This window comes from Polyangium sp. 6x1 (assembly GCF_029946515.1).
GTDB lineage: Bacteria > Myxococcota_A > Polyangia > Polyangiales > Polyangiaceae > Polyangium.
In genome coordinates this window covers 57,672-101,663 of record NZ_JARZHH010000042.1, presented here as the reverse complement: position 1 = coordinate 101,663, position 43,992 = coordinate 57,672, and the positions used below count along the sequence as shown (strand labels likewise).

General features: G+C 70.8%; 33 protein-coding genes, 1 other RNA gene and 1 pseudogene (1 of these 35 cut by a window edge). 22 read left to right on the top strand and 13 right to left on the bottom strand.

The features are described from left to right. The 4 genes and pseudogenes from QHF85_RS31995 to QHF85_RS31980 form a co-directional block, all read left to right on the top strand. A pseudogene (locus QHF85_RS31995) lies at window positions 1–632 on the top strand (hypothetical protein); the annotation flags it as partial. Window positions 633–890: 258 nt separating this feature from the next. Continuing rightward, the gene (locus QHF85_RS31990; protein ID WP_281331173.1) at window positions 891–4,661 is read left to right on the top strand and encodes an FAD-dependent oxidoreductase; all 3,771 of its coding nucleotides are present in this window, start codon (window positions 891–893) and stop codon (window positions 4,659–4,661) included. 15 nt (window positions 4,662–4,676) lie between these two features. After that, window positions 4,677–5,981, top strand: a complete 1,305-nt coding sequence (locus tag QHF85_RS31985; protein ID WP_281331172.1) for a cytochrome c3 family protein — start codon at window positions 4,677–4,679, stop codon at window positions 5,979–5,981. 22 nt (window positions 5,982–6,003) lie between these two features. Beyond that, a complete protein-coding gene (locus QHF85_RS31980) occupies window positions 6,004–6,594 on the top strand; it encodes a DUF3365 domain-containing protein (protein WP_281331175.1) in 591 nt (196 codons plus the stop codon). Window positions 6,595–6,630: 36 nt separating this feature from the next. Here the strand turns inward: QHF85_RS31980 and QHF85_RS31975 are convergent, their stop codons facing one another. Then, window positions 6,631–7,866: a hypothetical protein gene (locus QHF85_RS31975; protein ID WP_281331171.1), complete on the bottom strand. Its 1,236-nt coding sequence runs from the start codon at window positions 7,864–7,866 to the stop codon at window positions 6,631–6,633. Between the two features lie 84 nt (window positions 7,867–7,950). Between QHF85_RS31975 and QHF85_RS31970 the strand changes: the two genes are divergently transcribed. Next, window positions 7,951–8,637 carry a thiamine phosphate synthase gene (locus tag QHF85_RS31970; protein WP_281331170.1) on the top strand — a complete coding sequence of 229 codons (687 nt, stop codon included), beginning with the start codon at window positions 7,951–7,953 and terminating at the stop codon, window positions 8,635–8,637. Continuing rightward, the gene (locus QHF85_RS31965) at window positions 8,634–9,263 is read left to right on the top strand and encodes a hypothetical protein (protein ID WP_281331169.1); all 630 of its coding nucleotides are present in this window, start codon (window positions 8,634–8,636) and stop codon (window positions 9,261–9,263) included. Before QHF85_RS31970 ends, QHF85_RS31965 begins: the two co-directional genes overlap by 4 nt. Here the strand turns inward: QHF85_RS31965 and QHF85_RS31960 are convergent, their stop codons facing one another. Beyond that, window positions 9,264–10,262, bottom strand: coding sequence for a DNA polymerase III subunit delta' (locus QHF85_RS31960; RefSeq protein ID WP_281331168.1), 999 nt, complete (start codon window positions 10,260–10,262; stop codon window positions 9,264–9,266). It lies immediately after the preceding gene. A 147-nt stretch (window positions 10,263–10,409) separates the two neighbouring features. On the opposite strand from QHF85_RS31960, the gene QHF85_RS31955 reads away from it, so the two are divergent. The 4 genes from QHF85_RS31955 (at window position 10,410) to QHF85_RS31940 (ending at window position 16,325) form a co-directional block, all read left to right on the top strand. Next, window positions 10,410–14,012, top strand: a complete 3,603-nt coding sequence (locus tag QHF85_RS31955; RefSeq protein WP_281331167.1) for a VCBS repeat-containing protein — start codon at window positions 10,410–10,412, stop codon at window positions 14,010–14,012. 177 nt (window positions 14,013–14,189) lie between these two features. After that, window positions 14,190–14,891, top strand: coding sequence for a glycoside hydrolase family 16 protein (locus QHF85_RS31950; RefSeq protein ID WP_281331166.1), 702 nt, complete (start codon window positions 14,190–14,192; stop codon window positions 14,889–14,891). A 166-nt stretch (window positions 14,892–15,057) separates the two neighbouring features. Beyond that, window positions 15,058–15,591, top strand: coding sequence for a Spy/CpxP family protein refolding chaperone (locus QHF85_RS31945; RefSeq protein ID WP_281331165.1), 534 nt, complete (start codon window positions 15,058–15,060; stop codon window positions 15,589–15,591). 74 nt (window positions 15,592–15,665) lie between these two features. Next, the gene (locus QHF85_RS31940) at window positions 15,666–16,325 is read left to right on the top strand and encodes an SDR family NAD(P)-dependent oxidoreductase (RefSeq protein WP_281331164.1); all 660 of its coding nucleotides are present in this window, start codon (window positions 15,666–15,668) and stop codon (window positions 16,323–16,325) included. A 16-nt stretch (window positions 16,326–16,341) separates the two neighbouring features. Here QHF85_RS31940 and QHF85_RS31935 read toward each other — a convergent pair whose 3' ends face one another. The 3 genes from QHF85_RS31935 to QHF85_RS31925 are packed head-to-tail and all read right to left on the bottom strand — an operon-like array spanning window position 16,342 to window position 18,565. Further along, window positions 16,342–17,265: an MBL fold metallo-hydrolase gene (locus tag QHF85_RS31935; RefSeq protein WP_281331163.1), complete on the bottom strand. Its 924-nt coding sequence runs from the start codon at window positions 17,263–17,265 to the stop codon at window positions 16,342–16,344. A gap of 24 nt (window positions 17,266–17,289) precedes the next feature. Further along, on the bottom strand, window positions 17,290–18,132 hold the full coding sequence (gene larE, locus QHF85_RS31930; protein WP_281331162.1) for an ATP-dependent sacrificial sulfur transferase LarE: 843 nt from the start codon (window positions 18,130–18,132) through the stop codon (window positions 17,290–17,292). Between the two features lie 22 nt (window positions 18,133–18,154). Next, on the bottom strand, window positions 18,155–18,565 hold the full coding sequence (locus tag QHF85_RS31925) for a hypothetical protein (protein ID WP_281331161.1): 411 nt from the start codon (window positions 18,563–18,565) through the stop codon (window positions 18,155–18,157). A 117-nt stretch (window positions 18,566–18,682) separates the two neighbouring features. Here QHF85_RS31925 and QHF85_RS31920 point away from each other — a divergent pair, with 117 nt between their 5' ends. Next, window positions 18,683–19,432 (top strand): OmpA family protein, encoded by a 750-nt coding sequence (locus QHF85_RS31920; RefSeq protein WP_281331160.1) that lies wholly within the window; start codon window positions 18,683–18,685, stop codon window positions 19,430–19,432. Window positions 19,433–19,489: 57 nt separating this feature from the next. Here QHF85_RS31920 and QHF85_RS31915 read toward each other — a convergent pair whose 3' ends face one another. Then, window positions 19,490–21,862, bottom strand: a complete 2,373-nt coding sequence (locus tag QHF85_RS31915; RefSeq protein WP_281331159.1) for a fused MFS/spermidine synthase — start codon at window positions 21,860–21,862, stop codon at window positions 19,490–19,492. A gap of 38 nt (window positions 21,863–21,900) precedes the next feature. Here QHF85_RS31915 and QHF85_RS31910 point away from each other — a divergent pair, with 38 nt between their 5' ends. From QHF85_RS31910 to QHF85_RS31900, 3 genes are read left to right on the top strand one after another with little or no spacing between them, the layout of a single operon-like run. Beyond that, a complete protein-coding gene (locus QHF85_RS31910; protein WP_281331158.1) occupies window positions 21,901–23,469 on the top strand; it encodes an ATP-binding cassette domain-containing protein in 1,569 nt (522 codons plus the stop codon). Beyond that, the gene (locus QHF85_RS31905) at window positions 23,466–24,575 is read left to right on the top strand and encodes an ABC transporter permease (protein WP_281331157.1); all 1,110 of its coding nucleotides are present in this window, start codon (window positions 23,466–23,468) and stop codon (window positions 24,573–24,575) included. Before QHF85_RS31910 ends, QHF85_RS31905 begins: the two co-directional genes overlap by 4 nt. After that, window positions 24,572–25,483, top strand: a complete 912-nt coding sequence (locus tag QHF85_RS31900) for an ABC transporter permease (RefSeq protein WP_281331156.1) — start codon at window positions 24,572–24,574, stop codon at window positions 25,481–25,483. Before QHF85_RS31905 ends, QHF85_RS31900 begins: the two co-directional genes overlap by 4 nt. Before the next feature lie 450 nt (window positions 25,484–25,933). Here the strand turns inward: QHF85_RS31900 and QHF85_RS31895 are convergent, their stop codons facing one another. The 3 genes from QHF85_RS31895 to QHF85_RS31885 form a co-directional block, all read right to left on the bottom strand. After that, window positions 25,934–28,525, bottom strand: a complete 2,592-nt coding sequence (locus QHF85_RS31895) for a hypothetical protein (protein WP_281331155.1) — start codon at window positions 28,523–28,525, stop codon at window positions 25,934–25,936. A gap of 80 nt (window positions 28,526–28,605) precedes the next feature. Then, on the bottom strand, window positions 28,606–31,164 hold the full coding sequence (locus tag QHF85_RS31890; protein WP_281331154.1) for a homocysteine S-methyltransferase family protein: 2,559 nt from the start codon (window positions 31,162–31,164) through the stop codon (window positions 28,606–28,608). Between the two features lie 9 nt (window positions 31,165–31,173). After that, window positions 31,174–31,881: a hypothetical protein gene (locus tag QHF85_RS31885; RefSeq protein WP_281331153.1), complete on the bottom strand. Its 708-nt coding sequence runs from the start codon at window positions 31,879–31,881 to the stop codon at window positions 31,174–31,176. A gap of 153 nt (window positions 31,882–32,034) precedes the next feature. Between QHF85_RS31885 and erpA the strand changes: the two genes are divergently transcribed. The 3 genes from erpA to rnpB all read left to right on the top strand — a co-directional run bounded on the left by erpA (window position 32,035) and on the right by rnpB (window position 34,067). After that, window positions 32,035–32,361, top strand: a complete 327-nt coding sequence (gene erpA / locus QHF85_RS31880; protein ID WP_281331152.1) for an iron-sulfur cluster insertion protein ErpA — start codon at window positions 32,035–32,037, stop codon at window positions 32,359–32,361. A 396-nt stretch (window positions 32,362–32,757) separates the two neighbouring features. Then, window positions 32,758–33,609 (top strand): RNA polymerase factor sigma-32, encoded by an 852-nt coding sequence (locus QHF85_RS31875; protein WP_136931464.1) that lies wholly within the window; start codon window positions 32,758–32,760, stop codon window positions 33,607–33,609. Between the two features lie 49 nt (window positions 33,610–33,658). Further along, window positions 33,659–34,067, top strand: an RNA gene (gene rnpB / locus QHF85_RS31870) — RNase P RNA component class A. Window positions 34,068–34,111: 44 nt separating this feature from the next. On the opposite strand, the gene fdhF is transcribed toward rnpB, so the two are convergent. The 3 genes from fdhF to QHF85_RS31855 form a co-directional block, all read right to left on the bottom strand. Next, window positions 34,112–36,964, bottom strand: coding sequence for a formate dehydrogenase subunit alpha (gene fdhF / locus QHF85_RS31865; RefSeq protein ID WP_281331151.1), 2,853 nt, complete (start codon window positions 36,962–36,964; stop codon window positions 34,112–34,114). Between the two features lie 113 nt (window positions 36,965–37,077). Further along, on the bottom strand, window positions 37,078–37,575 hold the full coding sequence (locus QHF85_RS31860) for a hypothetical protein (RefSeq protein ID WP_281331150.1): 498 nt from the start codon (window positions 37,573–37,575) through the stop codon (window positions 37,078–37,080). Window positions 37,576–37,670: 95 nt separating this feature from the next. After that, window positions 37,671–38,345, bottom strand: coding sequence for a hypothetical protein (locus tag QHF85_RS31855; protein ID WP_281331149.1), 675 nt, complete (start codon window positions 38,343–38,345; stop codon window positions 37,671–37,673). A gap of 577 nt (window positions 38,346–38,922) precedes the next feature. On the opposite strand from QHF85_RS31855, the gene QHF85_RS31850 reads away from it, so the two are divergent. From QHF85_RS31850 to QHF85_RS31840, 3 genes are all read left to right on the top strand, one after another. Beyond that, window positions 38,923–39,591, top strand: coding sequence for a hypothetical protein (locus QHF85_RS31850; RefSeq protein ID WP_281331148.1), 669 nt, complete (start codon window positions 38,923–38,925; stop codon window positions 39,589–39,591). Between the two features lie 98 nt (window positions 39,592–39,689). Then, window positions 39,690–40,724 carry a low-specificity L-threonine aldolase gene (gene ltaE, locus QHF85_RS31845; protein WP_281331147.1) on the top strand — a complete coding sequence of 345 codons (1,035 nt, stop codon included), beginning with the start codon at window positions 39,690–39,692 and terminating at the stop codon, window positions 40,722–40,724. Continuing rightward, complete coding sequence (locus QHF85_RS31840) at window positions 40,721–41,842, top strand: tetratricopeptide repeat protein (protein ID WP_281331146.1); 1,122 nt, start codon at window positions 40,721–40,723, stop codon at window positions 41,840–41,842. The genes ltaE and QHF85_RS31840 overlap by 4 nt, the downstream gene beginning before the upstream one ends. 9 nt (window positions 41,843–41,851) lie before the next feature. On the opposite strand, the gene QHF85_RS31835 is transcribed toward QHF85_RS31840, so the two are convergent. Beyond that, on the bottom strand, window positions 41,852–42,241 hold the full coding sequence (locus QHF85_RS31835) for a hypothetical protein (RefSeq protein ID WP_281331145.1): 390 nt from the start codon (window positions 42,239–42,241) through the stop codon (window positions 41,852–41,854). A 280-nt stretch (window positions 42,242–42,521) separates the two neighbouring features. On the opposite strand from QHF85_RS31835, the gene QHF85_RS31830 reads away from it, so the two are divergent. Further along, a complete protein-coding gene (locus tag QHF85_RS31830; RefSeq protein WP_281331144.1) occupies window positions 42,522–43,205 on the top strand; it encodes a hypothetical protein in 684 nt (227 codons plus the stop codon). A gap of 87 nt (window positions 43,206–43,292) precedes the next feature. Beyond that, a protein-coding gene (locus tag QHF85_RS31825; protein ID WP_281331143.1) for an FHA domain-containing protein crosses the window boundary here: on the top strand, window positions 43,293–43,992 show its beginning. Its footprint extends 920 nt past the window's final position; only the first 700 of its 1,620 coding nucleotides appear in the window; the start codon lies at window positions 43,293–43,295; its stop codon lies beyond the right edge, outside the window.

Below are 43,992 nucleotides of genomic sequence, written 5' to 3'. Positions count from 1 at the left end.
CCGCGCCCGCGCCCGCGCCTCCGCCGCGCGCGGCCTCGTCCGTGTTCTCGCCCGACGCCGCCGCGCGCTTGCCGCTCGCCGAGCCCGAGGACGGCGGCGCGCCCGTCGCGAAGGCGCCCGCGCGGGGCGTGCTCGACGAGATCCTCGCCGCCGCGCCGAAGGCCTCGGCCACGTCGACGGGCCCGGACGGAGGGACGCTCGTCGGTACGGAGACGGGCGTCCGCGACGAGATACGCGACGGAGCGGAGGGCAAAGGCGGCGGGCTCGACGCGTCCGTGCCGCGCATGGGCAAACGAATCCAGATCCAGGAGGGCAGCCCCGACGTGCACGAGGGAATCCCCTCGTCCGCCGTCGAACGCGCCGCGCGTGCACAGCTTTATTATCCGCTCGTCACGCGCTGCCGCGGCGCCGATGGCAAGATCCTACCGCCCGACACGATCGTGCTCCGCTTCAAAATCGACGTGGACGGCTACATCGTGCCCTCGTCGATCAGCGCGAGCGGCACCGAGGCGCGCTACGAGGCCGCGGCAAACTGCATGCAACGTGAGCTCTCGGCCGCGGCGTTCCGGGCGCCCGCGGCTGCGCGGGGCGTCGCGACCTGGGTGAACGCGACCGTCCCGTCCGTCGATTGATTGACGCTGGAACTTGCTCCCATGTCCGGACGCTTGCGGTTCGGCTTGCGTGTCCGGCAAGGCGAGCCCAGCCTGGCTTGGAGGCCTCGCGGCAGGGAGCGCGGAATGCGGTCCATTTTCGTGGGCAGCATCGCTTATCGAATGGGCTTGCGTGGTTTTTTCGAGCCTTTGCTTCCGTCCTCGAATTACGTGGATGGAGTATAAGGGCCGAGCGCCGCCGCGATGACCGAGGGTAAGAGGGGTGAGCGGAGACCGACGGTGGATCTGAGCGACCAGTCCCAAACCCTGGTGATCATCGGCAACGGGATGGTCGGCTGGAAGCTCTGCCAGCGAATGGTGGAGTACGGCGCGAACGAAGAGATCCGCATCGTCGTCTTCGGCGAGGAGTCGTTCGCCGCCTACGACCGCGTTCACCTCACGGACTACTTCGCCGGGCGCCCGCTCTCGACGTTCCCGCTCGCGCCGGAGAACTGGTACCAGCAGAGCGGGATCGAGCTCTTCCTCGGGGATCCGATCGTCGAGGTCGATCGCGACCAGAGCGTGGTGCGCTCGCGCTCGGGCCTGCGCGTCGAGTACAACCGCCTCGTCTTCGCCACGGGCTCGCGCCCGTTCGTCCCGCCGATCGAGGGCGCCGACCTCCCGGGCGTCTTCGTCTACCGCACCCTCGACGACGTCGCCGACATCGAGGAGTACGCCTGCGAGTTCGCGCCGATGAAGAGCGCCGCCGTGATCGGCGGGGGCCTGCTCGGCCTCGAAGCGGCGAAGGCGGTCTTCGACCTCGAGCTCGACGTGCACGTCGTCGAGGTCTCGCCCTACCTCATGCCGCGGCAGCTCGACGCCGACGGAGGCGCAGTCCTGCGCGACAGGGTCGAGCGGATGGGCGTGAAGGTCCGGTGCGGCAAGAAGCTCGTCCGCATCGAGGAGGTCACGCTCGAGCCGCCCGGCGGAACGTACCGGACCCCGGCCCCGCGCGTCCCCGACCACGGTAGCGACGACACCCCCTCGATCGGGCTGCGCCTCCACTTCGACGACGGCGAGACGCTCCTCGTCGGCATGGTGGTCTTCGCGGCGGGCATCCGGCCGCGCGGCGAGCTCGCGAAGGCGGCGGGGCTGCAGATGGCCGGCGACGGCGGGATCGTGGTCGACGATCGGCTGCAGGCCATCGACAGGAAGACGCGCGAGCCCGACGAGCAGATCTTCGCCGTCGGCGAGTGCGCGTCGCACCGGGGCACGACCTACGGCCTCGTCCTGCCGGGCTACCAGATGGTCGACGTGCTCGCGACGAACCTGCTCGGCGCCGAGCGCAAGTTCGAGGGCGCCGACACCTCCTCCAAGCTCAAGCTGATGGGCGTGACCGTCGCGGCGCTCGGCGAGCACGACGGCGATCAGCGGCTCGGCGGCAACGCGCTCGTGTTCAACGGCGGCGGCGTCTACCGCAAGCTCGTGATCCGCGACGGCAGGCTCATCGGCGCGGTGACCGTGGGCGAGTGGGAGAACCTCGACCGCATCCGCGAGCTGCTCAAGGCGCCGCTGCCGCTCTCGTTCTGGGACATGCGCAGGTTCCGCGGCACGGGCAACCTGTGGCCGAAGTCCGAGTCCTCGCCCGTCACGGAGTGGCCGGCCGAGGCGGTCGTCTGCGGCTGCGTGCGGGTGACGCGCGGCGCGCTCGCGCTGGCGATCGAGGGCGGCTGCGCCTCGGTCGAGGCGCTCGGGACGAAGACGGGCGCGGGCACGCTCTGCGGCTCGTGCAAGCCGCTGCTCGCGGAGCTGCTCGGCCAGGACGGGCCCGTCAGCGTCTTCGAGCCGATCCCCGCGTCGTGGCGCGAGGGGCCGCGCAGCCGGCGCGGCGATGGTGGTCCCCGCTCGCGCCGGGGCGAGGGGCCGCGCAGCCGTCGCGGCGGCGAGCTCTCGCCCTCGTCGCGGCTCGACTCGTCGCAGCGCACGAGCGTCGTGCCTCCCTCGTCGCTCGCCACCGTTCCGTCGTCGTCGCTCGACAGCGACGCGCCGCGCTCGCGCCGCGACGGCACGCCCTCGTCGCTCGAGAACCTCGCGGGCATCGAGCTCGCGCCGCCCTCGGTCCGCGACCTCGCGCCGCCCTCGCATCGCCTCTCGATCACGATCACGGCTCGGCCGCCGGATCTCGCGGTCGCGCATGGCCTCGCCCGCCGCGCCCCGGCGCCCGTCGCGCCCGTGCAAGCCGACGACGACGACATCGAGCCCGCGCCGATGTCCGTACGGGGCCGGATGATCCGCCCGCCGACCGAGGACGACGTCGACCCGGGTCCGGTGTCGATGCGCAGCGCGTCCCTGGCCGCGCGCGTCGCCGTGGACCTGCCGCCGCCGAGCACGCTCCGCTCGTCCATCCCGCCGCCTTCCCCGGCGGAGGTGATCCCGGCGGCGACGTTCGGCGCCGCTCCGTTCGAGGCGCAAGAGGCCCCGGAGGAGGCGCCCGTCGCGCGGCGCGGCGTCGCGCTCGCGTCGGAGACGCCGCCGGCCGGCACCGAGATCGCGCCGCGGTCCGATGCGACGCTCGTCGAGGCCCGCGCCGAGATCGCGCCGCGCTCGGATGCGACGCTCGTCGAGAGCGCGCCGCGCGAGTCCACGAAGACCCCGCCGACGGGGATCGAGATCGTGCCGCGCTCGGCCCGCCTCTCGCTCGAGCCGGTCGTGCGTGTCGACGCCGCGCCGACGCCGCCCACGGGCATCCCGGTCGTCCCGCGGTCGGTTCGGTCGTTCGAGGTGCAAGTACCTGCCTCGGTCCGCGCCTCCTCCCTCACGCCGCCCTCGGGCATCGCGATCACGCCGCGCACCCCGCGCCGCACGTCGACGCCGCCGACCGGCATCGCGCTCCTCGGGCTCGGCGGCGAGGCGATGCCACCCGCGCTCCCCGAGACCCCCGCGACGGGCCTCGTCCTCGGCCTCGCCGCGCGCGCCACCGCGCAGAGCCCGGTCCGCAGGTCGACGCCGCCGGCCGGCTCGGTGCGCGTCGTGACCGTCGCTCCGCCGCCCTCCTCGCGGTCCGTCCCGCCCTCGTCCGTGCCGCCGATCTCGTCGCGGCCGATCTCGAGCGGCGTCATCCTCCCGCCCTCGGACGTGGCGATCCTCTCGATCGACGAGCCGCTGCCGAGGCTCGCGCCCTTGCCCGTCATCGAGTCGACCCTCTTCGCGGCCTCGGACGCGCCGCCCTCCTCGGCGCGGCGGCTCTCGGCGATGGAGGGCCTCATCGACACCGAAGACCGCAAGGAGATCTCCTCGACGAGCTACTCGCGCATCTCCCTCCTCTCGGCCGTCGACGAGGGCGAGATCACCGACGCCCTCTCGGCCTCGCGCGACGGGCTCACGCCGAGCCTCACCCCGAGCATCCCGCCCGTGGATCGGGCGCCGATGTCCCGGCGGAGCTGGGTGCCTCCGAAGCGACTCAGCATGCCGCCGGGCGCGCTCCAGACCCCGTCGGTGCCGCCCGTGCGGCCCTCGATCGCGGCTCCGATCCAGGCTCCGCCGGAGCGCGGTCGCAAGATTCTCCTCGTTGCGTCGGCGGTGGCCTTATCCTGCGTCCTCGTGCTGGCCCTCGCCCCCTCCCTCGCCCCCTCCCGTTCCGTCCGGACGGGCGTCCTGCTGGACGCGCTCTTGCGCCCGGGGGTCGAGAAGCAGGTGACTGGCTACACGCTCGTCGCGCTGGCCGTGGCGAGCCTCGGGGTCTCGCTGCGCAAGCGGTGGAAGCGGTTCCGGTCCGCGGACGTGCCCGTCTGGCGCGCGGCGCACGCCGTCCTCGGCGCGGCGACCCTGCTCCTGTTTTTCCTGCACACGGGCCTCTCCGCGGGGACCCGGATCAACCTCGTCCTGGCGATCGACTTCCTCGCCGTGGTGATCCTCGGCGCGCTCGCGGGGGGCGTCTTCGCCGTGAGCTCCCGGTGGAGCCCCCTCGCGGCCCGTGATCGACGTTTGCGGGCTTCCTCCGTTCACCTCTATCTGACCTGGCCGCTACCGATCCTCGTCGCCCTCCATGTGCTTGCCGTGTACTACTACTGAGAGGCGGGCCTGCTGATGAGCACGCGTACCTCGATATTGGCCTGGCTCCTGCTCACGGGGCTCGTGGGCGGGTTCGGGGCGTTCCGGTTCACGTCCGACCAGACGCTCTATTTGCCGGACCAGACCTCGCACGGGCACCATCAAATCGAAATGGCGTGTGCGTCCTGCCACACGCCGTTCGGCGGCGTCAAAGACGACGCTTGCACGAATTGCCACGGCGAACAGCGCACCGCGGCCGACTCGCACCCCGCGTCGAAGTTCAACGACCCGCGCAACGCCGGCAACCTCGAAAAGATCGACGCGCGCCGCTGCGTCACCTGCCACGTCGAGCACTGGCCCGAGGGGACGCACCGCGAGGGCTACTCGCTCCCCGTGGATTTCTGCGTCACGTGCCACAGCGACGTCGGCACCGAGCGACCGAGCCACGCCGGGATGTCGTTTACGACGTGCAGCGACGCGGGCTGCCACAACTACCACGACAACCGCGGGCTCTGGGAAGATTACCTGAAGAAGCACCTCGGCGAGCCCGTCCTCCTCGCGTCGGCGAAGGTCTTGCCGCGCGGGGTCGCGATGGTCGCGAAGGGGCCGAAGTCGCTCGCCGCGAATCAGCAGGACGCGCCGCGCACGGTGGCGTTCTCGGCGGCGCTCGTCTCGGAGTGGGAGGAGTCGGCGCACGCGCGCGCGGGCATCAACTGCTCGGGTTGTCACGGCGGAACGCAGGGCATGGCCTGGGTGGACAAACCCCCGCTCACGATCTGCGCGGGCTGCCACGCGGAACAAAACAAGGGGTTTGGCCAGGGAAAGCACGGAATGCGCGTCGCGGCCGGCCTCGGCCCGATGAGCCCGGCGCTTGCGCGCTTGCCGATGCGGCCCGAGGCCAAGGGCCTCGAGGTCGGCTGTGAGAGCTGTCACGGCGGGCACTCGGTGAACGCGCGTAAGGCGGCCGTGGACTCGTGCCTCGGATGCCACGACGACGAACACAGCCGGTCGTACCAGCGGTCGCCGCACTTCAAGCTGTGGGAGGCCGAGATAAACCGCACGGCGTCGCCCGGGACGGGTGTATCGTGTGCAACGTGCCACATGCCACGCGAGAAGCCGTCGGAAGGCGCAGCCGTCGTGGTGCAACACAACCAGAACGACAACTTGAGGCCGAGCGAGAAGATGGTCCGCAACGTCTGCGCGAGCTGCCACGGCGTGGCGTTTTCGCTCGACGCGGTCGCGGACCCGGAGCTCGTCCGGCACAACTTCGCCGGTCGCCCGAAGAAACACGTGGCGAGCGTGGACATGGTCGAGAAGCGCGCAGCGCAGGGGAAGCGCTGAGCAAGGAGAAGACGACGTGAAGATGGGACAGTCGAAGGCGGTCGCGATGTTGTGCGGCGCCGTGGTCCTCGCCGGCGTGACGGCGTTCGGCTGCGGTAGCCAGGGTGGTGGCGGGGCGGCGGCGGGCATCCAGCCGCAGCAGATGGCGGACGCGCTCTACGCCGTCATCTCGGCCGATCGCGCGACCTACGCGGGCCAGGTCGTCGATCGCCTCGTGAAGGAGAACGCGATCAAGGCGACCGAGCGGTTCAAGGAGGAGAAGACGCTCCCCTTGCCGGCGCAGATGCTGCGCATGGGGGCCGAGCACGCGCAGAAGACGAACTCGAGCTTCTCGTACGCGCTCCTCTCGCAGTGGCCGATCAACCAGCAGAACAAGGCGAAGACGGACGCCGAGAAGGCGGGCCTCAAGTTCGTCGCGGAGAACCCGGGCAAGAACTACTACACGGAGGAAAAAATCGCGGACAAGACCTATTTCACCGCGGTTTATCCGGACAAGGCCGTCGCCGCCGCGTGCGCGAATTGCCACAACGAGCACGCCGACAGCCCGCGCAAGGACTTCAAGGAAGGCGAGATCATGGGCGGCCTCGTGATCCGCATCCCCGTGAACAAGTAACACCTCGGCCGGGGGGGCCGAGCGGGGGGGTTCGTTTTATTGGCCGGCCGGAGCCGGCGACGAAGGCGCAGGGGACGGCGACGCGTCGGGGGACGGCGCGGCATCGGGGGACGCGGACGTATCCGCGGGCGGCGGAGGCGGCGGGGGCAGGGCCTTGGGCGGCTCGGGGAAGAAGGGCTCGGGCGCGGACGCGAGCCGCAGGAGCGTGGGCGTCTGCGTGGAGACGTCGGCCGTGTAGGCCTCGGCGCCCTCGGTGGTCTCGCCGGCGTTCAGCGTGGTGGTCACGCGGTAGAGGCCCGGGCGCGGGAACGTGCCGCGCGGGCAAACCTCGTGCAGCAGGATGGTGAACGACGTCGTGGCGCCGGGCTTCAACGTCCGGAACGCGTCCTTCGGCAGCCCGCGCGGCGGATCGCCGAGGCAGCTCTTCGTGTGCCCGTACGGCCCGTCGACGCGGAACGAGAACATCCACGGCCGGAGCGCCACGAAGATCGGCCGGAGCCCCGCGTTTTTCGCGGTCACCGTCAGCGAGACCCCGTTCGGCGCGGCGACGTCCTTGAACGCGTCGGCCGAGATTTCGAGCTTCCCGGCGCGCTCGTCGACGATCGGCGCGGGCGCGGCGGGCTTGCCGTCCGAGGGCTTCGTCACGCTCCCGTTCGCATTCGCGGCCGGCGCAGGCGGCAGGGAAGGCGGGCTCTCGCCGAGCACGATCGCGGGGGCGAGGATCTGCGGCTCGGACGCGACCGTCGGCTCGCGCTCGGTGCTCTCGGCGGCGAAGGGCGGCTCGGGCGGCTTCTTCGTGCCTTTTTTCGGCGGATCCCAGCCGAATTTCGCGTGCAACGTGACGCCCGGCCGGAGCGCCGCCGCGGCCTTGCCGAAGCAGAAGAGCTTCGGATCGAAGGGCTCGACGTACGACTGCCCCGGGCCGAGCAGGAGCGCGCGGCTCTCGGGGTAGCTCGACGGCCGGAGCGACTTCGGCAGCTCGCACGTCGTGGGCTTCTTCTCGCCTTCCACCTCGATCTCGAACCGGAGCAGCCTTGGATCGGCGGGCACGCGCAGAGGGACCTTGCCCTCGTTGTCGATCCGCATCGTCCACGGCCCTGCCATCGTCGGCGCGACGATCCAGAGGCGCGCTTGCGCGGGTGGGAGCGGCGGCGGCTCCGGCGCTTTCTGGGCCTTCGCGGGCTTGGCCGGTGGCGCGGCGTGGGCGCTCGGCGAGACGAGGCTCGAGAGGCAGAACAGCGAGGCGAGGAGGGAAGCGCGCGAGGATCGCATCACGAAAGCTCCGGAGTCGGTCGAGAGGCGGCTTTCCGCTTTCCTTCCGAGGGCGTCAACCTTAGCGTACAAATGAGCGCCCGCATGCGAGGTCTGTACGCCATCGTGGACACCGCCGCGCTCGACCGGCGCGGAATCGACGCCGTCGCCTTCGCCGAGGCCGTGCTCGCCGCCCGCCCCGCCGCGCTCCAGCTCCGCGACAAGGCCTCGGGCGTGCGGCGGACGCTCGCGCTCCTCGCCGATCTCACGAAGCTCGCCGCGCGCGCCGGCGTCCCGCTCTATGCGAACGACCGGCCCGATCTCGCGGTGCTCACGGGTTGTCCGGGGATCCACGTGGGTCAAAGCGATCTGCCCGTGCCGCTCGTGCGCGCGCTCGCGGCGCGGACGGGCAGCACGTTCGGGGTGGGCCTCTCGACCTACGACGAGGCGCAGATCGACGCCGGCGTCGCCGAAGGCGCGGACTACCTCGGGATCGGTCCGGTCTTTGGGACACAAAACAAAGACGACGCCGAGCCTCCGATCGGCCTCTCGCGCCTCGCGATCCTCGCGGCGCACGCGCGCTCGCTCGGGTATGCCCGTCCGCTCGTGGCGATCGGCGGGATCACGCTGGAGAACGCGGCCGCGGTCGGCGCGGTCGTCGACGCCGCGGCGGTCATCGGCGCACTGCTCCCGCTCGCGAGCGGGGACGCGGGCCTCGCCGAGGTGACGGGGCGCGCGCGGACGCTGCACGAGGCGATCGCCGGCGCGACGCCCCGAACGGAGGCGCCATGAGCCTCGTCGCGATCGCCGTCACGGCCGCCGTGGCCGCGTCCCTCGGCTACCTCGCGAGCCGGCGTCGCGAGAGCGCGCGCGGCGAGGTCGATGCGCCGGACGAGAGCAAGCTGCAAGGAGACAAGAAAAAGCCGCGCGAGCTGAAAGCGCCTGCGCCGGCCGATCCGCTCGCGGGGCTCGGGCTCGCGCTCGGCGACGTCGTCTCCGCGGAGGGCGACGAGCGCTGGCTCGCGGGCGCGATCGTGGCGCGGGAGCAGGCGCTCGCCGCGGTGATCTTCGTGGCGCCGGAGGGCCTCGCGCATCACGTCGTGGCGCTCGTCCCGGCCGCTTCGCGCGTGATCCTCTGGCTCAGCCCCGAGGCGGTCGACAGCCCGCCCGAGCCGCCCGGGACGCTGGAGATCCGGGGCATGGCCATGCAGCGCAGGAGCCGCTTGCCCGTGACGTTCGAGCGGCTCGGCCAGGGCGCGCCGACGGTCGGCCCGTCGGGCATCCTCGCCGTGTACGAGGCCGGCGGCCGCGAGGTCGCGCTCGTCGTCACGAGCGAAGGCAAGGCGCTCGCGTGGGCCGGTCGCCGCCTCGACGAGAGCGAGTACGACCGCATGGGCCGCGGCGACGCCGAGAGCTGATCAAGGCATCGCGTCGCGCAGCTCCGACACGAGCTGGATGATCGACAGGTTCGGCGAGGCGTTGCGCTCGAGGTAGCCGATCGTGCGCAGCACGAACTCGTAGCGCCGGGCGTCGATCACCGACGCGCGCGGATCACTCGCCGCGCGGCCACGCGACGAACGCGCGAGCGCCGCGCCGAGGGCGCGCAGGTCGTCGCGCAGCCGCTCCTTGTCCTTCGTGTCGAGCGCCTCCGCGAGCGCCACGGCGGGCCCGAGATCGGGCGCCGCCACGGCCGAGAGCATCGACGTGACGAACTCGTCACGCGCCGCCGTACGCTCGGCGTCCGCGAGATCGAGCGCCGCCGACGCGCTGCCTGCGGCGAGCTCGATCGCGAGGTCCTGCTTTCCCGCCGGCATCCCGTTCGCGTCGAGGATCTTGTGCAGCACGGCGTCCGAGAGCGGCCCGAAGCGGATCTTCAGCGTGCGCGATCGGATCGTGTCGAGCATGCGATCCGGCCGCGACGTGAGCAGCACGAAGTGCGTGCCTTGCCGCGGCTCCTCCAGCGTCTTCAGGAGCGCGTTCGCGGCCGAGGGCGTGATCTCCTCGGCCCTGCGGATGATGAAGAGCCGCGCGCGTCCTTCGTGGGGCGGGTAGGACGCGTGGGGCAGCACGATGCGCCGCACCTGCTCGACCGAGATGCCCTGCACCTCCTCGGTCTTCTTGTCGAGCGTCGCCGGCGGGTAGAGGCCCTTCTCGACGAGGATCACGTCCGGGTGCTTCGGCACCTCGGGGCGCTCGGTCCCGAGCGTCACCGCGCGCTGGCAGGCGTCGCATTTGCCGCAGCCGAGCTTGTCGCCGCCGGTGCACACGAGCGCCTGCGCCAGCGCGAAGGCGGCCATCTCCTTGCCCACGCCGTCGGGCCCCTCGAAGCGGTAGGCGTGGTGGACGCGCCCGCTCTCGAGGGCCCGCACGAGGGTCCGGATGGCCTCGTCCTGGCCGAGGATGCGCGAAAACGGCACGCGCGACTGCCTAGCACGGAGCCCCGCCGCGTTGAAGTGCGCGTTGCACCCGAGCTCGCCCCCAAGCTCCGCGCGGCGCGCTTGAATGTGGAAGGCCCGCCAAACAACCAAGGCCCAGCAATGCTGGGGATTCCGAAGGGAGGCGTCATGCGCTGCTCGTCTCGTGCTGCTTTGCTCGGTGCGCTCGTGGTTCTCGCGGGAGGGCTCTCGCCGGGCCGCGCCGAAGCCGACACCTGGCCCGTCGCGCGTCACGACGCCGCGCGCACGGGCGCCTCGGGGGGATCCGTGCCGGTGGTCGAGCCCGTCGTCACGTGGCGCGCGTACATGGGCGGCCGCCCGACGGGCCGCCTCGCGCGCTTCGGCCTCGGGGACGCTTCGCAGTTCGTGGTGGCCGTCGGCGGGCGGTTCGTCGCCAAGCACGGCGTGTCGCAGGCGACCCTGTGGAAGAGCGACATCCTCGGCGTCGGCGTCGTCGAGGCCTTCGCCGACGTCGACGGCGACGGCAAGAGCGAGGTCGTGGTCCGCACCGAGACGCGCGTGCACGTCCTCGACGGCGCGACGGGCACGGTCCGCTGGAGCTCGCCCCTCGGCGAGTTCCGCGCGCCTGCGTCTGTCCGCGTGACCGATCTCGACGGCAATGGTTTGCCTGACGTCTACATCGACGAATGCACGAGCTGCGCGACGCCCGGCACGATGACGGCCGGCGCGTTCTCGTTCGCCGGCGGGTTCGGCGCGGCGACCGCGCTCTGGATGCGCCCGGCGAATGCGTCGCCGCCGCCTTCGCACGCGGGCACGGACACGATCGTCGACCTCGACGACGACGGTTTGCCCGAGATCGTGCTCACGTCGCCCGCCGAGATCGTGATCGTGAGCGGCAAGGACGGTCAGGCCGTCACCACGCTCGGCGTGCCCGTCGGCGCCCAGGAAAAACCTTTTTCGCAGGCGTACGCGATCGCGGCCGAGATCGACGGTTTGCCCGGCAAGGAGCTCGTCGTCGTGCAGCCGCACGGCCAGGTCGCGGCGAAGGTCGGTCCGCCGGGGCTCACGGTGTTCAAGGTCGATCCGCAGACGAAGGCCGGAGCGCTCCTCTTCCAGCGCAACACGGCCGGATACGACGCCGAAATGGTCATGCTCGCCGACGTCGCCAAGGACCTCGACGGCGACGGCACGGACGAGCTCGTGTTTTCGCACCGCGCGACCCCCTCGTCCCCGTTCACCACGGAGATCCTGAAGGGCGCGGCGGGCGCGACCGTCGCCGTGCTCCCGGGCGCGCGCTTCGAAGGCGCGGCCGATCTCGGCGCTGGGGCCGGCGCGGAGCTCGTCACGGCGACCGCCGCGGGCCTCTCGGTCCACCATTTCGACGGCAATGCCCTCACGGCCCTGGCCGGCCCGATCCCCGAGGTGCGCGCCCATTCGATGCCCGACCCGGCGCGCGCGCAGAGGGGCCCGCTCGATCATCGCCTCGCCGTGCTCCCGCGGCCTGGACAAACCCCGGCGCTGCTCGTCGGCCGGCCGAAATCCGATCTGCCCTACACGTCCCTCGAAAAACCGAGCACCTTCCGGGACATCCAGGCCCTCGTGTTCGACGCGGCCGGCGCGAAGAAGGTCGGCGAGCATGTGCCGCTCGTCGGCGACGTGACCGGCGTCTTCGGGGCCGATTTCTCCACGCGGCCTTATCCGCAGGTCGCCGTCGGCACGACCGCGGGCACGATCGTGGTGCTCGGACAAACGTTGCAAGGGACGAACGGCATCGTGTTCTGGGGCGGCAAGGCGACGGGCTCGCTCGTCGGCGGCGGCCTTCAGCCGAGCTCGGGCGCGGTGGGCGGGCCGCTCGTCGGCAAGGACGACCTCGGGCCGTTCGTGGTCCTGCCGGGCTCGCCGCTCGGCCTGTACGTCGGCGACGCGCGCTTCGCCTCGCTCATCGTCCCGCCGCTGCCGCGCTTCCTCCAGCCTGGCATGCAAATGGCGAGCATCGTGGATCTCGATTCGCTCGGCACGGCCGTCGTCGGCGTGGAGGGGACCGCCCTCGTGGCGCGCCGCTCGCAGGATGGTACCTCCCTCGGCGCCGTCGACCTCGGCCCCGGCGCGCCGCACGGCACGCCCTTGCCGCTCCGCGTGAAGGGCGAGGCTGTCCCGCGTGTCGGCCTCGACTGGCGCATCGAGGGCGTGCAGATCGTCCAGTCCGCGGTCGATTTCGCCACCGGGAGCCTCGTTTGGCAGGGCGAACCATTGCCGTTCGGCGGCTTCTTCGGTTCGGGCGTCGGCGACCTCGACGGCGACGGCACGGACGCGTGGTACTCGATGAACGACGGCCTGAACGCGCGCGACGCGGCGACGGGCCTCGTCACCACGACGCCGGGCAATTTCATGTGGTATTCGCTCCCCATGATCGCCTCGTTCCAGGGCGGGCCCGGGCCCGAGCTTTTGCTCCAGGCGGGCGCGTCCTCGCCGCGGCTCCTCCAGGCGGACCTCGGCACCGCGTGGCAATCCGAGTGCCCCGAGCAGGTCAATACAATGGCCGGCGCGCGCGTCGTCTGCGGCAATGCCGCGCGGTTCGTGACGCCGGCCGTCCTCTCGCCCACGGTGCGCGCCTTCGACGGCGCGACGGGCGCGCTCCTCGGCGCCCGCACGCTCGCCGGCGGCGGCGTCTTCCCGACCGTGGACGCGGCGAACGCGGCGGGAAAACGCCCCGGCGTGCTTTCGAACACGACGTCCGTCGCCTCGCTCGGCCCGGGCGGCCCTGCCATTCTCACCGGCTCGACGGACGGATACCTCTATGCCCTCGACGCCTGCACCCTCGATCTACGCTGGTCGAAGTTCCTCGGCGGCTCGGTCGCCGAGCCCGTCGTGGGCGACACCGACGGCGACGGCGCGGACGAGATCCTGGTGGGCGTCGCGGACGGCTACATCCACCACATCGACGTGCCCGGCTGCCTCTCGCCGAGCTGGGTCTCGTTTGGCGAGACAGACGACGGGCCGCCCGATGCGCCGCACGTCTTGAAGCCCGGCGAGTCGGTGAACGTCGCGTTCGCGCCCGTCGCCGAGGCGAAGAGCTACGAATACGCGCTCGTCGGCCCGGACGACCAGCCCCTCTGGTCCCCGGCCTACAAGTCCACCGCGGGGACCTCGATTTCGATCGACCTCACGGGCGTGCTCGCCGATCGCCCCTACCGCGTCGCCGTGCGCGCGATCGGCCCGAACGGCGCGAGCCCGGACGTCTTTTCGCGGCCTGTCGTCGTCGCGGACGGCAAACCCCCCACGCTCGACGCCGCCGCGACGGCCGAAGGCACGGCCCTGCACCTCGCCCTCGAAGCGACGGACGACCTCGCGCTCGACCATTGGCTCGTCCGGATGCACGAGGCAGGCGCGGCCGAGGAGGAGGCGCTCGTCGCCGGGGAAGGCCTCTTCGGCGGCCCCACGGGCAAGGCCGAGCTCTCGGTCACGCCGCCGCCCGCGCTCTTCGGCAAGAAGGTCGTGCTGCGTGTCTCCGTCCTCGACTCCGCGGGCAACCCGGCCGTGGCCTCGGTGAATGCTTCCGTTGATGACGAAGGCCACGTGACGCACGTCGATCCGCCCGTGATCCTGCCTGGGGATCCGGATCCCGGGGCCGCTCCGTCCGATCCGACCACGTTCGGCGGGTGCGGCGCATCGGGCCGAACGCCTGGCGCGTCCGCCCTCGTGGTGGCGCTCGCGCTCGGCCTCGGCGGTCTCTTCCGTCGCGCGCGGCGCGCCTCGAACACGCCCCGCTGACCGCGCGCATCCGCGCGTCCGTGCGCCCCGCCGCTGCGCAGGCGCTGCCCATCCGAATTCGTGGAACAGCGAGAGTCGACCGGCATGCGGGGACAATGCTTCTGCCCCGCGGACCGCTCGCCGGGATCGACGCCGCATGCCCCGCCCGTGGCACGACAATGGCACCGAGCGGCCGGCATGCTGGCCATCGAAAAGGCGTTGTCGACTGGGTTTTCCTCGGCTGTCCTGCTTTGCGCGCTCACGATCTCGGGCGAGGCGCGCGCCCTCACGTTCTCCGGTTTCGAGTGGGATCTCAAGGACAGCGGACGCAACCGGGTCGGCCCGGGCCCCAACGTGTTCAGCGCGAGCAACGTATCCGTCGACGCGCAGGGTCGCCTTCACATGTTGATTCGCCGCATCAATGGCGTCTGGACGTCGTCCGAGCTCATCATGCGGGAGTCCATTGGATTCGGCACGTACCGGATGGTCCTCGCGACCCCGATCGACAATTTCCACCGGCAATCGGTGCTCGGCTTCTTCACGTGGGACGACACGGACGTGCCGAACAACAACGAGATGGATATCGAGATCGCGCAATTCGGGAACGCGGGCCAGAACCTCTTCCACTCGCTCCAGCCGACTTCCCGCGCGTTTACCGTGGGGGGAAGCGCCTGGGCGCGGAGCGAACACAGGTTCGTCTGGTCCTCCGGCGCCGTGGACTTTTCCAGTGTTCCCCTCGGAGGCGGCGGGAGCACGGTGACCACGCGCCTCACGACGGGTGTGCCGACGCCGGCGAACACGACGTTCCCTCGCATCAACTTCTGGCTGCGCGACGGCCGGCGGCCCTCGGGGGTGCAGACCCAGCTCGAGGTCATCATCGAGAGGGTCGACTTCTTCTGATCGAGCCCGCCTTGCCCGCCGCGTCGACTGTGAAGAAATGCGTATCGACGCGGCGCGCGTTGACAGCCGGGCCGGCGCGCCGCAAGCTCCGGACACGGCGCGAGGCATGAGGCCCGCGCTCGAAACACCCGCCGGGCGCGACGAGCCCCGGCGAGGAGGAATGAACATGCATCCTGCATTCGTTGCGTGGTGGCGCGCGGGCCGAGGCGGCTCGTGTGGCCCCGAGGGTTTTTCCGGCGGTCGTCATGCTTGGTTCGGGGGCGACTGCGGCCCCGGGAGAGGCGGTCGCCATAGGCACGGGCACGGGCACGGGGGAGGCGGTGACGATCTGCCCGGCGGCTCCGATTTCGACGGACCCGGCGGGTTCGGCGTGCGCCGGCCGCTGCGATTCCTGGCCCACCGGCTGGAGCTCGACGACGGGCAAATCGCGGAGCTCGCGACGATCCTGGACGAGCTGAAAATCGAGCGGGCCCAGGCCGCCGTGGATCATCGGCGCACGACGAGCGCGTTCGCCGACGCGGTGCTCGGCGAGAAGATCGACGAGACGCGGCTGGATCAGATCCGCGCGGATCGCGTGAAGAGCGCCGAGGGGCTGCAAGCGGCCGTGGTGCGGGCGATCGGGCGCATTCACGCGCTCCTGTCGGCCGAGCAGCGGAAGAAGCTCGCGTATCTCCTGCGAACGGGAGCGCTCGCGATCTGAGTCGCGGCGCGTGGGGGGCTCCGGCCCCCCACACCCTCCTTCCATGGCACGCGCGGCGCTGGTAAAGGTTTTTCATGAGCAAACCCGTCATCGCCGTCGTCGGCGCGGGCCCCGGCGTGGGCCTCGCCGTGGCTCGCCGCTTTGCCCGTGAAGGCTTTCTCGCGGCGCTGATCGCGCGTCGCCCCGAGGCCCTCGACGAATACGTCGAAGGGCTCCAGCGTGGAGGCGCCGAGGCGTACGGATTCCCCGCCGACGCCGCGGACGAAACCTCGCTCCGGCAAGCCTTCGCCGACATCGAAGCGCGCCTCGGCGCCCCCTCGGTCCTCGTCTACAACGCCGCGGTCCTGAAGCAGAATCGGCTCTCCGAGGTCCCGATTCAGGACCTCCTTTACGATTTCCGCATCAACGTCGCCGGCGCCGTCGTGGCCGTGCAGGCGGTCTTGCCCCGCATGCGCGCGCAAAAGAAGGGCACGATCCTCCTCACGGGCGGCGGCCTCGCGCTCACGCCTTTCCCCACGCATGCCTCCCTCGCCATCGGCAAGGCCGCGATCCGCAACCTCACCTTCAGCCTCGGCGCGGAGGTCGAGCCCGACGGAATCCAGGTCGCCACGGTGACGATCTGCGGCTTCGTCAAACCCGGCACCCATTTCGATCCCGATCGCATCGCCGACGCCTACTGGACCCTGCACACGCAGGAGCCCGGCAAGCGCGAGCGCGAGATCGTTTACAAGTAAATCTTCCCCGACGCGGCTAGCGCCCGAGATACCGCGTCTCGCCCACGTCGAGGATCCAGAGCTTCTCCGCGGCGCCGCCCTCGGCCTCCCAGGCCGCGCGCGCACGCTCGGGCGGCTCGCCGATCGGCTCGTCCGTCAGCTTGAACGTCCCCCAGTGCATGGCCACGAAATGCTTCGCCCCGAGCATCTTCGCGGCCGACGCCGCCTCCTCGGGCCCCATGTGCTGCGGCTCCATGAACCAGCGCGGCTCGTAGGCCCCAATCGGCAGCATCGCCCAGTCAATCGGCCCCGCCCGCCGCCCGATCTCCTCGAACGTATCCCAGTACGCCGTATCCCCCGAGTGATACGCCGTGCCCTCGGGCCCCCGGATCACGTAGCCGCCCCAGAGCGCGTCGTTCCGGTCCCAGGGCATGTACATCGACCAGTGCCGCGACGGCACGAGCGTGATTTCGAGCGCGTCGATCCCGGTCGTCTCCCACCAGTCGAGCTCCACGATCTTCGCCGACGCCCCGGCCGCCTTCAAGAACCGCGCATTGCCGAGCGGCGCCACGTACGTCGGCCGATCGCCGAGCCGCTCGATGCTCCACGCGTCGAGGTGATCCCGGTGGTTGTGCGTGATCACGACGATGTCGATCGGCGGCAATTCCTGCCAGGCAATCCCAGGCGCCACGAGGCGCTTGATGGGGCCGATTCGCTCGCCGAGGACCGGATCGAAGAGAATGTTTTTCTTGCCGAGCGTGAGGAGGAAGCTCGCGTGCCCGATCCAGGAGAGGCTCGCCTCGGGGCTCTTCACGAGGTCCGCGTCGTGCGGGCGGCTCGGCGTGACGAACCCGCCCGGATCCTTGATCCTCTTTCCCTTCAGCGGATCGAGGACCCGCCAGCGGAAGAGGTCGGCCGGGCCGCGGCGCGGCTGCGTGGCGAGGTGATCGAATCGACCCACGGGGCCCCTCCTTCGCGTTTCGCGCTAGCTCACGATGCGCAGGCTCTTGCCGACGAGCACCTCGTTGTGGCTGCCCACGCGGTAGCCGGCGAGGTCGAGCGTGACGTACTTGAACCCGTGCTGCTTGCCCGCCGCGACGATCGCGTCGCGGATCTCCGGCTCGGCCGCGCGCGTGAGCTCGGCGAGCGCGAGCTCGATCCGCGCGAGCTCGCCGTGGTAGCGCACGCGCACCTGACGGAAGCCGAGCCGCTTCAGCGCGCCCTCGAAGCCGCCGATCTGCGTGAGACGCTCGCGCGTGACGCTCGTGCCGTACGGGATGCGGCTCGAAAGGCAGGCCGCCGCGGGTTTGTCCCAGATCGGCAGCCCCATCGCCGCCGCGCCCGCCCGCACGTCCGCCTTCGTGAACCCGAGCTCGACGAGCGGGCTGATCACGCCGGCGAGCCGCGCCGCTTCGAGCCCTGGTCGGTAATCGCCGAGATCGTCGACGTTCGTCCCGTTCAGGATCGCCCCAAGGTCCCACTCCGCCCGCTTCTGCGCGGCGATGCGGTAGAGCTCGCTCTTGCAATGGAAGCAGCGGTCGGGGTTGTTCGCGATGTAGCCCGGATCCTCGATCTCGTTCGACGCGACGAGCCGATGATCGGCGCCGATCGAGCGGGCGACTGCGATGGCGTCCTCGTGCTCGCCGGGCGCGAGGCTCGGCGAGACGGCCGTCATGCCCACGGCGCGAGGCCCGAGGGCCGCGTGGGCGGCCGCGAGCACGAACGCGCTGTCGACGCCGCCGGAGTAACAAACGAGGACCGATCCGAGCTCGACGAGCCGCTCGCGCAGGCGAGCGAGCTTGTCCTCGATGGCAGGTGCCAGAGCCATGGGAGGAGGATGTAACACGCCGTCAGTCGACGGGAGGGGAGGCGGCCCGCTTTTCGTCGGCGTTTTCCGGCGCCGGCGCGGGCGCGGGCGCGGGCGCGTCGGCCTTGCTGCCCTCCGCCTGCGTTTCCTCGGGTTTGGCTCCGGTCGTGGGCGTCTTCGGTGTGTACTCGAACACCTGTAGGTTCGGCTCGAGCAGCTTGAAGATGCCCTTCTGCACGTCGTCGCCCATCATGCCGGTGATCACGGCGATCCAGTGCGGGTGCGTGTTCGCGGCCTGTTCGAGCCGGTTCCACATGCGCGGGCGCAGGCTCACGCGCGCGCCGCGCTTGCCGAAATCGACGTGAAACTCCTTCCAGCCGTTCTTGTCCGTGGTGACCTCGGTGGGGAGTCGGTTGATCTTGATGGTGACTTCGAGCTTGCCGACGAGCGCCATGCGAGCCTCCACGCCCTTCGGACGGTGCCCAAATCGGAGGCGGAACACAAGTCGAGCCCGCCTCGCACCGAGTTACTTGCGGGAGAAGGCCGGAATGGGTGACGCTTGGGGCCTCTCATGAACCGCACCTCGCTTGGAAGGTCCGTCGCGCTCGCCGCCACGCTGGGGGCCCTCGCCGCGCTCGTCGGCTGCTCGGACAACCGCTTGCCGCCCGTGCCCGTGCCGAAGGCGGAGCAGAAGAGCCAGCTGCCGCGCTGGTACCCCGAGAAGGCCTGGACCGCGAAGGAAGGCCAGAGCCAGATCTACATCGAGGGCAAGATCGTCTTCGAGACCGGCAGCGCCACGATCCGCAAGTTCGGCGAGACCGAGAAGGTCCTGAAGACGCTGCTCGCGTTCGTCAACGACCACCCCGAGGTCACGCGCCTGCGGATCGAGGGGCACACGGACGACGCCGGCGCCGAGGACAAGAACCAGGACCTCAGCGCGAGGCGCGCGCTCAGCGTGTGCAACTGGCTCGTCGACAACGGCGTGAGCCACCTGCGCTTGCTCGCCGTGGGCTTCGGCGAGACGAAGCCGATCGCGCCGAACGAGCTCGAGATGGGCCGCGCCGAGAACCGCCGCACCGAGTTCCACGTCGCCGAGGTCGACGGCAAGCCCTTCCTCGGCAAGGACCCGACTGCCGGCGGCATGGTGCTCGACGTGCCGAGCCTCGAAGAGCGCAAGGCCGAGGAAGAGGCGCGCAAGAAGCCTGTCGTCGCCGTCGTGCCGACCTTGAAGTTCAAGCCCACGGGCAACGAAGTGAAGAAGGTCCAGGACAAGCAGATCTCGCTCGACCCGACGCAGAAGAAGCCCGAGCAGAAGAAGTAGAACCCGGGGGTTTGGGGGCGTAGCTCCGCTCGCCGGAGCGAAGCCCCCAAGCGTCGGCTACGGACCGAGGTGCCGCGCGGCCGGGTTCGGCGTGCGGTACCCGTCGAGCATCGCGAGCGTCTCGCGGAGCGACTGCCAGTAGTCGAGCACGTTGCCCTTGGGCGTCGCGTATTCGAGGAAGAGGTTGTCGTCGGTGGAGACGATCGGCTCGCCCGGCGTCTCCGCGACGAACCGATCGAGCTCCTCGCCCGAGGCCACGAGCTCGTCGAGCAAGCCGGGCAGCGTGCCCGCGCCGAGCGTCTCCTGGATCCCGGAGAGGTTGGCGATGCGATCGAGCTCGGCGCGCGAGGCGACGAGAGGACGCGCGCTCGCCACGAGGATGCCCTGCGAGCCGCCGACGAAGAGCGCGACGTGCGGGAAGACGACGCGCAGCGTGCGCACGATGGCGGCGAGCTCGCGCCTGCGGATGTGGTGGAGCTGCACCCACTGCTGGAGGATGCCGCCGTCGGCGAGGCGCGCTCGTACGAGCTCGTAGAACTCGCGGCTGTAGAGGCTCGCGGCGCCCGCGAACCACACGCTCGTGAGCTCCATCGTCACGAGGTCGTAGCCGCCCGGCGAGACGAGCAGGTGGTTGCGGCCGTCTTCGAGCGAGAGCACCGTGCGCGCATCGTCGAGCGAGCCGCGCGCCGGCTCGGCAAAATACTTCCGCGACGCGTCCACGATGGCGGGCGAGATCTCGGCGACCTCGATGCGCTCCCACGGGTAGGCGGCGATCGTGCCGAGTGTCGTGCCCGTGCCGAGGCCGATGACGAGCACGCGCTTCTCGTTGCCGCGGAGGAACATCGAGGGGAAGTGCGCGAACCTGCGCTGCGCGGCCATCTCGGGGCCGTTGTCGCCCTGGAACTTGCCGTTCGTGTAGAGCGTGAGCACCTCGGCGCGCCGCGCGACCGTCGTCACGCCGCCGTGCACGTCCTCGCGCACCATCTCGATGCGATCGGGCGGCGGCCCCGCGGAGAAGTAGACGTTCGCGCCGTTCGTCATGCGCGCCATGTCCCAGCGCGGCAGCACGAGCGCGACGACGATCGCGGCCGCGGGCAAGGCGAACCGCGTCGCGGCCGAGCCCTTGTCCCCGGCGGCCACGCGTGACGCGAGCACCGAGGCGATCGCGAGCGCCGCGACCACGCCGAGCAGCGTGCCCTGGGAGCCGAGCGCCGGCAGGATGAAGTAGCCCGTGATGATCGAGCCGAAGATCGTGCCGACGGTGTTCACCACGGTCAGCCGTCCGACGCGCGCGCCGACGTCGGGCATCGAGGCGACGCGGTGGAGCAGGAGCGGGAACGTGGTGCCGAGAAAGACCGTTGGCACCGCAAGGATCAGGAGCGCGGCGAGCGCGCGGACGAGCTCACGGCCGGCCCACGAGTGCACGTGTTTGCCCGCGAAGAGGAAGAGGCGCGGTAGCTCCGCCCAGAGCGGCATCGTGACCGCGAGGGAGATCGCGGCGGCGCCGAGGCCGAGCGCGAGCGCGCGGTCGCCGCGTTTTTCGGCGAGGGCAGGGGAGCGCGCCGCGCCGATCGCCAGGCACACGAGGAAGACGGCGAGCATCAGGCCGAAGGCGTACGCGCTGTTGCCGATGAGCAGCGCGAGCAGGTGCGTCTCGACGACCTCGGCCGCGAACACGATGAACCCCGAGGCGAAGGCGAACGCGAGCGCCGTGTTCTCGTGGTAGGGACCATGCTCCGGCGCGGCGGACGCTGCGGGTTTCGGGGCCTCCTCCTTCGCCTCGTTCGCTTCGTTCGCCGCAGCCGCGGGCGCGCGGCTGCCCGCGACGATCGCCGTCACGCCGATGGTCACGTTCGCCAGCGCCGCGGCCCAGATCGTGCCGCGCACGCCGAGCGCGGGCAGGACGAGGTACGCGCTCGTCAGCGCGCCGATCGCGCCGCCTGCCGTGTTGATGGCGTAGAGCAGCGAGAGCCGGCGCCGGCTGCGATCGCCGACCTCGCCGGCGACGACGCGTGACAGGATCGGCAGCGTCGCGCCCATCGCCACCGTCGGAACGATGACCACGAGCGCGGTCAGCGCGCCGCGCGCCGCGGTGAGGATCGCGAGCGAGCCCGGGGCCTTCTGCGCGACGTGGACATACGCCGCGGTGAGCGCTTCGAGCGCGGCGGGCGAGACGGCGACGACCAGGCCGACGAGGATCTCCAGCACCCCGTAGGCGACGAGCGGGCGGGCGATACGCGCGGCGCGCTTGCCGCCGAGGTACGCGCCGAGCGCCATGCCTCCCATGAACGCGGCGAGCACCGTGCTCACGGCGTACGCGGTCGCGCCGAAGACGTAGCCGAGCAGCTTGCCGAACGCGACCTCGTAGAGGAGCCCGGTCGAGCCGGAGACGAGGAAGAGCGTCACGACGAGGGAAAACCGAGGTCGCACGCCGCGGACGATAGTCGAAGGGGCCGAGATCGCACGGCGTGAAAAAGGTCATCGCCGCCGATCCCGGCCTGCGCGCGGCGCGGTATCCTCGGGGCGCGATGCGCGGCCCCGTGATGAAGATCGAAGACATCGCCGTTCGTTACGGCGATTGCTGGTCCATCCGATCGGCCACGATCACCCTCGAGCCCGGCGTGATCCACGCGATCCTCGGAGAGAACGGGGCGGGCAAGTCGACGCTGCTCAAGGCGGCGGCGGGGTTCGCCCCGCGCGTCGCGGGCACGGTGAAGATCGAGGACGGCGCGGCAGCCATTGGAATGGTGCACCAGCACTTCATGCTGGTCTCCGCGTTTTCGGCCCTGGAAAACCTCGTTCTCGGCAACGAGCCCACGGGTTCGTTTGGACGCCTCGACCTCACGAAGGCGCGGCGCGAGGCCGAGGCGCTCATGGAAAAGACGGGCCTGCGGGTGAACCTCGACGCGCGCACCTCGGATCTCGCGGTGGGCGAGCGGCAGCGCCTCGAGATCCTGCGCGTGCTCTACCGCGGCGCCCGCGCGATCCTGCTCGACGAGCCCACCGCGGTGCTCTCGCCGCTCGAAGCGGAGGAGCTCTACACGACGCTCGGCGCGCTCGCCGAGGGAGGCGCGACGATCGCCGTGGTCACGCACCGCATGGACGAGGTGATCCGCTTCGCCGGCCACGTGACGATCATGCGGCGCGGTCGGACCGTGCTCTCGCGGCCGATCGCGGCGGACGAGCGCAACCATCCGAAGCGGCTCGAAGACGAGCTCACGCGGGCGATCATGGGCGGCGAGCCGCCGCACGAGGCGAGCCCGCCCGCGCTCGCGGAGGACGCCGAGGTCGCGCTCTCGATCGAGGACCTCGTGCTCGTCGACGCCGCGGGCAAACGCGTGCTCGACGGCCTGCGCTTCGCCGTGAAAAAAGGGGAGATCGTGGGCATCGCGGGCATCGAGGGCAACGGGCAGCGCGAGCTCGTGCGCGCTGTCGCGGGGCTCGAACCCGGCGTGGCCGGAGCGATCGTCCTCGGCGGCGCGCGCCTTCCGGCCGTGAGGTCCACGGGCGATCTTCGCAAGCGGCGCCGCGCGGTCGCCGTGGTCCACGAGGATCGCCACGCCGACGGGCTCATGCTCGACGCGTCCGTGGGCGACAACCTCGTGCTCGGCGAGCTCGACCAGATCGACGGGCCCGCCGCGGAGGCCGCGTTGATCAAACATCGCATCGATCGGTTCGGCGTGAACCCACCCGATCCGGCGAGGCGCGCGGGTGATCTCTCCGGCGGCAACCAGCAGAAGGTCGTCGTGGCGCGCGCGCTCGATCGCATCGAGGCGAGCCCCGAGCGCGCGCTCGTCGTCCTCGGACAACCGACCCGCGGCGTCGACGTGGGCGCGGCGGCGACGATCCACGGCGCCGTCGTCGCGGCCGCCGAAAAGGGCCTCGCCGTGCTCCTGGTGAGCGCGGACCTCGGCGAGCTCAAGCGCCTCTCGCACCGCATCCTCGTCATCCACCGCGGCCGCATCGTGGCGGAGCTGCCGCCCACGGCCGCCGACGACGTCATCGGCCGGGCGATGCTCGGCATGGAGGACGCGTGAACGACAAACGCGCCCGCGCCCTGCTCCCGATCGTCCTCGCGATCGCGGGCGGCATCCTGCTCTTCAACCTGATCGCGTTCGCGTTCGGGCAAGCGCCGGCCTCGGCGCTGCGCCTCGCGTTCGAGGGCACGTGGGGCACGCCGTACGGCCTCGGCCAGGTCCTCTTCAAGGCCACGCCGCTGCTCTTCACGGGCCTCGCGTTCGAGGTCGCCCTGCGCGCGGGCCTGTTCAACATCGGCGCCGAGGGACAGCTCGGGCTCGCGAGCCTCGTGGGCGCGCTCGTCGCGTCGAACCTGCCCGCCTCGCTCCCCATGCCGATCGCGCTGCCGATCGTGCTCGTCACCGCCGCCGCGGTCGGCGCGCTCGTCGCGTTCATCCCGGCGATCCTGCGCGCGCGTCGCGGCGTGCACGAGATCATCACGGCGATCATGGTCAACCGCATCGTGGACGCGATCCTCCCGTGGACGTTCTCCACGGTGCTCGGCTCGAGCTCGCTCCGCACCGCGGACATCGCGCCCGGCGCCGCGCTCCCGCGCCTCGATCGCGTCATCCCCTCCTTCGCGGGCAGCGCCGCGAGCTTCGCCTTCCCGCTCGCCGTCGCGACCGTCTTCGCCGCGATGGCCCTCCTCGGCCGCAGCCGGCCCGGCCGCGAGATCCGCTGGGTCGGGCTTCGCCCCGAGGCGTGCCGCGCCGAGGGCATCGACGTCGAGCGACGCATGCTCCTCGCGATGCTGCTCTCCGGCGCGATCGCGGCGCTCGCCGTCTCCTCCACGGCGCTCGGGTACAAGGGCTACTACGAGCTCGGCCTCGGCGCGGGCGCGGGGTGGAGCGGCATCGCGGTCGCCATGCTTGGCCGCGGCAAGGCGATCGGCATCGTCCTCGCCGCGATCTTCCTCGGCACGCTGGAGCAGGCCGGCCTCGCGGTGAACGCGCGTGTCCCGAGGGAGGCGATGAACGTCCTCGAAGCCACGCTCATCGTCCTCGTCGCCGTCGCGAGCCGCGTCGCGTCCCAGGGCGCGCGCGCGGCGGCCAGCGCCGACCCCGAGCCCGAACCCCCCCGCGACAAACCGGCCCCCACGCCTGCCTCCGAGGAGGCCCGCTCGTGAGCTCGATCTTCTCCCTCACCATGCTCGCCGAGTCGGTCCGCATCGCCGTGCCTTACGCGTGCGCGGCGATCGGCGGCGTATGGGCCGAGCGCGCGGGCGTCATCCAGATCGGCCTCGAAGGCATCCTGCTCACGGGCGCGTTCACGGCCGTCGCCGTCACGCATGCCACGCACAGCCCCACCCTTGGCCTCGTCGCGGCGATCGTCGCGGGCGTCGCGCTCTCGCTCGGCCATGGCCAGCTCACCGAGCGCGCGCGCGTGCACGCCGTCATCAGCGGCATCGCCTTGAACCTGCTCGCGCTCGCCGCGACCCGCATGGGCCTGCGCGCCCTCTACGACAGCGCCTCGAACTCCCCCGGCATCGATGCGTTCCGCTTCGGCCCCACGGGCGCCACGGGCGGCGCGATGCTCCTGCGTGTCCTCGCCGATCCCGTCTTCTTCTGCGCGCTCGCCGCCGTCGCCGCGACGCCGTTCGTCCTACGAAACACCCGCTTCGGCCTGCGCGTCCGCGCCGCGGGGGAGAACCCCGTCGCGGCCGCGAGCGTGGGCATCTCCGTCACGCGCGTCCGCCTCGCCGCGCTCGCCGTCTCCGGCGCCATCTGCGCGCTCGGCGGCGCGCACCTCGCCTACGACCAGCAGCGCTTCGAGTCCGGCATGTCCGCGGGTCGCGGCTTCATCGCGCTCGCCGCTGTCGTCGTCTCCGGCTGGCGCGCGGGCCGCGCCGCGCTCGCGTGCCTCGCGTTCGGCGTGCTCGAAGCGCTCCAGATCGTGCTCCAGGACGAAGTCCGCAAGACCGCGATCGGCGACCTCATCCAGACCTTGCCCTACGTCGCGACGCTGCTCGTCCTCGCGCTCGCGCCGCGCCGCGCGGGTGCGCCGGAGGGGCTCGGCAAGCACGCTGCCGAGTAGGGTCCTGGGCCGAGGCGCGCTCGCGCCGGCGCAGCGCGAGCCAACCACCTGCCAGCGCGGCCCTCGGGCGCGTGAAAATCGACAGGCGCCACGTGCGTGGCGTGCCTTGCGCGCGTGCAAATCGACAGGTGCCACTTGCATGGTGTGCCTTGCACGCGTGCAAGCGCAGCCAGCGACCTTCGATCACCCCCCTTGAACGGGCGCAACGGTCCTCGCGCCCCCGCCACATCCCTGCTCACACCCGTGCAAGCGCCGCCGTCCTGTGTGCGGGATGCCCCTTGCACCGGTGCAACCGCTCCCTCGCAGGCCGCGAGGACCCGTTTGCACGCGTGCAAGCACCTTCCACGACACGTCAGGGAGCGACTTGCACGCGTGCGACACACGTCACGCAAGAATCGTGGAACCTCTCGCTCCCGATCCGAGCGTGTTCCACCGGCCCCCGCCGATCCCTCAACCCGGCCGCTTCACCACATCCACGAAGCTCTCCACCGTCCGCCCCTCCACCACCCCGATCACCCGCGTCTCCCGCGACGGCCCCGTCGCTCGTACGACCTCGTCGAGGGGCACGCCCCACGCGCGCGCCAGCGCCTCCAGCACCGCGCCTGCCAGCGTCCGCAGCACCGCGCGCCATGGCTCGCGGCTCGGCGCCTCCTCGCTCGGCCAGAGCGTCGGATCGCGCGCGTCGAGGATCGACGGCAAGTGCATCCGCACGACCAGCACGTTCGGCGCGAGCTTGATCTTCGCGCGCCACCAGGGCCCGCGACCGCTCTGGTGATCTCGCACGAGGAGCACCTCGTCCGGCACGGCGTCCCACGCCGCGATCGCCTGCTCCGACAGCCATCCCGCGGCGCCCTCCGCGATCGGCAGCGCCCCGAGCCGACCGCCGCACGCTTGCACGATCTGCGCGCACGCCATCTGCTCCGCCGGCTCCTTCACGAGCGCCGGCAAGAGCGCGGCCTGCTCCGACGCCCAGCGCGCGAGCTCTTGCCGCTCCACCACCGGCACCACCGTCGCCTGCCGCGTCGCGCCGGGACGACCCACGAGCACGCCGGAAATCCCTCGCATCGAACACGCGCGCAGGCCGCCCACCGCCACCACGCCCGCGTACGTCGGGTGGATGCACGCGCGGCCCACCATGTCGCCCGACGACGTCGCGAGCGGCCGCAGGTTCTGCGCCATCTCCGGGATCTCGCGCGGCCAGAGCCTCTCGAACGGCTCGGGCTCCGGGCTCCAGGTCCGACCGAGCAGCTCGTAGCCGTCGATCGTCATCCAGTCCGACGCCGGCACCACGCGCGTCCGTTTGCCGTGCGCGTCCTCCACGTCGAGGTGCACGTCGAGCGCCGGGCAGAGCCACGCGCAGAGCTCTTCCAGCGTCCAGCAGCGATCGTGCCCGCGTCGATAAAAGATCCCGTCCGGCGCGTCCGGCGGCGCGCGCAGCCACACCCGCACGCGCGTCCCCGCGTCGCTCATCACCTCCGCATCGCCTGCCGCGCGCAGGATCGGCCGCGTCGTCCCGCCCGCGTAGAGCTCGAGCACGCTCGTCTCTTTGCGCGCGCGCTCCGACGTCTGCGTCGTGATCCGGGCCCTTTGACCCCAAAGGAACACCGCGAACGGCCCGAGCCCGCCGCCTCCGCGGCGGAAGCCCTTCGCCAGGAGCCCCGGCGGATCCCGGCGCAGGAGCAGCGACGACCAGTACTCGCTCGCCGTGTCGCGTAGCGGCGCCGCGAGCGCCTCCGCGGGCATCCCCGTGCCCGTGTCCTCGATCTCGAGCCAGTGCCCTTCCTCGTCCTCGCCGAGCCGCACCGTGATCGTGCCCCAGTCGCTCGGCCACTCCTCCAGCATGCGCCGCGCGCGCACCGCGCTCGCCGCGTTCTGCACGAGCTCCCGCAGCGGCATGGCGGCGTCGCTCTCGTCGAGCCGCGTCGCGCCGAGCCGCTCCACGAGCGACGGGATGTCCGTCACGTGCACCCGTGTGTCCACCGGCGTCCATCCCTCGACGGGGAGGAAATCCGCGAGCCGGCTCGGATCCTCCACGCCCGCCACACCACGCGCCAGGAGCCGCGGCCGGCCTGCCTCCGCGAGCAGCGTGTCCACGATCCGCAGCTCGCGATCCACCGCGACGAGCGTGTCCATCCCGAGCCAGAACGCGGGCGCCTCCTCCACCGTGAAGGGACTGTCGGCGAGGAAGATCAACCGGCTGTTCGCGACGTACGGCTCGCGCAGTTTCTCCTGAAGGACCCAGTGCTCCCGCCGCGCCCCCGCAGGCCTTCGCGCCGCGCGCCAGAAGTGCGGCACGCGCGAAAAATCGATCCGCGATGCGTCCGCGACGCGCAGGAGACACGCGAGCTTGAACGCGTCCACCGTCCAGCCCGAGGGCATTCCCGCGAGCGGCGCGATCGTCTCGTGGAAGTGCGCGGGCAGCTCCGTCGCGTGCCACAGGTGGCTCCGCGCGATGCGGCCGATCGTCGAACCGTACGCCTGCCGGAGCTCCGCGGGCTCGACCAGGTGGTGCTCTTGCCCGCGCGCGTCTCCGTACGGCGCGAGCGCGAGCCTCTCGGCGTGCCTCGCGTAGAGCGTGCGCAACGTCTCCGTGATCGCCTCTTGCTCGATGTCGGCCGGCGGCTGCTGCAGCTCGGCCGCCGTCGGCGCGCGCCCGAGCTTGCGCACCAGCATGCCCACGACCGCGTCGAGCCACGTGCGCTCGCCCTTCAGCGCGTCCGTCGCGCCGTGCATCGTCGCCAGCGCGAGCGCGAGATCGTGCACCACGAGCGACGACGCGAGCACGAACGCCTCGGGCGGCGTCAGCGGAAAGCTCGGCCCCGCGACCGCGTCCGCGCTGATCCACAGATCGTCGGTGTGCAAAAGGTCCGAGAGGCTCGGCTCGTCGGTGCGGGCCTCGACCATCTCGTTGGCGATGGCCGTGGCGCGCCCGCGGATGCGCGAGAACGCGTCGCGGAGGGCCTTGCGAGGCCCCGCTGCGTCGTCGTCTTCGCGGGGCGCGAGCGTGCTTTCCCAGAGCGTGGTCGTCTCGAGGTGCGCCATCCGCTCGAGCGTATGCCGAGTCCGACCGGCCCGCGAGGGGGAGAGGAGACGGGAGATTGCCCGCGGCGCGCGCGAGACCGTTACGGCGACGGCGAGCGCGGCGCCTGCGTGGGGGCCTTCTCCGAGGCCTCCCGCGGGAACCGCTCCTTGTGTGTCGCGAGCATCCGTTCGGCGATCGCGACCACGTCACCTACGTCCTTACCGTACCCGTCGGCGCGGATTTCCTCGGCGAACGAAGGCGTCGTTACGGCGCCGCCGATCATCACGACGTGCGGCAGGCCCTGACCTCGCACGGCGTCGATGACGTCCTTCATGCGCATCATCGTCGTCGTCATGAGCGCCGACAGGCCGATGATCTGCGCCTTGTGCTCGCGCGCGGCGGCGAGGATGTCCTCGAGCGGCACGTTGCGCCCGAGATCGTGCACGTCGAAGCCGAAGTTGCGGAGCATCAGCCCCACGATGTTCTTGCCGATGTCGTGGATGTCGCCCTTCACGGTGGCGAGGATGACCGTGCCTTTCTTCTCGACGTTGCCCGAGGCTTCGAGCAGCGGCATCAGCACGGCGACGCCGGCCTTCATCGCGTCGGCGCTTGCGATGAGGTGCGGGATGAACTTCTTGCCCGAGCCGAACAGATCGCCGAGGTGCCGGATCGCCGGCGTGAGCACGTTCAGGAAGATGTCGAAGGGATCGATGCCCTCCTCGAGCGCGCGTTTGACGAGCCCGGGCACGCCGTCCTTGTCGCCCTCGACGACCGCGCTCCACAGAAGATCGCGCGTCCCCTTCGCTTTGCCCGTGCCCGCCACGCCCTTCGGCTCGTCGCCGACCGGCGTCGCCACGTTGAGGAGCTGCCCCGCCTTCGCGGCTTCGAGCATCGCCTGATCGCGCTTCCTCTGCGCTTCGAGCGGCACGGCCAGGTCGATGTATCGCCGGCAGTTCAGATCACGGCCCGCGAACAGGCTCGCCGCCGCAACGGTCTCCTGCAGCAGCGGATCGACCGCGTTGCAGATCGCGCTGTCGAGGCCCGCCGCGATGGCCTGCGCGAGGAACGTGTTGTGCACGCTCTTCCGGAGCGGGATCCCGAACGACACGTTGGACAAACCAAGCGTCGTCGCGCAGCCGAGCTCGTTCGTGATGATGCGGATCGTCTCGATCGTCTGCGCCGCGGCCACGGGCGCCGCGCTCACCGGGATCGAGATGCAGTCGAAGACGACCCACTCCTTGGGGATCCCGTACTCCTCGCACATCCGCAGGATCTTCTCGGCGTTGCGCACCCGATCGATCGCGCGCTCGGGGATCTCGCTCTCGGCGCACATCCCGATCACGGCGCAGCCGTAGCGCTTGATGATCGGCAGCAAGAACTCCGCCTTCTCGCGCACCGGATCGACGCTGTTCACGAGCGGGCGCCCGGGGAACGCACGGATGCCGCGCTCGAGCGCGTGCACGTTCGCGGAGTCCACCACGAGCGGCAGGTCCGTCACGTTCTGCACCGCGAGCACGGCCTTCTCCAGCATCGCCGCCTCGTCCACGAGCGGAACGCCGACGTTCACGTCGAGCGCCATCGCGCCGCCCTCGGCCTGCGCCCGCGCGTCTTGCACGATGAGGTCCGTCCGGCCCTCGCGGATCGCCTGCGAGAACACCTTGCGCCCCGTCGGGTTGATCCGCTCGCCGATCGTCACGAACGGCGCGCCCTTGCCGATCCGGAGGCTCCGGCTCCGCGACGTGATCCACGTCCCCGGCAGGCGGTTCGTCGTCGCGTGGGGCTTGTGCCCGACCTCCGAGGCGATCATGCGGATGTACTCGGGCGTCGTGCCGCAGCAGCCGCCCACGATCGCGGCGCCACGATCCACGAACTGCCGCGCGAACGGCGCCATCTGATCGGCCGTCTGCGGGAAGACCGTGCGGCCGTGCCGCATCACGGGAAGGCCCGCGTTCGGCTGCACCGAGAGCGGTAGCGACGTCGCCCGCCCCATGCGCCCCACGACCTCCAGCATGTCCTCCGGGCCGACCGAGCAGTTCACGCCGATCACGTCCGCGCCGCAGGCTTCGAGCACGATCGCCGCCGTCTCCGGATCCGTGCCCGTGTCCGTCAACCCCCGCACCGTGTACGTCATGTGCGCGATCACGGGGACCGTCCGCGTGACGTCGCGCACGCCGATGAGCGCCGCCTTCATCTCGACGAGATCGAACATCGTCTCGATCGCGATCACGTCCACGCCCGCGTCCACGAGCGCGCGCGCCTGCTCCGAGAAGATCTCGACGGCCTCCTCGAACGGCAGCTCCCCGCCCGGCTGGAGCGTCGTCCCGCTCGGGCCGATGTCGCCCGCGACGAGCACGCGTTTGTCGCCGATCGCCCGCCGCGCATTCTCGACGGCCGCCGCGTTGATCTCGCGCACGCGATCTGCCGCGCTGTACTCGCCGAGCCGCAGGCGCGAGGCCCCGAACGTGTTCGTCAGGAGGATGTCCGCCCCGGCGTTCACGTACTCGCGGTGCACCGCCGTGATCGCGTCGGGTTGCTCCACGTTCCAGAGGTCGGGCGCGTATCCGTCCGGCAGCCCGCGCGCCTGCAAAAACGCGCCCATCGAGCCATCGAGGATCAGCACCTCGCTCCGCAGCCGCCTCGCGAATTCCTGACGATTCACGCGCTCTCCTTAGCTCGATTTCGCCTCGGTGACGACCGGATCCCCCTCGTCTTCCAGCGCTCCCCCGTCCTCCCGCGCGACGAACGAGACCACGGTCGTCACGGATTTCCGTGGCCAGAGGCTCATCGCCTCGTTCACCGTCACGCCGATCCGCGAAGCCTCCACGAACGGGCAAAGCGCGCCTTGTGCCTCGATCGGATAGCCCTCGTACCCCGGCCGGTACCGCGCCGACCGAGCGAGCCCCGCCCGCGCGAGGTCCGACGCGATCCGCGCCTCCACCATCCGCGCGGCGCGATCCACGAAGAACGTCCCGAGCGCGTCGAGGAACCACGCCTCGGCCGGCTCGCCGCGCCGCGCGAGCTCATCCAGCGCCTCGTCCCATCGCTCCCCGAGCGTCACGACCGAGAGCCCGACCTCACGCGCGCCCGCGAACCGCTTCGCGAGCACGGACGAGCGCAAGAGCCCCGGCGGCGCCTCGCGCAGGACGACCTCGTCCTCGCGGATCTCCGAGGTCTCCGCCGTGCGAAAGACGCCCTCGAACGCGGTCATCGCGAGCGCGCGATCGAGCGCGAGCGTGATCGCCTCCCGCACCCCGCGCTCGTCGATGTCCGTGATGCGCGTCGCGTGGGGCACACGGAGCGCACGCAAGACCTCGCGCTCGTCCGGCGGTGGGACCGCGCTTCGCACCATGATCACGCCGCGACGTAGGAGCCGCATGCCCTTTTGTTCCGTAGCGTCATCTACCACTGGCAAGTGGCTGGGAGGTTGCCTATCTTAGGGAGCGTCTGGGAGCGGCCGGCTTCAGCGCGGCCTCTGCGACGCTAATTACTCGCGTCCATGGCTCCTCCGGACGAGGCGACGAGGAGGACTATGTCTATCAGCATCACGGACAAAGCGGCCGAGAAGGTCGTCGAGATTGCGACGGCCGAGGACCTCATGGGGCAGGGCCTGCGTCTGCGCGTCATCGGCGGCGGTTGCGCCGGCTTTTCCTACGATCTCTACTTCGAGGACAAGCCGACCGACCTCGACGAGACCTTCGAGGACAAGGGCATCAAGCTCTACGTCGATCCCCTGAGCTATCAGTATCTCGAGGGCACGGAGATCGATTACGTGGAAGGTCTCCACGGCTCGGGATTCAAGTTCTCGAATCCGAACACGAAGAGCACCTGCGGCTGCGGCTCTTCGTTCTCCGCCTAGCACGCCCCGTCGCCCGCCCGAGGCGCTCCCCCGCGCCTCGCCGCCTGCTCTCCCGCGGACGGCAAGAGGCGCAAAATCCCCTCGAAATCCCTGTTTTCTGCGTTCTTCGGGCCAGCCGAAAGTGCGCCGCTCGGGACCGTTCCGGTCGCACAGCGTGCAGCCACGCCGCACCCATGGTCGTTTCTCTCTGGGGCCATGTCACCCCGTGAGCCAGGGGCGTGCCACGCGCGGACCAGGTCCGAAGCAATCGCGGGCGGCGTGAGTCATGCAGGGAGTCGGTCCGTCGGGGCCGACGTCCTCGAAGGCCCCTCGAAACGGCGTCCACGGCGGGTAGGCCCGAGCGACTACGCGGTGCGTCCCAATGGAATCGCACCTTTTCTGAGAATGAGGGAAGACGTGCAGACCTCTCGAGACCAAAGCAGCGCGGTTTCTCGGTACATCGCGCATGTTCGGCAAATTCCGGAGCTCTCGCGCGAGGAGGAGGTCGAGCTCGCCCGTGCTTTCCGGGATCGGGGAGACGAGCGAGCGGCCGCCCGGCTGGCGCTCGCCAACCTGCGGCATGTCGTGTCCATCGCGATCAGCTACCGGCGTTATGGCATTCCTCTCGCCGATCTCATCGCCGAGGGGAACTTCGGTATCGTGCACGCGATCCGCAAGTACGACCCGGATCGCGGCAATCGGTTCGTCACGTATGCGGCATACTGGATCCGTGCGTACATCCTGAACCACGTGATTCATTCGTGGAGCCTCGTCGGCGTCGGATCCGGCCCGCTCCGGTCGAAGATGTTTTTCCGTCTTCGCCGGGAGCGCGCGCGCATCGCGGGGCTCGTGGGCGAGGGCGAAGCGGGGGACAAGCTCCTCGCCGAGAAGTTCGGCGCGCCCGCAGAGAAGGTGGTCGAGATGGCGCGCCGGCTCGAAGCCCGGGACGTCTCTCTCGATACGAAGGTCTTCGAGGACGGAGCGCGCTCGCTCGTCGATACGCTCGTCGCCGAGGACCAGGATCAAGAGGAGCGATTCTCGCGCGCCGAGGAGGGAGCGCTCCTGCGCGAGCGGCTCGAGCAGGCGGTGCAGAACCTCGATCCGCGCGAGCGATACATCGTGGAGACGCGCATGATGGCCGATCCGGAGGAGGAGCTCTCGCTCGCCGAGATTGGCAGGCGCCTCGGCGTCTCGCGCGAGCGCGCGCGTCAGCTCGAGGCCCGCGCCAAGCGCAAGCTGCGTGACCGGCTCCACCCGCTCGCGGCCTGATCTCGACATCTCGACTTTCGGATCGGGGGGCGTTATCTTCCGCCCTGTCGCAGCGGAGCAGGTGGTCGCCGGCGGGTTTCCCGCGGGAGGAAAGTCCGAGCTCCGCAGGGCAGGGTGCCGGGTAACGCCCGGTGAGGGTGACCTCGAGGAGAGTGCAACAGAGAAGAGACCGCCGGCTCGAAAGTGCCCTCGTGGTGCTCGTCCAGTCGGTAAGGGTGAAACGGTGGGGTAAGAGCCCACCGCGCCCCCGGTAACGGGGGTGGCACGGCAAACCCCACCCGGTGCAAGGCCGCGTAGGGAGGCGATGGGATCGAGAGGTCCCGAGAGGACGGCCCGTCCGATGCCTCCGGGTTGGCTGCTAAAGGCACGCAGCAATGCGTGCCGTAGAGGAATGATCGCCGACGCTCCGGGGGTGACCTCGGAGTGACACAGAACTCGGCTTATGAGCCGCTGCGACCGAGGGGCTCCGATCGAAGGATCGGGGCCTCTTGTTTTTTTGTCGCTACTCGGCCGCCTCCACCGCGTCGCCGGGCGCGCGGGAGAGGCGGACCGCGCAGAACTTGAATTCGGGGATCTTTCCGAACGGGTCGATCGCGTCGATCGTGAGCACGTTCGCCGCGGCCTCGCGGAAGTGGAACGCGATGAAGACGCTGCCGACGCCGACCTTCGTGGTCGGGCGGGCGACGAGCTCGATCGAGCCGCGGCGCGAGGTGACACGGACGCGTTCGCCCGGACGAACCCCGAGACGCGCGAGGTCGTCGGGGTGGACCTCGACGAAGGCCTCGGGCGCGAGGGCGTCGAGCGCATACGAGCGCCGGGTCATCGTGCCCGTGTGCCAGTGCTCGAGCAGGCGGCCCGTGTTGAGGACGAACGGATACGCGGCGTCGGGCGTCTCGCGGGCCGGCGTGTATTCGCAAGGGACGAGCTTTCCGCGGCCGTCGGGGGTGGGGAAGGCGTCGCCGAAGAGGATCTGGACGCCGTCCTTGGCCGCACGGTCCGGCGCGGGCCAGAGGCGGCCGGACGTGCCGAGGTTGTCGTAATCGAGGTTCTGGTAGGCGTCCGTGAGCGAGGTGAACTCGTCGAAGATGTCGGAGACCTTCGCGTAGGACATCGGATACCCCATGCGGTTCGAGATCTCGCAGACGATCTGCCAATCGAGCCGCGCCTCGCCCGGCGGCTTCAGCGCGGGGCGGCCGATCTGGACGCGACGATCGGTGTTCGTGTAGGTGCCGAGTTTTTCGAGGTAACTCGAGGCGGGGAGGATCACGTCGGCGAACTCGGCCGTCTCGGTGAGGAAGATGTCCTGCACGACGAGGAAATCGAGCTTCGCCAGGGCCTTTTTGACCTTGTTGACGTTCGGATCCGAGAGGAACGGGTTCTCGCCCATGCAATAAAGGGCCTTGAGGTTGCCTTCGAGCGCGGCGGTCGTGATTTCGGTGACCGTGAGGCCCGGCCTGGGATCGAGCGGGACGCCCCAGGCTTTCTCGAATTTGGCGCGGATGGCCGGGTCGGCGACGCGCTGGTAATCCGGGTACATCATGGGGATGAGGCCGGCGTCGCTCGCGCCCTGGACGTTGTTTTGCCCGCGCAAGGGGTGCAGGCCCGTGCCGGGCCGGCCGACGTTGCCCGTGACGAGGCAAAGCGAGATGAGGCAACGCGCGTTGTCCGTGCCGTGCGTGTGCTGGGAGATGCCCATGCCCCAGAACGTGATCGCCGCGCGCGCCGAGCCGTACGCCCGCGCGATCTCGCGGATGAGATCAGGCGCGACGCCGCAGATCTCGCTCGCGACCTCGGGGCTGTAGCGCGCCACGGTCTCCTTGAGGGCGTCGAAGCCGGTCGTGTGCTTTTCGACGTAATCGGCGCGGTAGAGGCCCTCGGCGAGGAGGACGTGGAGGACGGCATTGTAGAACGCGACGTCCGTGCCGGGGCGAATGCGGGCGTAACGCCAGGCGTATTGCGCGACGTCGGGGCGGCGCGGGTCGACGACGATGAGCTTCGTGCCGCGCGCCGCGGCCTGTTTGAAGAAGGACGAGGCGACAGGGTGGTTCGCCGTGGTGTTCGTGCCCGCGAGGAGCGCGACGTCGGCCTCGGCGATGCCGGCGAACGTGTTCGTGACCGCGCCCGAGCCGATCGTCTCGAGCAGCGCCGCGACGCTCGATGCATGGCAGAGCCGCGTGCAATGGTCGACGTTGTTCGTGCCGAAGACGGCGCGCACGAGCTTCTGGAAGACGTACGCCTCCTCGATCGAGCATTTCGCCGAGCCGAAGCCGGCCATCGCGGCGGGGCCGTGCTTATCGCGCGTCTCGCGGAGGCGGGTCGCCACGAGGTCGAGCGCCTCGTCCCAGCTCGCCTCCCGGAACGCGGGCAGGACGTCCTCGTACCGCACGAGGTGCCCTTTTCGGCGACCGCCGCGCGACTCCTGTGCGCTCTCCGATGCGTCGGAGAGCGGGCCTTTTGGATACCGGACGCGGATGAGCGGCTTCTGGAGCCGCTGCGGGTGCATGGCGTAATCGTAGCCATAACGACCCTTCACGCAGAGCCGTTCGTGGTTCGCCTCGCCGTCGCGGCCGTCGACGTACACGATGCGGTTCGTCTCCTCGTCGACGTTGTACGTGAGCGCGCAGCCGACGCCGCAATAAGGACAAACGCTCTCGACCTGCTTCAAATGCACGCGCGGCGCGAGCGGCCCGCTCACGGGCTTGTTGACGAGCGCGCCCGTGGGACAGACGGCCATGCATTCGCCGCACGAGACGCACGTGCTCTCGCCCATCGGCCGATCGAGGTCGAAGGCGATCCGCGCGCCGTGGCCCTTGCCCGTCCGGCCGATGACGTCGTTGTGCTGGATGTCGTCGCAGCCGCGGACGCACCGATCGCAGAGGATGCAGGCGTCGTGGTTCACCGCGATGACCTTCGAGGACAGGTCTTCGCCGCGGGCCGCGCCGCGCGGCAGGCGGCTGCCAAAGGCGTCGTAGCGGCGCGCGAGCGCGTAAAGCTCGTTTCCTCCGGTGGTGCTCTCCTTGGGGCAAACCTCGGGCTGGTCGCTCATGAGAAGCTCGACGAGGACCTTGCGCTGGCGCTCCACGCGCGGCGAGGCGGTCGCGACCTTCATGTTCGGCTCGCAAGGCCGGACGCACGAGGCCGCGAGGGTCCGGCCGCCGACGTCGACGACACAAAGGCGACAGACGCCGACGGGACGGAGGCGCTCGTCGTGGCAGAGGACCGGGATGTCGATGCCGAGGGACTTCGCCGCTTCCCAGATCGTGGTGCCCTCGGGGACGGTGACGCTCGTTCCGTCGATCGTGAGCGTGACAGTGCGCGGAGTCGTGGCGGGGTCCGGTGCCGCGGGCGCTTGCATGCGCGGATTGTGGCACGAGGAGCCCCGGACAGAAGCCGGTGAAATGCATCGGCTCGGCGCGTCACGCGCGCGCGGGCCGCGTCATCCAGAGGCGAGCAGGCGAGCGGCCGCCGTCATTCGCAGCCCATTCCGTCGGGAGCGGGCAGGCCGCAGGTGGAGAGCCAGTCGAGCAGGATCTGTTTGTCGGCCTCGGGGATCGTGGCCATGAGGGGCATGAAGCCGCTCTCGACGACCTCGGCCATACGCACGAAGCGGGGCTTGGTCGTGATGCCGTGCAGCTCGCGCGTGTCCTCGTACGTGAGCAGCGAGTAAGGCGCGCCCGAGAGCGGCGGGGATTGGTGACAGCCGTGGCAGTGCGTCTGGAGGACGGCAAAAACGTCGCAGGGGAAATCGCCGGTCGGCGGCGTGCCCTCGCAGGTCGGACCGGCGTCGCCGCCGCCGCCGCTGCCGCCGGAGCCGCTCGTCGGCAGGGGAGGGACGGGAGGTTTCCCAGGCGGGACACATTGCCCGCCGAGGCAGCCTTCTTCGAGCTCCGCGGTGCACGCGGGGCCGAGGGCGGCGAGGAGAGGGAGCAAGGCGAGCGGCGCGAGGCGACGGAAAAGAAGAGGCATTGCGGAAGACTAGCGCAACCGGGCGGGCGTGGCGTGGCGGCTTTTTCGGAGAAAAAACCAGGACCTCGCTCGCCCGGGGGCGAGAGCCTTCTATCTCACTTGCAGGTATCCGACATCGCCTTCGTGTGCGGGCAATGCGTCACCGCGGCCGTCTCGTCGCTCGCCGCGACCGAGAGGTGGTACATGCGGCACTCGGTCGTATTGCCGGCCGTGAAGTCGGCCGCGTTGTACGTCATGCCCGCGGCCGTCCACGCCATGCACGACGTCATGCATTCGCCTTCCTGCGGCCACTCGGTCGCGCAGGTCTTCACCGCGAGCGAGCAGAACGCCTGGCAAAGCGAGCCGCACGTAGCGCCGCCGCTCGGGCCGGCGTGCTGGCAGTGCATCGCCGGATCGCCCGTCGCCGCGCTCGTGTGATAGATGCGACACTGCATCGTGTTGCCGGCCGCGTCGCCGTCCTTGCCATCGGCCGGGAAGCCCGCGCAGCTGCCCATGCAGCTCGCCTTGTCGGCATACTGCTGATTTTCGCCCATGCAGTTCGCCGCGATGTCCGTGCAGTATTTGTCGCAGTCGACGGCAGCGGCGCCGCCGCCCGCGCCGCCCGCGCCGCCCGCGCCGCCCGCGCCGCCCATTCCGCCCGTGGCGCCGGCACCACCGGAACCGCCCGAACCACCGGAGCCGCCCGAATTTTCGTCACCACAACCCGTGGTCGCGATGAGAGACGTGGAAGCGAGCAAAGCACCCAGGAAAAGAAGTCCATGTTTCGTCATGTAAAGCACTCTCTCCGTTTCCGACCGGAACGTCAAGCCAGCGGGCGTTCTCCGTGCGAAATTCGCTCGCAAAGCGGAGCACGTCCATGGCGAAAGGAGGTCGGAGTCATCGCATACGCGTGGAGAGGCCCAGCGGTTCCATGCGAGATGTCCGCGAGCCGCGTGCGAATTCCAGGTGGCAGTGATTTTGCTCACGCTCCCTTCGGGCCGCGATTTCCTGCACCCGGCTGCGCCATAAGGTCGACGCCTGAGCGCCGCGTCGATTCCGGGGACGTTTCTTCAATGCGAATCAGGAGCAGTCGGTAGAATCTGAAAACAATGGAGCTTCTTGCCCCCGAGGCGCTCCATCCGACGCGGGCACGGGGGCTGCGCACTGGCTCTACCGTATCCGCGCCGCACACCGGGGCCCGTCCGCGCGATCCCGAAATGCAATCGCTGGAGGTCGCATGGCAATAGCTGCTCGCCCGGGCTGCCTCGCGAGGCCGTCCAGAGGCCTCGTCGTTCGCCCCGGTTGATCGGACGACCCCCATGGCGGAGCCCTGGCGGCTGGTCCGGCGATTGCTCCCGTTCCTGCGACATGTCGACGAGGTCCTCGCCCAGGAACGTTCTGGCCACGAAGAGCGAAGGAACGAGCGACGCGGTGCCCGTCTCGTCGAACCGGGGCAGCGGCAGCGGCATCCGTCGCGTCGTGATCCCCGAGCCCCTGGCCCCGCCGAGCGACGCGCTCGCCGCCGCGCTGACGTTCCTCGAAGGCGTCGCCTCGCGGCGGATGTGCCGGGAAGAGCTGCGCTCCTGGATCGACCGGAACCTCGTGCAGCCGGGTTACATGGCCCGCCCCTGGCGGATCCAGGAGCCGCTTTTCGGCGCATTGCCGGCCGACAAGCATTGCAGCGCGTTCCTGCCCGAGATCCCGCCGACGGACGAGACGGCCGCGATCCTGGTCCGCACGCGCGCGCGTGTGGTCGGGCATCTGCGCGGGCTGCGAAAGGAGCCGGTCGACGACCGCTTCCTCTCGGCCGCGATCTTCGCGGGCCGCGTCCGCAGGGTCGTCGTGGGCGAAACGATGCAGTGGGTGCCGCGCCCGCGCAGCCACGACATTCTGAGCGACATCGTGACGAGCCTGTTCGTCTCCGACATCCTCGGGCGGCGGGAGTTTTACGCGCAAAACCTGTGCATTTGTGACACCTGCGGCCGCGTGCGTTTCGACCCGGAGCCGCCCCAGCGGAACAAGTGCTTCTTCTGCTAGGTCGTCGGCGCCTCTGCCGAGGCCCCGTCCGCCCGTGACGCAGTGCCGCCCGTGAACAAGGCGTTGCCAAGCGCGCTTCTTCTGGGCGAAGTAGGGGCATGATCGATCTGCGCTCGGATACCGTGACGCGGCCCACAGCCGCGATGCGGGAGGCCATGGCCCGGGCCGAGGTGGGCGACGACGTGTACGGGGAGGACCCGACGGTCGCGCGCCTGGAGAAGCTCACGGCCGAGATCACAGGCAAGGCGGCGGCGCTGTTCGTGCCGAGCGGGACGATGGGCAACCAGATCGCCCTGCTCTGCCACACGCAGCGCGGCGACGAGGTGATCATCGGCGAAGGCGCGCACTGCGCGTTCTACGAGTCGGGCGCGGGCGCGGCCTGGTCCGGGGTGCAGTTCGAGATCGCCGGCCGCGGCGGGCTGTTCGGGCCGGACGAGCTGAAAGAGGTCATCAAGCCGCCGCATTATTATCACCCGCGGCCGCGGGTCGTCGCGCTGGAGAACACGCACAACCGGGCAGGCGGTCGGGTCTTTCCGCAGCGCGACGTGCTCGCGATCGCGGAGGTCGCGCGGGCGCACGGGCTCGTGATGCACCTCGACGGGGCGCGCGTGTGGAACGCCGCGGTCGCGTCGGGGCTCTCGATCGCGGAGCTCTGCGCGCCGTTCGAGACGGCGAGTGTTTGCTACTCAAAGGGTCTCGGGGCTCCGGTGGGATCGGCGATCTGCGGCGACGCGGAGACGATCGTACGAGCCCGTAGGTTCCGGAAGATGCTCGGCGGCGGCATGCGGCAGATCGGCGTGCTCGCCGCGGGCGCGCTCCACGCGCTCGAGCATCACCGCGCGCGGCTCGCGGAGGATCACGCCGCCGCGCGCGTGATCGGCGCGGCGATTCGCGAGGCCGGGGCGAGCGTGCCCGAGGTCGAGACGAACATCGTGCAGGTGGATTTGCCCGTGGCGGCCGACGAGCTCGTCGCAGCCGCGCGCGCGCGTGGCGTCCTCGTCGGCGCGTCGGGCGCGCGGCGCGTCCGCGTGGTGACGCACCTCGATCTGCCGGCGGCGCGCGTCGCCGAGGCGGCCGCGGCGCTCGCGGACGCGACGCGCGAGGTCGTCACGCGGAAGGCGACGCCCGCGTGAGCGCGAGGCGCGGCCTCGGGTTTGTCCTCGCGTGGTGGCTCGTCGGGTGCGGGCCGAGCCTCGGCGACGCGTACGAGCGATCGTTCGCCGCGGGGCAGAGGGCGTATCACGCGGGGCGCTACGAGGAGGCCGCGAAGAGCTACGAGGAGGCCGCGGGCGCCGCCGAGCGCGTGAAGGATCGCGACGAGGCGCTCTTCCTCGTGGCGCGCATGCACGAGCGGCGCGGCGCGCACGCCGACGCGAAGGCCGCGCTCCAGAAGCTCGCCGAGACCTCCCCCCAGGGACCACGCGCGGGCCGCGCCGCGTTCGAGCTCGCCAACCTCGAGATCGAGCACGGCGACGCGGAGCGCGGCTACGCGATGCTCTTCGACGCGACGGCGAGGTACACGAAGAACGGCCTCGCCAGGAGAGCGGTGAAGCGGCTCGTGGAGCACGAGCGCGAGCGCGGCGGCGACGAGGCGGTGCTCGCGTGGGCGAAGGGGCCGGCGCGGGTCCTCCGGAACACGGAGCTCGAAGAGAACGTCGATTACGAAGCGGCGCTCGCGCTCGAACGGCTCGGGCGGCACGCGGAGGCGCGCGACGCGCTCGTCGCGCTCTCGGTCGCGCATCCGTACCCTTTCGGGACGCTGACGGACGACGCGCTCTGGCACGCGTCGTTGATCGAAGAGGAGCTCGGGCACTACGAGGCGGCGATCGCGCAGCTGCGCGCGCTGCTCGCGGCGCGCGAGTCCTCGCACCTCACGGGCAGCTACGAGCGCCCGCGTTACTCGCCGGCGCAGATGCGCATCGCGGAGCTCTACCGTGATCGGCTGCACGATCATCGCGCGGCGCGCCGCGAGCTGCACAAGCTCTACGCCGATCATCCGACGTCCACCTTGCGCGACGACGCGCTCTGGGCCGAGGCGCGCCTCGCGCACGAAGACGGCGACAAAGGCGAGGCTTGCGACCTCGTCAAGCGCTTGCGCAAGGATTTTTCCGACTCGCGGTACGCGCCCTGCGCGCACCTCGTCTGCGACGAGATCAGGCCCGCGCCGAACGAAAAGTCGTGCGCGGGCTACATCGAGCGAGAGGCGAGCGGACGGAAGGACGAGGCGCCCGCGGATCCCGCGGGCGACTGACGGCAGGCGTCAGTCTTCCTCGTCGTTCTCTTCCTCGAGCTCCTCGTCGTCTTCGTCGTCGAGGTCGTCGTCGTCGTCGAGGTCGTCGTCGTCCTCGACCTCCTCCTCGTCCTCTTCTTCACGCTGCTCGTACTTGAGATCGATGCCCATCTCGCCGAGCTGCGTTTCGAGGAGCTCGAAGAGCTCGTCGACGTCGTCGCCGCTCCACTCGTCGAGGACGTCGGTCAAAAATTCGAAGAAATCGCCGCTGTCGAGCCGACGCTCGATTTCTTCGACCTGCTCCTCGCTGAACGCCTCGAGGACGTCCTCGCGCAGGGCCTCCGTATCGCCTTCGTCGATCGCGTCCGCAGCGGAGAGGCGGATCTGCTTAACCGCACGCTTGTCGAGGTGGATCTCCATGAGCGTGGCTCCGTTTAGGCGACCAACCATGGCGACGTCAAGCGCGCCGATGATCGGCGAAAAGGTTTCCGAGACGTTGGCGCAGGCGCGCGCTGCGTCAAGGCGAGAGCCCCCGGAGACCTTCGTGACCAGGTGTCGCCCGCCCCTCGCATCGGGCCCCACCTTCTTCGGCCTCGCCCGGAGCGGAAAGGGAAGGGGACACGAGGCGCCTTCCGCGCCGGCATCGGGCGCGCGCGCGGCGGGTTGCGGGCTCGGGCCCAGGCGCGTAGCGTGAGCGCCGGTGAGCGCGCGACGGCCCTTCGGTCTGCTCCTTTGCGCCTCTCTGCTCGCCGCCTCCGGTCCGGCGCGTGGTGAGCCGAGCGCTCCGCTGCCTCCGGCGAACGAGCCTCTGCGTGTCCTCGGGGGCGTCCGTCCACCGCCGCTCCACGTCGAGTACTTCCAGTACGGCGTGGCCATCGTCGCCGAGACGAACCTCGACGCAGGCGCGGTCTGCGCGCCCGAAGGTGGAAAGGCCGCGCCTTGTATCCTGGGCGGAGCCGGAGGTCTCGCGATCCGCGGCGGGTATCGATCCGCTGGGCCCTGGTACGTCGGCGGGGCCTACCAGTTCGCGAAGATGGACTCGAGCAATCTCTACCGGCTCGGGATCTTCCAGCAGCTCCGCTTCGAGATGCGCTACCTGCCGGACTTCGGGACCCGCGCCGCGCCCTACGCTTCCTGGGGGATCGGCGCGCTCGCGTATGGAAACGAGTGGGGCGTCGAGACGGGCGGCGGGCTCCTCTTCGGAGGGCTCGGCGTCGAAATCGAGCTTTCCCGGGTGGCGATCCTGGGCTTCGGCCTGGTCTACCGCCCGATGCTCATCGCAGGATGGACCGATACGGCGGGGGCCGTCCGTGCCACGGGCGTGGCGCACTTCCTGGGCGCCGAGTTCCAGTTCGAGCTCCGCAGCGAGATCGGGCGCAGGTAGCTCGGAGCGGGCCGCGGGGCGCCCTTTTCGTGTCGATCTTGCGCTCGGGCACTTGACTCGAACGCTCCTCCGCGGTCCTCTCGCGCTGTGATCTGCGACGTCTGCGGTCGTGAAAACGCCGACAACCTGACGTTTTGCCTGGATTGCGGCAGGCGCCTTCGGACCCAGGGGCGCGGCGTGCCGCCCACGCCGCCCCACGGGATCGAGCGCGTCGAGCGCGCCGCGGTGGCCGAGGCCCGAAGCACGGACGACGCGCCGAGCTCCGCGCCCGCGATCGCCTCGAACCCCGCTCCCTCGGCGAACCCGACGTCCGGCAGCCCAACATCCGGTAGCCCAACGTCCGGCAGCCCGACGTCCGGCAGCCCGACGTCCGGCAATGCAGCATCGTCCCCGAAACCCTCGGCGCCGCGATCCAGGCCCGAGGCGCCCGCGCTTCAGTTCACCGTCTCGTTCGGCGCCGACGCGATCACGACGTGCCCGAGCTGTCGCTCGTCGAATCCGCCCGGCTACCGCTTCTGCGTGACGTGCGGCGCTTCGCTCGGTCGTCCCGCCGCCGCTTCGAGCGAGTCCGCGGTGGTGCGTCGCGCGCCGGAGGCCGAGCCCGAGCCCGAGCCCGAGCCCGTGGCCGCTCCGCCTCCGCCTCCGTCACCGCTGCCCGCGGCGCCTCCCGCGGCCGCGCCGATCACGGAGGTCCCCGCGGTGCGGCCTGCGCTCCCGCGCTCGGTCGTCGCGCCGAACCTGGAGAGCGCGTCGGCCACGATCCCCGACGACACGGGGGACAAGATCA

Coding starts and splice junctions, on each gene's coding strand:
- QHF85_RS31895 (WP_281331155.1), bottom strand. CDS start 28,525: ATGGCGCACCTCGAGACGACCACGCTCTGGGAAAGCACGCTCGCGCCC.
- QHF85_RS31860 (WP_281331150.1), bottom strand. CDS start 37,575: ATGCCTCTTCTTTTCCGTCGCCTCGCGCCGCTCGCCTTGCTCCCTCTC.
- QHF85_RS31970 (WP_281331170.1), top strand. CDS start 7,951: ATGCGAGGTCTGTACGCCATCGTGGACACCGCCGCGCTCGACCGGCGC.
- QHF85_RS31985 (WP_281331172.1), top strand. CDS start 4,677: ATGAGCACGCGTACCTCGATATTGGCCTGGCTCCTGCTCACGGGGCTC.
- QHF85_RS31975 (WP_281331171.1), bottom strand. CDS start 7,866: ATGCGATCCTCGCGCGCTTCCCTCCTCGCCTCGCTGTTCTGCCTCTCG.
- QHF85_RS31855 (WP_281331149.1), bottom strand. CDS start 38,345: ATGACGAAACATGGACTTCTTTTCCTGGGTGCTTTGCTCGCTTCCACG.
- QHF85_RS31885 (WP_281331153.1), bottom strand. CDS start 31,881: ATGCGGCTCCTACGTCGCGGCGTGATCATGGTGCGAAGCGCGGTCCCA.
- QHF85_RS31940 (WP_281331164.1), top strand. CDS start 15,666: ATGAGCAAACCCGTCATCGCCGTCGTCGGCGCGGGCCCCGGCGTGGGC.
- QHF85_RS31920 (WP_281331160.1), top strand. CDS start 18,683: ATGAACCGCACCTCGCTTGGAAGGTCCGTCGCGCTCGCCGCCACGCTG.
- erpA (WP_281331152.1), top strand. CDS start 32,035: ATGTCTATCAGCATCACGGACAAAGCGGCCGAGAAGGTCGTCGAGATT.
- larE (WP_281331162.1), bottom strand. CDS start 18,132: ATGGCTCTGGCACCTGCCATCGAGGACAAGCTCGCTCGCCTGCGCGAG.
- QHF85_RS31950 (WP_281331166.1), top strand. CDS start 14,190: ATGCTGGCCATCGAAAAGGCGTTGTCGACTGGGTTTTCCTCGGCTGTC.
- QHF85_RS31835 (WP_281331145.1), bottom strand. CDS start 42,241: ATGGAGATCCACCTCGACAAGCGTGCGGTTAAGCAGATCCGCCTCTCC.
- QHF85_RS31925 (WP_281331161.1), bottom strand. CDS start 18,565: ATGGCGCTCGTCGGCAAGCTCGAAGTCACCATCAAGATCAACCGACTC.
- QHF85_RS31850 (WP_281331148.1), top strand. CDS start 38,923: ATGTCGACGAGGTCCTCGCCCAGGAACGTTCTGGCCACGAAGAGCGAA.
- QHF85_RS31955 (WP_281331167.1), top strand. CDS start 10,410: ATGCGCTGCTCGTCTCGTGCTGCTTTGCTCGGTGCGCTCGTGGTTCTC.
- fdhF (WP_281331151.1), bottom strand. CDS start 36,964: ATGCAAGCGCCCGCGGCACCGGACCCCGCCACGACTCCGCGCACTGTC.
- QHF85_RS31945 (WP_281331165.1), top strand. CDS start 15,058: ATGCATCCTGCATTCGTTGCGTGGTGGCGCGCGGGCCGAGGCGGCTCG.
- QHF85_RS31965 (WP_281331169.1), top strand. CDS start 8,634: ATGAGCCTCGTCGCGATCGCCGTCACGGCCGCCGTGGCCGCGTCCCTC.
- QHF85_RS31980 (WP_281331175.1), top strand. CDS start 6,004: ATGGGACAGTCGAAGGCGGTCGCGATGTTGTGCGGCGCCGTGGTCCTC.
- ltaE (WP_281331147.1), top strand. CDS start 39,690: ATGATCGATCTGCGCTCGGATACCGTGACGCGGCCCACAGCCGCGATG.